The organism is Myxococcus xanthus (assembly GCF_013116825.1).
Taxonomy (GTDB): Bacteria; Myxococcota; Myxococcia; order Myxococcales; family Myxococcaceae; genus Myxococcus; species Myxococcus xanthus_B.
This window is the reverse complement of the sequence record NZ_JABFNS010000068.1, coordinates 1-46,560: the sequence shown is the minus strand read 5'-3', so window position 1 is coordinate 46,560 and position 46,560 is coordinate 1. Positions and strand designations below refer to the sequence as shown.

The 46,560-nt window shown below is 69.7% G+C and carries 47 protein-coding genes; 33 read left to right on the top strand and 14 right to left on the bottom strand.

Annotation, left to right across the window (positions count from 1 at the left end; all coding sequences use genetic code 11):
* Window positions 1-2: 2 nt before the first annotated feature.
* The 12 genes from HNV26_RS20595 to dnaB all read left to right on the top strand — a co-directional run bounded on the left by HNV26_RS20595 (window position 3) and on the right by dnaB (window position 9,627).
* A complete protein-coding gene (locus HNV26_RS20595) occupies window positions 3-365 on the top strand; it encodes a DUF5658 family protein (protein ID WP_171452855.1) in 363 nt (120 codons plus the stop codon).
* A 134-nt stretch (window positions 366-499) separates the two neighbouring features.
* Window positions 500-799: a septation regulator SpoVG gene (spoVG, locus tag HNV26_RS20590; protein ID WP_002634160.1), complete on the top strand. Its 300-nt coding sequence runs from the start codon at window positions 500-502 to the stop codon at window positions 797-799.
* 47 nt (window positions 800-846) lie between these two features.
* Complete coding sequence (locus HNV26_RS20585) at window positions 847-1,797, top strand: ribose-phosphate pyrophosphokinase (protein WP_011555049.1); 951 nt, start codon at window positions 847-849, stop codon at window positions 1,795-1,797.
* Between the two features lie 173 nt (window positions 1,798-1,970).
* A complete protein-coding gene (locus tag HNV26_RS20580; protein ID WP_171442365.1) occupies window positions 1,971-2,627 on the top strand; it encodes a 50S ribosomal protein L25/general stress protein Ctc in 657 nt (218 codons plus the stop codon).
* 81 nt (window positions 2,628-2,708) lie between these two features.
* On the top strand, window positions 2,709-3,284 hold the full coding sequence (pth, locus tag HNV26_RS20575; RefSeq protein WP_171442366.1) for an aminoacyl-tRNA hydrolase: 576 nt from the start codon (window positions 2,709-2,711) through the stop codon (window positions 3,282-3,284).
* A gap of 270 nt (window positions 3,285-3,554) precedes the next feature.
* Window positions 3,555-4,031, top strand: coding sequence for a 30S ribosomal protein S6 (gene rpsF, locus HNV26_RS20570; protein ID WP_171442367.1), 477 nt, complete (start codon window positions 3,555-3,557; stop codon window positions 4,029-4,031).
* A gap of 51 nt (window positions 4,032-4,082) precedes the next feature.
* Complete coding sequence (rpsR, locus tag HNV26_RS20565; RefSeq protein ID WP_090491552.1) at window positions 4,083-4,478, top strand: 30S ribosomal protein S18; 396 nt, start codon at window positions 4,083-4,085, stop codon at window positions 4,476-4,478.
* Window positions 4,479-4,505: 27 nt separating this feature from the next.
* Entirely contained in the window at window positions 4,506-4,949 is a 444-nt protein-coding gene (gene rplI, locus HNV26_RS20560) for a 50S ribosomal protein L9 (RefSeq protein ID WP_171442368.1), read from the top strand.
* Between the two features lie 178 nt (window positions 4,950-5,127).
* Window positions 5,128-6,294, top strand: a complete 1,167-nt coding sequence (locus tag HNV26_RS20555) for an acyltransferase family protein (RefSeq protein WP_171442369.1) — start codon at window positions 5,128-5,130, stop codon at window positions 6,292-6,294.
* Between the two features lie 8 nt (window positions 6,295-6,302).
* Window positions 6,303-7,418, top strand: coding sequence for a sensor histidine kinase (locus HNV26_RS20550; protein ID WP_171442370.1), 1,116 nt, complete (start codon window positions 6,303-6,305; stop codon window positions 7,416-7,418).
* A complete protein-coding gene (locus HNV26_RS20545) occupies window positions 7,415-8,185 on the top strand; it encodes a LytR/AlgR family response regulator transcription factor (RefSeq protein WP_171442371.1) in 771 nt (256 codons plus the stop codon). The genes HNV26_RS20550 and HNV26_RS20545 overlap by 4 nt, the downstream gene beginning before the upstream one ends.
* Before the next feature lie 71 nt (window positions 8,186-8,256).
* On the top strand, window positions 8,257-9,627 hold the full coding sequence (gene dnaB, locus HNV26_RS20540; RefSeq protein ID WP_141590240.1) for a replicative DNA helicase: 1,371 nt from the start codon (window positions 8,257-8,259) through the stop codon (window positions 9,625-9,627).
* A 77-nt stretch (window positions 9,628-9,704) separates the two neighbouring features.
* Here the strand turns inward: dnaB and thiD are convergent, their stop codons facing one another.
* Genes thiD through thiE form a run of 3 tightly spaced genes read right to left on the bottom strand, consistent with a single transcriptional unit; the run spans window position 9,705 to window position 11,883 of the window.
* Window positions 9,705-10,445 (bottom strand): bifunctional hydroxymethylpyrimidine kinase/phosphomethylpyrimidine kinase, encoded by a 741-nt coding sequence (gene thiD, locus HNV26_RS20535; protein ID WP_171442372.1) that lies wholly within the window; start codon window positions 10,443-10,445, stop codon window positions 9,705-9,707.
* Complete coding sequence (locus tag HNV26_RS20530; protein WP_171442373.1) at window positions 10,442-11,206, bottom strand: gamma-glutamyl-gamma-aminobutyrate hydrolase family protein; 765 nt, start codon at window positions 11,204-11,206, stop codon at window positions 10,442-10,444. Before HNV26_RS20530 ends, thiD begins: the two co-directional genes overlap by 4 nt.
* 20 nt (window positions 11,207-11,226) lie before the next feature.
* Window positions 11,227-11,883, bottom strand: a complete 657-nt coding sequence (gene thiE / locus HNV26_RS20525; protein WP_171442374.1) for a thiamine phosphate synthase — start codon at window positions 11,881-11,883, stop codon at window positions 11,227-11,229.
* A 92-nt stretch (window positions 11,884-11,975) separates the two neighbouring features.
* Here thiE and HNV26_RS20520 point away from each other — a divergent pair, with 92 nt between their 5' ends.
* The 3 genes from HNV26_RS20520 to HNV26_RS20510 are packed head-to-tail and all read left to right on the top strand — an operon-like array spanning window position 11,976 to window position 13,293.
* Window positions 11,976-12,344, top strand: a complete 369-nt coding sequence (locus tag HNV26_RS20520) for an RNA polymerase subunit sigma (RefSeq protein WP_171442375.1) — start codon at window positions 11,976-11,978, stop codon at window positions 12,342-12,344.
* Entirely contained in the window at window positions 12,341-12,655 is a 315-nt protein-coding gene (locus tag HNV26_RS20515) for a DUF1844 domain-containing protein (RefSeq protein WP_171442376.1), read from the top strand. The genes HNV26_RS20520 and HNV26_RS20515 overlap by 4 nt, the downstream gene beginning before the upstream one ends.
* A complete protein-coding gene (locus HNV26_RS20510; RefSeq protein ID WP_171442377.1) occupies window positions 12,652-13,293 on the top strand; it encodes a hypothetical protein in 642 nt (213 codons plus the stop codon). Before HNV26_RS20515 ends, HNV26_RS20510 begins: the two co-directional genes overlap by 4 nt.
* 6 nt (window positions 13,294-13,299) lie before the next feature.
* On the opposite strand, the gene HNV26_RS20505 is transcribed toward HNV26_RS20510, so the two are convergent.
* Window positions 13,300-13,935 carry a hypothetical protein gene (locus HNV26_RS20505; RefSeq protein ID WP_253816840.1) on the bottom strand — a complete coding sequence of 212 codons (636 nt, stop codon included), beginning with the start codon at window positions 13,933-13,935 and terminating at the stop codon, window positions 13,300-13,302.
* Window positions 13,936-14,062: 127 nt separating this feature from the next.
* On the opposite strand from HNV26_RS20505, the gene clpB reads away from it, so the two are divergent.
* The 5 genes from clpB to HNV26_RS39345 all read left to right on the top strand — a co-directional run bounded on the left by clpB (window position 14,063) and on the right by HNV26_RS39345 (window position 20,753).
* Entirely contained in the window at window positions 14,063-16,687 is a 2,625-nt protein-coding gene (gene clpB, locus HNV26_RS20500) for an ATP-dependent chaperone ClpB (RefSeq protein WP_171442378.1), read from the top strand.
* 76 nt (window positions 16,688-16,763) lie between these two features.
* The gene (locus tag HNV26_RS20495; RefSeq protein ID WP_171442379.1) at window positions 16,764-17,447 is read left to right on the top strand and encodes a spermidine synthase family protein; all 684 of its coding nucleotides are present in this window, start codon (window positions 16,764-16,766) and stop codon (window positions 17,445-17,447) included.
* A 10-nt stretch (window positions 17,448-17,457) separates the two neighbouring features.
* Window positions 17,458-18,474, top strand: coding sequence for an LLM class flavin-dependent oxidoreductase (locus HNV26_RS20490; RefSeq protein WP_171442380.1), 1,017 nt, complete (start codon window positions 17,458-17,460; stop codon window positions 18,472-18,474).
* A gap of 256 nt (window positions 18,475-18,730) precedes the next feature.
* Window positions 18,731-20,116, top strand: a complete 1,386-nt coding sequence (locus HNV26_RS20485; protein WP_171442381.1) for a di-heme oxidoreductase family protein — start codon at window positions 18,731-18,733, stop codon at window positions 20,114-20,116.
* Window positions 20,117-20,315: 199 nt separating this feature from the next.
* A complete protein-coding gene (locus tag HNV26_RS39345; RefSeq protein ID WP_171442382.1) occupies window positions 20,316-20,753 on the top strand; it encodes a DUF4279 domain-containing protein in 438 nt (145 codons plus the stop codon).
* Between the two features lie 169 nt (window positions 20,754-20,922).
* On the opposite strand, the gene HNV26_RS20475 is transcribed toward HNV26_RS39345, so the two are convergent.
* Window positions 20,923-22,251: a DUF418 domain-containing protein gene (locus HNV26_RS20475; protein WP_171442383.1), complete on the bottom strand. Its 1,329-nt coding sequence runs from the start codon at window positions 22,249-22,251 to the stop codon at window positions 20,923-20,925.
* A 140-nt stretch (window positions 22,252-22,391) separates the two neighbouring features.
* Here HNV26_RS20475 and HNV26_RS20470 point away from each other — a divergent pair, with 140 nt between their 5' ends.
* Complete coding sequence (locus HNV26_RS20470; RefSeq protein WP_171442384.1) at window positions 22,392-23,705, top strand: amidohydrolase; 1,314 nt, start codon at window positions 22,392-22,394, stop codon at window positions 23,703-23,705.
* Window positions 23,706-23,837: 132 nt separating this feature from the next.
* Window positions 23,838-26,054, top strand: a complete 2,217-nt coding sequence (locus HNV26_RS20465; protein WP_171442385.1) for an Ig domain-containing protein — start codon at window positions 23,838-23,840, stop codon at window positions 26,052-26,054.
* A 34-nt stretch (window positions 26,055-26,088) separates the two neighbouring features.
* Here the strand turns inward: HNV26_RS20465 and HNV26_RS20460 are convergent, their stop codons facing one another.
* Window positions 26,089-26,505, bottom strand: coding sequence for a winged helix-turn-helix transcriptional regulator (locus tag HNV26_RS20460; protein ID WP_171442386.1), 417 nt, complete (start codon window positions 26,503-26,505; stop codon window positions 26,089-26,091).
* A gap of 101 nt (window positions 26,506-26,606) precedes the next feature.
* Here HNV26_RS20460 and HNV26_RS20455 point away from each other — a divergent pair, with 101 nt between their 5' ends.
* On the top strand, window positions 26,607-27,461 hold the full coding sequence (locus HNV26_RS20455; protein ID WP_171442387.1) for an SDR family oxidoreductase: 855 nt from the start codon (window positions 26,607-26,609) through the stop codon (window positions 27,459-27,461).
* A 49-nt stretch (window positions 27,462-27,510) separates the two neighbouring features.
* Here HNV26_RS20455 and HNV26_RS20450 read toward each other — a convergent pair whose 3' ends face one another.
* The gene (locus HNV26_RS20450) at window positions 27,511-28,062 is read right to left on the bottom strand and encodes a sigma-70 family RNA polymerase sigma factor (RefSeq protein ID WP_171442388.1); all 552 of its coding nucleotides are present in this window, start codon (window positions 28,060-28,062) and stop codon (window positions 27,511-27,513) included.
* Window positions 28,063-28,371: 309 nt separating this feature from the next.
* Here HNV26_RS20450 and HNV26_RS20445 point away from each other — a divergent pair, with 309 nt between their 5' ends.
* The gene (locus HNV26_RS20445; protein ID WP_171442389.1) at window positions 28,372-29,181 is read left to right on the top strand and encodes a DUF6209 family protein; all 810 of its coding nucleotides are present in this window, start codon (window positions 28,372-28,374) and stop codon (window positions 29,179-29,181) included.
* A 154-nt stretch (window positions 29,182-29,335) separates the two neighbouring features.
* Here the strand turns inward: HNV26_RS20445 and HNV26_RS20440 are convergent, their stop codons facing one another.
* Window positions 29,336-29,770, bottom strand: a complete 435-nt coding sequence (locus HNV26_RS20440; protein WP_171442390.1) for an arginine repressor — start codon at window positions 29,768-29,770, stop codon at window positions 29,336-29,338.
* A 169-nt stretch (window positions 29,771-29,939) separates the two neighbouring features.
* Here HNV26_RS20440 and HNV26_RS20435 point away from each other — a divergent pair, with 169 nt between their 5' ends.
* From HNV26_RS20435 to argC, 7 genes are read left to right on the top strand one after another with little or no spacing between them, the layout of a single operon-like run.
* Window positions 29,940-30,947 carry an N-acetylornithine carbamoyltransferase gene (locus HNV26_RS20435; RefSeq protein ID WP_171442391.1) on the top strand — a complete coding sequence of 336 codons (1,008 nt, stop codon included), beginning with the start codon at window positions 29,940-29,942 and terminating at the stop codon, window positions 30,945-30,947.
* A gap of 43 nt (window positions 30,948-30,990) precedes the next feature.
* Window positions 30,991-31,917, top strand: coding sequence for an acetylglutamate kinase (gene argB, locus HNV26_RS20430; RefSeq protein WP_171442392.1), 927 nt, complete (start codon window positions 30,991-30,993; stop codon window positions 31,915-31,917).
* On the top strand, window positions 31,914-32,975 hold the full coding sequence (locus HNV26_RS20425; protein ID WP_171442393.1) for a M20/M25/M40 family metallo-hydrolase: 1,062 nt from the start codon (window positions 31,914-31,916) through the stop codon (window positions 32,973-32,975). The genes argB and HNV26_RS20425 overlap by 4 nt, the downstream gene beginning before the upstream one ends.
* The gene (gene argH / locus HNV26_RS20420) at window positions 32,968-34,317 is read left to right on the top strand and encodes an argininosuccinate lyase (RefSeq protein WP_171442394.1); all 1,350 of its coding nucleotides are present in this window, start codon (window positions 32,968-32,970) and stop codon (window positions 34,315-34,317) included. The genes HNV26_RS20425 and argH overlap by 8 nt, the downstream gene beginning before the upstream one ends.
* 25 nt (window positions 34,318-34,342) lie before the next feature.
* On the top strand, window positions 34,343-35,533 hold the full coding sequence (gene argG / locus HNV26_RS20415) for an argininosuccinate synthase (RefSeq protein ID WP_090491576.1): 1,191 nt from the start codon (window positions 34,343-34,345) through the stop codon (window positions 35,531-35,533).
* Window positions 35,534-35,540: 7 nt separating this feature from the next.
* Window positions 35,541-36,602 carry a hypothetical protein gene (locus tag HNV26_RS20410; RefSeq protein ID WP_171442395.1) on the top strand — a complete coding sequence of 354 codons (1,062 nt, stop codon included), beginning with the start codon at window positions 35,541-35,543 and terminating at the stop codon, window positions 36,600-36,602.
* Window positions 36,599-37,666 (top strand): N-acetyl-gamma-glutamyl-phosphate reductase, encoded by a 1,068-nt coding sequence (gene argC, locus HNV26_RS20405; protein WP_011555084.1) that lies wholly within the window; start codon window positions 36,599-36,601, stop codon window positions 37,664-37,666. The genes HNV26_RS20410 and argC overlap by 4 nt, the downstream gene beginning before the upstream one ends.
* On the opposite strand, the gene HNV26_RS20400 is transcribed toward argC, so the two are convergent.
* The gene (locus HNV26_RS20400) at window positions 37,605-38,405 is read right to left on the bottom strand and encodes a TVP38/TMEM64 family protein (protein WP_171442396.1); all 801 of its coding nucleotides are present in this window, start codon (window positions 38,403-38,405) and stop codon (window positions 37,605-37,607) included. The two genes, argC and HNV26_RS20400, sit on opposite strands and share 62 nt — an antisense overlap.
* 186 nt (window positions 38,406-38,591) lie before the next feature.
* Here HNV26_RS20400 and HNV26_RS20395 point away from each other — a divergent pair, with 186 nt between their 5' ends.
* Together HNV26_RS20395 and HNV26_RS39340 are read left to right on the top strand one after the other, a co-directional pair.
* Window positions 38,592-40,202 carry a Na+/H+ antiporter gene (locus HNV26_RS20395; protein WP_171442397.1) on the top strand — a complete coding sequence of 537 codons (1,611 nt, stop codon included), beginning with the start codon at window positions 38,592-38,594 and terminating at the stop codon, window positions 40,200-40,202.
* A gap of 127 nt (window positions 40,203-40,329) precedes the next feature.
* On the top strand, window positions 40,330-41,196 hold the full coding sequence (locus HNV26_RS39340) for a universal stress protein (protein ID WP_366816907.1): 867 nt from the start codon (window positions 40,330-40,332) through the stop codon (window positions 41,194-41,196).
* A gap of 25 nt (window positions 41,197-41,221) precedes the next feature.
* Here the strand turns inward: HNV26_RS39340 and HNV26_RS20385 are convergent, their stop codons facing one another.
* The 5 genes from HNV26_RS20385 to HNV26_RS20365 all read right to left on the bottom strand — a co-directional run bounded on the left by HNV26_RS20385 (window position 41,222) and on the right by HNV26_RS20365 (window position 46,423).
* The gene (locus HNV26_RS20385; protein WP_171442399.1) at window positions 41,222-41,980 is read right to left on the bottom strand and encodes a hypothetical protein; all 759 of its coding nucleotides are present in this window, start codon (window positions 41,978-41,980) and stop codon (window positions 41,222-41,224) included.
* Between the two features lie 21 nt (window positions 41,981-42,001).
* A complete protein-coding gene (gene truA / locus HNV26_RS20380) occupies window positions 42,002-42,799 on the bottom strand; it encodes a tRNA pseudouridine(38-40) synthase TruA (protein ID WP_171442400.1) in 798 nt (265 codons plus the stop codon).
* A 3-nt stretch (window positions 42,800-42,802) separates the two neighbouring features.
* On the bottom strand, window positions 42,803-44,029 hold the full coding sequence (locus HNV26_RS20375; protein WP_171442401.1) for a serine/threonine protein kinase: 1,227 nt from the start codon (window positions 44,027-44,029) through the stop codon (window positions 42,803-42,805).
* A 73-nt stretch (window positions 44,030-44,102) separates the two neighbouring features.
* On the bottom strand, window positions 44,103-45,089 hold the full coding sequence (locus tag HNV26_RS20370; protein ID WP_171442402.1) for a class I SAM-dependent rRNA methyltransferase: 987 nt from the start codon (window positions 45,087-45,089) through the stop codon (window positions 44,103-44,105).
* Between the two features lie 8 nt (window positions 45,090-45,097).
* Window positions 45,098-46,423 carry an amidohydrolase family protein gene (locus tag HNV26_RS20365; RefSeq protein WP_171442403.1) on the bottom strand — a complete coding sequence of 442 codons (1,326 nt, stop codon included), beginning with the start codon at window positions 46,421-46,423 and terminating at the stop codon, window positions 45,098-45,100.
* Between the last annotated feature and the right edge of the window lie 137 nt (window positions 46,424-46,560).

Sequence of the window (46,560 nt, the reverse complement as noted above, 5' to 3'; positions counted from 1 at the left end):
CGATCGAACAGATGCGGGGGGGGGCGTGGGGCAACAGGGCTTCTTTCTACCTGTCACCGGCGTCCGTGGCCTTGTTGATGCTGAACCTGCTGGACGGGCTGTTCACCCTCTTCTTCCTCCAGTTGGGCGTGGCCGAGGAGCTCAACCCCATCATGCGGGAGGCCTATGAGCAGTCCCCGCTCTTCTTCATGTTCTCCAAGCTGGTCATCGTGAACGCGGGCCTGTGGCTGCTGTGCATCCACCGGCACCTCAAGGCCAGCCGCATCGCCATCCGGCTGGGCGCCGCCGTGTATGCCGTCATCGTGGTCTACCACCTCGCGTTCCTGACCCACCTGGTCATGCACTGGCCGCAAATGCTGACCTAGCCTCCACTCGCAGCGGCGGACTGTGGGGGCATTGAACAGTGGCGCAAATCTCCCTCGCGCCCGCGCTTGCATTTGGCACCCGGTATGTCCCAGGCTTCCCTTCAGCTCCGACCTTTCGGGTTCGGGGGGGGACCATGAACATCACCGACGTCCGGGTGTTTCCGGTCGAAGAGGACAAGCTCAAGGCGTACGTCACCATCACCTTGGACCACTGCTTCGTCATTCGCGATTTGAAGGTCATTCACGGCTCGACCGGGCTCTTCATCGCGATGCCAGCCAAGAAGCGGAAGGATGGGACGTACAAGGACATTGCCCACCCGCTCAACGCGGATACGCGGAGTCAAATGGAACGCGTCATCCTGATGGAGTACGAGCGACACCTCCATCAGGCGCAAGCCGGGATGCTCGTCGCAGCGCCAGCGGACCTGGACTAACGACTTCTTTCCTTCCGTCCGCGTACAGGTTAGTCAGCGGCCCCACCATGCAGCCGCGTGACTTCAAGGTGTTCGCCGGGAACTCGAATCCCGGCCTGGCGCATCGCATCTGCGAGTACCTCAAGCGCCCTCTGGGCAAGGCGGAGGTCGGTCGGTTCTCGGACGGGGAGATTCACGTCGAGATCGGCGAGAACGTCCGCGGCCACGATGTCTTCATCCTCCAGTCGACCTGCCCGCCCGCGAACGATCACCTGATGGAGTTGCTCATCATGTGTGACGCGCTCAAGCGGGCGAGCGCTGGTTCCATCACCGCCGTCATTCCGTACTACGGGTACGCCCGTCAGGACCGGAAGGTGGCGCCGCGTACCCCCATCACCGCGAAGCTCATCGCGGACCTGCTGGAGTCAGCGGGCGCCGGGCGCGTGGTGTCCATGGACATGCACGCGGGGCAGATCCAGGGCTTCTTCAACATCCCCTCGGACCACCTCTATGGCTCGCCGGTGTTCCTGGAGGACCTGCGCAAGCGCTTCCCGGAGTCGCAGGAGCTGGTCATCGTCTCGCCGGACGCCGGCGGCGTGGAGCGCGCCCGCGCGTACTCCAAGCGGCTGAACACGGGCCTGGCCATCATCGACAAGCGCCGTCCCCGCCCCAACGCGTCGGAGGTGATGAACCTCATCGGCGACGTGAGCGGCAAGGACGCGGTGCTGGTGGACGACATGGTGGACACCGCCGGTACGCTCGCCCAGGCGGCCGCGGCGCTGAAGGCCAAGGGCGCACGGCGCGTGGTGGCGTACGCGGTCCACCCCATCCTCTCCGGCCCGGCCATCCAGCGCATCCAGGACTCGGTGCTGGAAGAGGTCGTCTTCACGGACACCGTGCCGCTGTCTCCGGCGGCGCAGGCCTGCTCGAAGATCCGCCTGCTCACCACCGAGCGCCTCTTCGGCGAGGCCATTGCCCGCATCCACCGCGCCGACTCGCTCAGCTCGCTGTTCGTCTGAGCCGGCGCGCGCTTGCCCGCCGGGTGGCTTGACTCCAGGCCCTCCGGCTGGCATGTGCACGGCCCTCCATCGGAGGTCTTCACAGGCGCCGTCTTCGGGGCCCGCCACTGGGGCGGGATGCCGAGGGCGCCAGGGCCGCCGGTGGCACCCGCAGTCCCATCCGTGAGGATTCCATGTCCGTCAATACGAGCACCCTCGAGGCCAAGCCGCGTGAGGGTTCCGGCAAGGGCGTTGCCCGCCGCCTGCGCGCCGAGGGTCTGATTCCCGCCGTCGTCTACGGAAAGCACCTGGAGAAGCCGGTGCACATCTCCGTGAACCCCAAGGCGGTCCGCCAGGCCATCAACACCCCGCACAAGTTCAACACCCTGATCCAGATCAAGGTGGAGGGCGGTGACCGCCAGGTGCTCCTGAAGGACTACCAGATGGACCCCGTCACCCGCGCCATCCTGCACGCGGACTTCCTGGACGTGCGCCCCACCGACAAGGTGAAGGTCAACGTGCCGCTGGTGCTCACCGGCCGCGCGCAGGGTGTGGCGGACGGCGGTCTGCTGACCCAGGCCCGCCGTGAGATCGAGGTGTGGTCGCTGCCGGGCGCCATCCCCGAGAAGATCGAAGTGGACGTGACGCCGATGAAGATCGCTGAGGTGCTCCACATCAACGATCTGAAGCTGCCCGAGGGCGTGTCGGTGAAGACGAACGTCAACTACACCCTGGCCGTCATCAGCGCGCCGGAGGCCGTGGAGGCGGGCCCGGCGGCTGCCGCGGCGGCGCCGGCCAAGGACGCGAAGGCGGCTCCGGCCAAGGACGCGAAGGCCCCGGCGAAGAAGTAGTCTGTCGCCTTCTGCGGTCCTTCTGGAGCGGGGCCGGCCCGGTAAGGGGCTGGCCCCGTTTCTCGTTTCGGGAGCCACGTCATGAAGCTCATCGTCGGGCTGGGCAATCCGGGGCGCGAGTACGAGCGGCACCGGCACAACATCGGGTTCATGGTGGTGGAGGCGCTGCTGTCGCGGGCGCGCGCGGAGCTGAACCAGGAGAAGTTCGCGGCCAAGGTCGGCCAGGGCACCCTGGCGGGCGAGCGCGTCCTCTTCGTGGAGCCCCAGACGTTCATGAACCTGTCGGGCCGCTCCGTCGCGGAGGCGGCGCGCTTCTTCAAGGTGCCGGTCACGGACGTGCTCGTCATTCATGACGAGCTGGACCTGCCCCTGGGCCGCCTGCAGCTCAAGGCCGGCGGCGGCAGCGGCGGCCACAACGGCCTCAAGAGCATCGTCTCCAGCCTGGGCGACGAGGGCTTCATCCGCCTGCGCTTCGGCATTGGCAAGCCGGAGGGCCCCAACGCCCGCGAGCGCGTGTCCGGCTACGTCCTGTCCAACTTCGACGACGGCGAGCGCCGGGAGATGGATGCGCTCATCGACCGGGCCATGGACATGACGGAGCTGTGGATCCGCGAAGGGCTGTCAGTCGCCATGAACCGTTTCAACCGGAAGGCCTGAGGCGGGCCCCAGGCACCCCTACAGGCCGGCAGACGGGGCGCCCGGCCGCTTGACTTGGCGGGGGGGCCCCCATAGAAGGCCCGTTCCCTCATCGGGGATGACCCGGTGGGATGTTCTTTTCCAGCTTCCCGTGTTGGTACACGGGACGTAGCGCGAGGGTGACGGGCGCGCGGTTTCCCGTCCCCGGCGGTGGGCCTCTCAGGTCCGCTGGCCGTTTCCCCGCTCTCTGGATTCACCGGAGGGCACTCGACCCCAAGGGGAGAGAAAACAATGGCTGAGACGCAGGCCGCGACGCGGCTTCGTGAGTACGAGACCATCTTCCTGGTCAAGCCGGACCTGACGGACGACAACGTGGACAAGCTCAAGGAGCGCGTCCGCGGCATCGTTTCCCGTGAGGGTGGCAAGGTCATCCGCTTCACGGTGTGGGGCAAGAAGAAGACCCTGTTCCCCGTGGCGAAGCAGCCCCGCGCCATCTACGTGCACACCCACTTCCTGGGTGGCGCGAAGCTGGTGGCGGAAATCGAGCGCAACCTCCGCAACCTGGACGAGGTCACCCGCTACATCTCCGTGAAGCTCGCGGACGAGGTGGACCCCGAGACGCGTCCGGTGCTCGAGGACGTGAAGCTGGCCGGCGACGTGGAGGAGACCCGTCCGGGCGCTTCCACGGAGCGCGAGGGTGGCTTCCGCTCCGAGGGTTCCGAGGAGCAGGGCGGCGACTCCGAGGAGGAGTCGTCCGAGGAGGCCTGAGGGCCTTCTGGGTCAATTCGCTAGAGACCATTCCAGGATACGAGAACGCTCATGAGCAACGGAACGGATAGCAAGACGGCCTCTGCCCCCGCCGCCCGCAGCGGTGGTGGCTTCGGCGGTGGTGGTTCGCGCGGTGGAGACCGGGGTGACCGGGGTGACCGCGGTGGTGATCGCGGCGACCGCGGCGGCGGGCTGGGCGGCGACGACGACAAGCGCGGTGGTGGCCGCGGCTTCGGCCGCAAGAAGGTCTGCCGCTTCTGCGCGGAGAAGAACGCGTCGGTGGACTTCAAGGACCAAGCGACGCTGAAGTACTTCGTGACCGAGCGCGGCAAGATCATCCCCCGCCGCATCTCCGGCAACTGCGCCAAGCACCAGCGCGAGGTGGCGGTGGCCATCAAGCGTGCCCGTGGCATCGCGCTCCTCCCCTACAACGCGGTGGTCGGCTAGTCCGCCGGTCCGCACAGGAGACTGAACATGAAGGTCATTCTGCGTGAGGACATCGAGAACCTGGGCAAGTCCGGGGAACTCGTCACCGTGAAGGACGGCTTCGGCCGCAACTTCCTCCTGCCCCGCAAGAAGGCGGTTCTGGCCAGCGAGCAGAACCTCCGCCAGTTGGAGCATGAGAAGGCGGTCATCGCCGCTCGGAACGCCAAGCTGAAGGGCGCGGCCGAGGAGCAGGCGAAGAAGATCGGCGCCATCAAGGTCAGCATCAAGCGCCGCGTCGGCGATCAGGACAAGCTGTTCGGCTCCGTCACGGCGCTGGACATCGCGGAGGCGGTTGCCGCCGAGGGTCAGAGCATCGACCGCCGCCACATCCACCTGCCCGAGCCCATCAAGGCCCTGGGCAACTACGAGGTGGAGCTGCGCCTGCACCGCGACGTCGTCGCGAAGATCAAGCTCGAGGTCCTGCCGGAGTAATCCTCCGCGGGCTTCACTGAAGTGAGAGAGGGCCGTCCGGGGCAACCCGGGCGGCCTTTTCCTTTGCGCCCCGCCCCGCCCCGCCCGTCCGGCTCACACCTCCGTGAAACCGGCTGGCGACAGATGCGTGGAGCGCTCGGGGCGCGGTGCGTATCCCGGAGCGGAAGGAGGCTCGCGCATGAGCACCACCGCCCCCCCGCCCCTCACCGATGAGCACCGCCCGGACCTGGACTGGCTCCGCGTGGTGGCCATCCTCCTGCTGCACCTGTTCCACACCGGGATGATGTTCAACACCTGGGGCTGGCACGTGAAGAGCGTCCAGGTCCTGCCGTGGCTGGAGCCCCCCATGGAGGTGCTGCATCACCTCCGCATGCCGCTGCTGATGTGCATCTCCGGACTGGGCACGGCGTTCGCGCTGCGGCGGCGCTCGCTGGGCACCTTCGCCGGGGACCGCGCGAAGCGGCTCCTAGGCCCATTGGTCTTCGGCATGTTCGTCGTGGTGCCGCCGCAAATCTACGTGGAGCGGCTCCAGCGAGGGACGTTCCAGGGCAGCTACGCGGACTTCTACCCGTCCGTGTTCAGCTTCGTGCCCTACCCCGCCGGCAGCTTCAGCTGGCACCACCTGTGGTTCGTCGCGTACCTCTTCATCTACTGCCTGCTCGCGCTGCCCCTCTTCGCGGCGCTGCGCACGGCGAGCGGCCAGGCCTGGCTCCAGCGCGCCGAGGCGTGGCTGAGCCGGGGCTGGAACGTGGCGTGGCTGTTACTGCCGCTCGCGCTCAACGAGGTGTTGCTGCGCCGCTTCCCCCAGACACACGCGCTGCTCGACGACCCGCGAGCCTTCATCCACTTCGGCCTCTTCTTCATCGGTGGACACCTGCTGGGCCGGTGTCCTCGCGCCGTGGAGCACCTGGTGGCCCGGCGCAAGGCGCTGCTGGGCGCCTGCGGCCTGCTCTTCGCCGTCATGGTGCCGCCGAACGAGTACGCCTTCCCACTGGAGACGCTGGGCCGCACGGCGCTGCAGTGGCTCTTCATCCTCACGGCCCTGGCGTGGGCGCGGGCCTGCATCCGCGTCCGCCGCCCCTGGCTCCGGTACGCGCGCGAGCGGGCCTACCCGTTCTACATCCTCCACCAGACGGTCATCGTCATCGTCGGCTTCGCGGTCGTGGACTGGCCCGTGGGCCCCTGGGGCCTCTTCCTGGCGGTGCTCACGCTGACGTTCGGTCTCACCTGGGGCCTGTGTGAAGGAGTGGCCCGGCTGCCCTGGCTGCGAGCGTGCTTCGGGATGCCGGCTCGCTCGAAACGGGCCGCGCCCATCCACGCCGCCGCCCCAGTGCATACTGCCTGACGACGCCCATGACGCCCTCTCCGCCCCAGGCCGGCATCGACTGGAAGTGGCCCCGCATCCGCGCGAAGCCGGCGCTGGCGCTGTTGGGCGTCTGCCTGCTCATCGGCCTGTGGATGGGGCTCACGCTGTGGCTCACCATCCTCGGGGACGGCGGCACCCTCCCGGGCTCCCGTCCCTTCCTCTGGGAAATCACCGGGGCGCTCGGCGTCTGGGCCGTCATGCCCATCCTCTACACGGCGGTGGTCAACGCACCGAGCCCTCGCGTGGGCTGGGGGCGCTTCCTGGGCATCCATGCCGTGGCCTTCGTGCTCTTCACCGGCCTGCACACCGCGCTGATGGTGGGGGCGCGGCAGTTGATGTACGCGCTGCTCGGCTGGGGCACCTACGACTATGGCGCGCTCGCCTTCCGCATCCCCATGGAGGCGCAGAAGGACCTCATCTCGTACACGGTCACCGCCACGCTCTGGAGCTTCCTCCAAACCTGGAAGGAGCGTCAGGCGCGGGCGCTGCGGGAGGCCGCGCTGGAGGCCGAGTTACGAGCGGCCCAGCTCCAGTCGCTCACCGGGCAACTCCATCCGCACTTCCTCTTCAACGCCCTGAACACCGTCAGCGCGGTGATGTACGAGGACCTCGCGCGCACGGACCGGCTGCTCAGCGACCTGGGCGGACTGCTGCGCGCGAGCATGGAGCGGCGCGAGCCCACGTGGACGCTGGCCGAGGAGCGAACGCAGGCCGCGCGCTTCGTGGCCCTGCTGGCCGCGCGCTTCGGCGAGCGGGTGACGGTGCGCTGGGACGTGGCCCCCGGCCTGGACGGCGCCCAGGTGCCCTGCTTCGCGCTGCAAGCGCTGGTGGAGAACGCGGTGAAGCACAACCAGGACCGGCCAGAGGCGCTGGAGGTGCGCATCCGGGCCCGGGAGGACGGCGCCATGTGGTGGCTGGAGGTGGAGGACACGGGGCGCGGCTTCGGCACGCCGTCCCCCGCGTCCGGCCCCGGCGTGGGCCTGTCGCACCTGGAGCGCATCCTGACGCTGCTCCACGCGGGCCGAGCGCGCCTGGAGCGGAGCCACGGCCCCGAGGGCGGCGCGCGCGTGTCGCTCTGGCTGCCACGGGAGGCCGCGGCATGACGCGCTTCCAGGTGCTCGTGGCCGATGACGAAGCGCCCGCGCGGGCGAAGGTGAAGCGCCTGCTGGCGGAGGACGTGCGCTTCGCGCTGGCGGGCGAAGCGGCGGATGGGACACAGACGTTGAGTCAGGTGAGTGCCCTGCATCCGGACCTGCTGGTGCTCGACGTGCAGATGCCCGGTCTCACCGGCTTCGAGGTGCTGGAGGCCCTGGGCCCGGAGCACTGCCCCGCAGTCATCTTCTCCACCGCGTACGACGCCTTCGCGTTGGCGGCCTTCGAGGCGCAGGCGGTGGACTACCTCTTGAAGCCCTACGACGCGGAGCGCTTCGGCCGGGCGCTCGATAAAGCCCATGCGGTGCTGCGCAGCGGGATGCCGGACACCGTGCGGCTCCAGTCCCTGCTAGCGGAGCTGAGGCGGGCCCCCGCGGGCCGTCCGTTGGAGCGGCTGGTGGTGAAGGTGGGCGAGGCCTGGGTCCCCCTGCCGCTGGCGGACGTCTGGCGCCTGTCAGCCGAGGACAAGTACGTGCGGCTCTACACGGGCCAGGGCGAGCACCTGGTACGACAGACGCTCCGCGCCCTGGAGGAGCGGCTGGACCCCTCACGCTTCGTCCGGGTGCATCGGGGCGACCTCGTCAATCTGGACGCGGTAGCCCGCCTGGAGCCGTGGAGCCACGGGGATGGAATCCTCGTCCTCAAGGACGGGAGCTCCGTCGTACTCAGCCGCACCTGGCGTGAAGCGTTCCTCCAGAAGTGGGGACTGGAGGGGTAAGCGTCACTGCTACAGGGCTGTGGCAGCAAATTTGGTTGTGTCAGCCCTGCCTGTAGAGTGGGCGGGCTGCCATGGAGAACGTCCACGAGTTCAGAGAGGGTCGGAAGGTCCACGAGGACCTCGCCGCGGAGCGCGCCGTGCTGGGCGCCGTGCTGGCGGACAACACGCTCATCGCCGCGGTAGGCGAGGTCGTCCACCCAGAGGATTTCTCCAGCCCCGCGCACGCCCAGATTTTCGAGGCGATGCTGAAGCTCGACGGCCAGTCGAGACAGGTGGACCACCTGACGCTGGCCGAGGAGCTGAAGGTGTTGGGCCACCTGGTGTCGGTGGGCGGCCCGGCCTACCTGATGCGTCTGGACCAGGTGGTGCCCATCGCGTCCAACGCGGTCCAGTACGCGCAGATCGTCAAGGACCAGGCCATCCGCCGCCGCCTGGCCCAGGCGGGCAGGGAGATCCAGGACCTCGCCAGCCAGGAGACGGGCGAGCTGGAGGTGCTGCTCGACGAGGCCGAGCGCAAGGTGTTCCTCCTCGCGGAGAAGAAGCGCGAGGGCGACCTGCGCCCGGTCAGCGAGCTGATGGAGCATACGCTCGACCTGCTCGACAAGATGAAGGCGGCGGCCACGGGCATCACGGGCCTGTCCACCGGCTACATCGACCTGGACAACCAGCTCACCGGCCTGCACGCCGGCGAGCTCATCATCCTCGCGGCGCGTCCCGGCATCGGCAAGACGTCCTTCGCGATGAACATCGCGGTGCACGCGGCGCTGAAGGAGAACAAGGCCGTCGGCATCTTCAGCCTCGAAATGCCCGCCGACCAGTTGCTGATGCGTCTGCTGGCCTCCACCGCGCGCGTGGACATGAAGAAGCTGCGCGGCGGCCGGCTGACGCCGCACGACGAGGAGAAGTTCCAGGAGATGGCGGGCGCGCTCTACAACGCGCCCATCTACATCGACGACTCAGGCGGCCTGTCCCCGTTCGACCTGCGCGCCAAGGCCCGCCGCGTGAAGCAGCGCGACCCGCGCCTGTCGCTCATCGTCATCGACTACCTCCAGCTCATGCATCAGAAGGGCAAGGTGGAGAGCCGCCAGTTGGAGGTCGCCGAAATCTCCCGCGCGCTGAAGCAGCTCGCCAAGGAGCTGGAGGTGCCCATCATCGCGCTCAGTCAGCTCAGCCGAAAGGTGGAGGACCGCAAGGACGGCAAGCCCCTGCTGTCAGACCTGCGTGAGTCTGGCTCCATCGAGCAGGACGCCGACGTGGTGATGTTCATCCACCGTGAGACGTCTGACGAGGCGGGCCCCGACGGGCAGCCGGCGCAGCAGTCGAACACCGTCATCCCCGTGGAGCTCATCGTCGCCAAGCAGCGTAACGGCCCCATCGGCTCCATCGACCTGGTGTTCCTGGCCGAGTACACCCGCTTCGAGAGCCGATCTCGAAGCGAGTAGCAACCCTCCGCGTTCGCGCGGGGCGCGGTGTCCATCACACCCGCCCCTGCCGGTTCGCGGGGAGCAGCGGCTTCGACCTACTCCGAGCCCGTACGCAGGTAGCGCACCACCAGCGCGCGGGCCGAGCGCACCGCCGTCTCCAGCGCGCGGCCCCGCCCCAGCTCCGTGGCGAGCGCGGACGCCAGCCGACACCCCGTGCCCCGGCGGCCGGGGGCGCGCGCCAGCCTCTTGCCCTCCAGCACTCGCACGCGGCCCGGCGCGGCCAGGACGTCCGCCAGCCCCTGCGTGTCCGGCAAGTGCCCGCCCTTCACCAGCACCGCGCCAAAGCCGTGCTGTGCCAGTGCCTCCGCGGCCTCCGCGGCCTCATCCACGGTGCGCGCGACGGGACGCCCCAGCAGCCACGCTGCTTCATCCAGGTTCGGCGTGAGCACCACGCGCGGCCCGGCCAGAGACAGGTAGGCCCGTGCGGACAAGCGCGTCAGCGGCTCGCCCCGGGAGGTGCGCACCACCGGGTCCACCACCCACCACGCGCCCGTGTCCTCCAGGGCGCGCTGCGCGGCCTCGAGCTGCGCGCGCGCGGGCACCATGCCGCACTTCACCGCGTGCACCGGCCCCAGCTCGCGCGCGGCGGCCACCTGCGCGGACAGCACGCGCGGCGGCGAGGCCGTCCAGGTGAAGGTGCGGACACCCTGCGCCGTCTGCGCGGTGGGCACCGCCACCGGCTGGCCCCGCAGCGCGCGCACCGCGGCGACATCCGCCAAGAGCCCTGCCCGTCCCGTGGGCTCCAACCCCGCCAGCAGGAGGACGCGGGGACTCACCGGCGGTGCTCGCGTGCCTTCTGCACGAACGCCTTGTAGAGCCCCACGTGCACCGGAATGGTCGTGGACATGTATTCGGGGTGCCACTGCACGCCCACGGCGAAGGTGTGCACGGAGGACTCGATGGCCTCCACCACGCCATCCGGCGCCACCGCGGTAATCGTCACGTCCTTGCCCACGCCGCGCACCGACTGGTGGTGGGTGGAGTTGACCATCAACTGGCCATACCCCACCGCCTCCGCCAGCAACGTGCCGCTCTTCACGTCCACCGGGTGCTGCGGGTGCGTGCGGTCGTGCTTCTGCTCGTGCTCGCGAGCGCCCTCCACCTCACGGCCGATGTCCTGGAACAGCGTGCCACCCAGGATGACGTTGAGCAGTTGCATGCCGCCGCAGATGCCCAGCACCGGCATGTTGCGCTTGAGCGCGCCGCGCATGAGCGCCGCCTCGAAAGCGGTGCGCCCTTCCTTCAGCGCCCCCAGGCCCTCGCGCGCATCCTCGCCGTAGGCCGACGGAGGAATGTCGAACGCGCCGCCCGTGACGAGCACGCCGGAGATGCGGTCCAGATAGGACTCCACGCAGGCCGGCTCGTCCGAATACGGCAACACGAAGGGCAGCCCGCCCGCGCGAAGGACGGCGTCCGCGTACGGAACCTTCAGCTCATAGCGGGCAAAGGGCTGTTCTCCGGCCGGACTCCAGTCCGGGGTGATGCCGATGTTGGGGCGGCGCGGCGCCGGCCCGTGGTGACGCGAATGGTTGTTCATGGAAGCTCCTGGCTTCGAGGCTATGCCCCGGAGCGCCCCTGTTCAAACGCGGCCACCAGCCGCCTCACACGCTCGGTGATATCCGCGGCGAGCAGCGCGTCGGACACCACCGCCGCGCAGTGCGCCCCGGCCGCCGCCACGCTCGCGATGTTCACCAGCCCCACCCCACCAATGCCCACCACGGGCAGCGGGCTGTCACGCACCACGGACGCGAAGGTCTCCAGCCCCAACACTGGCGCGGGCACCTGCTTCGTCGACGTGGGGAAGATGGGCCCCAGCCCCACATAGTCCGCCCCCGCCGCCTGCGCCGCCCGGGCGCCCGCCACGTCTCGCACCGTGACGCCCACCAGACGGCCAGACCCCAGCAGCGCGCGCGCATCCTCGGCGGGCACGTCCTCGTCACCCACGTGCACACCGTCCGCGTCCGCCAGCAGCGCCAGGTCCACCCGGTCGTTCACCAGGCACAGCGCGCCTTCCCGGTGGCACAGCGCCACCACCTGCCGCGTGGCGGCCAGCGCCTCACGGACCGGGGTGCGCTTCATGCGCAGTTGCACCACCCGGGCCCCGCCGGCCACCAGGCGAGCCGCCTTGTCCACCAGTGAAATCTCCGGCAGGACGGAGTCGTCGCACAGCAAGTAAGGACCGCGGGGAAGGTGCGGGCGGGACGGTGCGTTCATCGGCTCTGGAAGGCGGGACGGCGGCGTTGACAGATGGCCACCCTGCTATAAGGTGCCGCGCTGTTTTCCAAGCAATTCTGAGGATTTGAACCATGGCGGATTCGGCGGACCCGAAGTACCTCGATAAGCGCACCGTGGAGCGGTACGTGCGCTCAGGCCAGCTCGACGAGACGGAGTACGAGCGCCACCTCCAGGGCCTGCCCGACGTGGCGGAGAAGTCCGTCCCCGTTGAGACGCTCATGCTCGACGACGCCGACGACTTCGACGACGAAGAGGATGACTTCGAGGACGAGGACGACGACACGGACGACGACAGCGATGAGGCAGAGACCTCCGCCGCCGCCGAGTCGACGGATGGCGACGCCGACGAGGACGAGAGCGCCGACGAGGCCGAGAGCGACGACGAGGCCGCCACCGCTTCGAACGAGACCTCCGACGATGAGGGGCCGGTCTCCGCATGAGCTCCGGGGACGAGAAGCGCGGCGAGACCTTCGTGATGCGGGGGGAAGCGCGCTCCGCGTCCGAGGAGTCGATTTCCTTCAGCACCTTCATCGTGGGGCTGGGCACCGCGGTGCTCATCCACCTGGGAGGTGCGCCCAATCCTGAAACGGGTCAGACGGAGAAGGACCTGCCGCTGGCCCGGCAGAACCTGGACCTCTTGTCCATGCTGCGCACGAAGACGCGGGGCAACCTCACGGCCGAGGAAGAGAAGCTCTTCGACGGGCTGCTCGCGGACCTCCGCCTGCGCTACGTGGAGGCGACCAAGCGGTGAAGCACTCCAGTAGGAAGGGCCTGCCCGGCGGCATTCGCTTCGCCGCCATCGTGGGCCTCGTGCTCTCCATCCTCACGGGCTGGGCGGCGCTGATGGAAGCCGTCGAGATGGCGAACTTCTACGAAGCGCGCTCGCTCCGGATGGAGCAGGAGTTGCCTCGGCTTCCCGGCGCCCCGGCGCTCGACCCGAAGATCTTCGAGGTCTACTACGCGGCGCTGGAGCCCATGCGGGAGCCGCGAGCGGTGCTGCTCGGCTTGCTGGCCGTTGCCTGCGCCTTTGTCAGCGTGTCCGCGGCGCGCATGCTGAATCCGGAGAACCTGCACCGCGACACCCTGAGCCGGGTCCTGAGCCGCGCGGCCATCATCGCCGCCGGGCTGCGCACCATCGACGGCGCGCAGATGTCCGTGGCCAAGCAGCGCCTCTTCGCGGCGCTGGCGGAGCCGATGAGCAAGATGCCCGAGTTCCCACCGGACATCACCGTCGAGACCTCCCGCGAAATCCTGAGCGCGATGGGCGTGGGGAGCGCCGTCTTCGGCACCGTGGTGGTGGCGGGCACCTTCGCGATTCTGGGGCAGTACTTCCGCAGTCAGCGCGTCCGCGAGGCCATGGCCGTGCAGGACGGGCCGCAGGCGGAGTAACCCTCCTCAGAGGGCGTCGGACTCCGGCAGCGTCACCTGGCAGGTCGGCAGGAGGGCCTCCAGGACGGCGGCCCCTTCCGCGTCACGGCCCTCCAGCGCCAGTTCGTGGCCCGGAGCCACGCGCGGCAGCCGCAGCAGCTCCTTGCGCGTCAGGCCGAACACGTACGCCAGGTGGCCCATCGGCCAGCGCTCCTGCATGTGCTTGAAGGCCGCGTCGTCCATCTGGTCCAGCGGCACCGGGAGCTCCACGTCCTCGTAGACGACCCGCTCGCCGCCCACGCGCCGGCCGTTGCCGTACGCGATGACCTGCTCGCCTTCGTCTGGATCATAGACGTAGGCCTGGACGGCGGCGTTCGTCGCCCGGGAGAGCAGCCGGGGGAGCGCGTGGTGGGCCGCGTACCAGTGCGCGCCCTGCCGTCCCTCCGTGAAGGGAGCCACGTACGCCAGACGGACCACCTTGCGGCGCCGGTTGACGGACACCTTCAGCCCCGTCGCGCCCATCGCACCGTCCAGCGCCAGCGCTTCACGCGCCAACCGGAGCAGCTCCAGGCCGCCGAAGCTCTCGAGTCGTAGGAGATATCCGCCGTGTGCTTTCAGTTTCAGCCCCCCAGGGGATTGGGCGCCGCCTATACCCGGCATCATACCCGCTGGCAACTCCGGCACCCTGAAAAGCGGGCGGTTACCAGGAGTCCAAACAATTCCGGAAAAGCGGAATCGTCGCGCCACGTGCGCTGCTTGCCAAGGGGTGGGCGACTCTTACGTTGGAGGCATGCGACTCGACAAGTACACAGTGAAGGCGCAGGAGGCGATCCACGAGGGTCAGGCCCTGGCTCGTCGGGCGGACAATCCGCAGTACGAGCCCGAGCACCTGGCCGCTGCGTTGCTTGGCCAGAAGGACGGCATCGTCGACCCCCTGCTCCGGAAGATCGGGGCAGACGCGAAGCTGTTCGCCGCGCGGCTCGGCGAAGCGCTCCAGAAGCTGCCCCGCATGCAGGGGGGCGAGAGCGCGATGCTCGGCCAGCGGCTGCTCAAGACTTTCGACAAGGCCGAGGACGAGGCCAAGTCCCTCAAGGACGAGTTCATCTCCTCGGAGCACCTGCTGCTCGCGCTCACGCACGACAAGGGCGCGGTGGGCGAGGTGATGAAGTCCTCGGGCGTCACGCGGGAGCGCGTGCTGTCCGGACTCAAGGACGTCCGGGGCTCCGGGCGCGTGACGAGCCAGGACGCCGAGTCCACCTACCAGGCGCTGGAGAAGTACGGCCGCGACCTCACAGAGGCGGCGCGCTCCGGCAAGCTCGACCCCGTCATCGGCCGTGACGAGGAGATTCGCCGGTGCGTCCAGGTGCTGAGCCGGCGCACCAAGAACAACCCGGTGCTCATCGGCGAGCCCGGCGTGGGCAAGACGGCCATCGCGGAAGGACTGGCGCGGCGCATCGTCGATGGCGATGTGCCGGAGGGCCTGAAGAACAAGCGACTGGTGTCCCTGGATCTGGGCGCCATGGTGGCTGGCGCGAAGTACCGCGGCGAGTTCGAGGAGCGCCTCAAGGCCGTCCTCAAGGAGATCGCGGACGCCGCGGGCGAGGTCATCCTCTTCATCGACGAGCTCCACACGCTGGTGGGCGCGGGCAAGGCCGAAGGGGCCATGGACGCGGGCAACATGCTCAAGCCGGCGCTGGCGCGCGGCGAGCTGCACTGCATCGGCGCCACCACGCTGGACGAGTACCGCAAGCACATCGAGAAGGACGCCGCGCTGGAGCGGCGCTTCCAGCCCGTCCTGGTGGGCGAGCCGAGCGTGCACGACACCATCAGCATCCTCCGCGGCCTGAAGGAGCGCTACGAGGTGCACCACGGCGTGCGCATCCAGGACAACGCCCTGGTGGCCGCCGCCACGCTGAGCCACCGCTACATCGCGGACCGGTTCCTGCCGGACAAGGCCATCGACCTGGTGGACGAGGCCTCCAGCCGCCTGCGCATCGAAATCGACTCCATGCCCACGGAGCTGGACGACGTGCGCCGGAAGATGACGCAGCTCCAGATTGAGCGGGAGGGCTTGCGCAAGGAGACGGACCCGCACTCGCAGGAGCGCCTGGGCCAGATTGAGAAGGAGCTGGCCAACCTCAGCGAGAAGTTCAACGCGCTCAAGGTGCACTGGGACGCGGAGAAGACGGCCATTGGCGCCATCCGCAGCCTGAAGGAGAAGCAGGAGAAGGCGAAGAACGACCAGGCCGCGGCCGAGCGCCAGGGCGACCTGAACCGCGCGGCGGAGCTGAAGTTCGGCGTCATCCCCTCGCTCGACAAGGAGCTGAAGACGCAGAACGAGAAGCTGGCCGAGCTGCAGAAGAACCAGAAGTTCCTCAAGGAGGAGGTCGACGCGGAGGACATCGCCCAGGTGGTGGCCAAGTGGACGGGCATCCCCGTCTCGCGGCTGATGGAGGGCGAGGTCCAGAAGCTGGTCCACATGGAGGACCGGCTGGCGGACCGGGTGATTGGCCAGCGCAGCGCCATCGAGGCGGTGTCCAACGCCGTGCGCCGCGCGCGCAGCGGACTGCAGGACCCCAACCGCCCCATCGGTTCGTTCATCTTCCTGGGCCCCACGGGCGTGGGCAAGACGGAGACGGCCAAGGCGCTGGCGGAGTTCCTCTTCGATGACGACTCGGCCATGGTCCGCATCGACATGTCCGAGTACATGGAGAAGCACTCCGTGGCCCGGCTGGTCGGCGCGCCTCCGGGGTACGTCGGCTACGAGGAAGGCGGCCAGCTCACCGAGGCGGTGCGCCGGCGGCCGTACACGGTGGTCCTCTTCGACGAAATCGAGAAGGCGCACCACGACGTCTTCAACGTGCTGCTCCAGATTCTCGACGAGGGCCGGCTGACGGACAGCCAGGGCCGCACGGTGGACTTCAAGAACACGGTGCTCATCCTGACGTCCAACATCGGCTCGCAGGACATCCAGGCCGGCATGGCGGGCAAGGAGGAGTTGGACGAGCGCACGCGCAACGAGGTGATGGACGCGCTGCGCGCGCACTTCCGGCCGGAGTTCCTCAACCGCGTGGACGAGGTCGTCATCTTCGAGCCGCTGCGGAAGAAGGACATCTACCGCATCGTGGACCTGCAGCTGGCGCGGCTGTCCAAGCTGCTGGCCGACAAGCGGCTGACGCTGGAGCTGACGGAGAAGGCGCGCGAGCTGCTCGCCGAGCGCGGCTACGACCCGACGTACGGAGCGCGCCCCCTGAAGCGCGCGGTGCAGAAGAACCTGCTGGACCCGCTGGCCCTCAAGGTCCTCGGCGGCGAGTTCGTCCCGGGCGACCACATCCAGGCGGATGCGGGCCCGGACGGGCTCACCTTCGCCAAGGTGCTGGTGGACACCTCGAAGGACGTGAAGCGCTCGGCCTAGCCCGGGCGTCCACGGATGTGCCCCGGCCCGGCGTCATGGCTTGACGCCGGGCCGCCTCCGCGCGAAGAGCCCGGCCATGAAGCCCTGGGAGACGCTGGAGCGCGCAGAAGTCCCGGACGTGGGGGAAGTCACCCTGGCCCGGCGCGGGGACGAGTACGTCTTCCGCGTGCGGGGACAGACGCTGATGTCCAGCCGGCAGCACGGCTCCGAGGAAGCGCTGGCGGAGGCCGGCTGTGAAGGGCTGGCGGGCCGCAGCGGCGTCCGGGTGCTCGTGGGTGGGCTGGGCTTTGGCTACACCACCCGCGCGGTGCTGGACCGGTTGGGTCCCGACGCGCGTATCACGGTGGCGGAGCTGCTCCCCGTGGTGGTGACGTGGAACCGGGGGCTGCTCGCGCCGCTGGCCGGAGCGCCTCTGGAGGACCCGCGCGTCACCGTGGTGGAGCTCGACGTGGGCAAGCACATGGCCCGGCAGTCCGGGACCTATGACGCCATCCTGCTCGACGTGGACAACGGCCCCACCGCCCTCACCCACCCCGACAACCACGGCCTCTATGGGCGCGTGGGGCTGGCGCACGCCGTCCAGGCGCTGCGGCCAGGAGGCGTACTGGGCGTTTGGAGCGCCGGGCCCTCCCCCGCCTTCGAACGCCGCATGGAGCAGGCGGGCTTCACCGTCCAGGTGCTGCACCCGGCGGCGCATGGCACCCAGGGGACGCGGCATACCCTGTTCATGGGCAAGCGGAGGCCCCAGGGACGGCGTTAGTAGGGGCCACATGATTCCTTTCTCCGTCCTCGACCTCTCGCCCGTCACGCAGGGCTCCACCGCGGCCGACGCGCTCCGGAACACGCTGGACCTGGCACGGCACGCGGAGGACTGGGGCTTCAAGCGCTTCTGGCTGGCCGAGCACCACAACATGACGGGTATCGCCAGCGCGGCGACGTCCGTGGTCATCGGCTACGTGGCCGGGGGGACGAAGCGCATCCGGGTGGGTTCGGGCGGCGTCATGCTGCCGAATCACGCGCCGCTGATCATCGCGGAGCAGTTCGGCACGCTGGAGGCGCTCTACCCGGGGCGCATCGACCTGGGGCTCGGCCGGGCGCCGGGCACGGACATGCTGACGGCGCGCGCCCTGCGGCGGGACCTGGCGGCGAGCGCGGACACCTTTCCCCAGGACGTCGTGGAGCTGAGGTCGTACTTCGAGCCCACCGAGCCGGGGCAGCTCATCCAGGCGGTGCCGGGCGCGGGTTTGAAGGTGCCCATCTGGCTGCTCGGCTCCAGCCTGTTCAGCGCGCAGCTCGCGGCGATGCTGGGCATGCCGTTCGCCTTCGCCTCCCACTTCGCGCCCGATGCCCTGCTTCAGGCCCTGGACATCTACCGGGAGCGCTTCAAGCCGTCCGAGTCGCTCGAGCGGCCCCATGCCATGGCCTGTGTGAATGTCTTCGCGGCGGATACGGATGCGGAGGCACAGCGCCTCTTCACTTCCGTGCAGCAGCAGTTCATCCGCCTGCGCCGCGGCACGCCCGGTCAGCTCCCGCCTCCGGTGGATGACATCGACTCCGTGGCTTCGCCCGTGGACCGCGCGAGCGCCGACCACGCGTTGAAGTACTCCATCATCGGCGCGCCCGACACCGTTCAGCAGGGCCTGTCCGCGTTCATTCGACTCACGGGAGTCGATGAGCTGATGGTGACGGGAATGGTCTACGACCACGCCGCGCGGCTGCGCTCCTTCGAGCTGACTGCGCAGGCGCACCAGCGACTCACCGCGGCAGAAGCGGCGCAGCCGGCCTGAAGAACCGCTCGCGCCCTCCTCCCAGGTGGAGCGCGACACACCGCGTCTGTGGCAATGAACGACACACACGCCGCCGCCCTGTAGCGGAGCGCGCTACATGGCCACGCGCCTCGTCCTCGCGAACGCCGTCGCTCCCAGCAGCAGCATGGCTGCGCGCCTCGTGGCGCGAGGGGTGCACACCTCGCGGACGCGGATGGCGCTTCGCCTCGAAGCGCGTCACGGGAAGAGAGTCGGCATTCCCCCGGGAGACGTTCTGATGCGCAGGCGGCTGTACCTTCCAGGCATTCCGGTCGGAGCCATCGCTATCGCCGCCGTCTGGGCGAGCACGCACCAACCGCCCCGACCTCTCGAGCTGGGCGCCCTGCCCGTCACGCAGGAGCCTGGAGAGGAGCTGTCTGGCGGACGGGGCTCCGTGCCGGACCCAGGAAGGAACGCCTTCGGGCGTGCCCCCATGAACATGCCGCGGACGCGCTGGGAGGACTTCCACGCGGGCAAGCGCGTCTTCGGCCGCGACTGGACGGACGTGGATGGCCCCATCCTAGCGGGGCCGCTGTTCAACGCGCCCTCGTGCATGACCTGCCACGTGAAGGATGGACGCGGCCAGCCCCCCGCCTCCCCGAGCGAGACGCCCGTCTCCCTCGCGTTCCAGCTGAGCGGGCCAGACGGCCGTGGGCCGCATCCGGTGTATGGCGCGCAGCTCGACGTTCGCCATGTCGACGGAACCGGCGCGGAGGGCAGCGTCGAGGTGACGTACGAAGAAGTCACCGGCCGGTTCGCCTCGGGCGAGACCTACGTCCTCCACCGGCCCCGCTACCGCTTCACCCAGCTGTCGAAGGGGCCCCTCGGAGCGGAGACCCGCTTCTCCCCTCGTGTCGCGCCCGCGAACTTCGGCCTCGGCCTGCTCGAGGCCATCCCCGAGGCGGCGGTACTGGCCCACGAGGATTCCGAGGACCGTGACCAGAATGGCATCTCCGGCCGGGCCAACCGTGTGCGGGACGCTGCGACGGGCCAGACACGGATGGGGCGCTTCGGCTGGAAGGCCAACCAACCCACGCTGCACCAGCAGGTGGCACACGCGCTCGTCACCGACATGGGACTGACGACGGAGCTGTATCCCCACGAGCAGGGACGCGAGGCCGACGATGCCGCCCCACCCGAGGTCAGCCCCAAGGAACTGGACGCGCTGCTCATCTACGCGCGATTGGTCGCCGTGCCCAAGCGCCGGGACTGGGCAGCCGCCGACGTCCTGCGCGGCAAGGCGGTATTCGGCGCCATCGGCTGCGCGGGGTGCCACGTGGACACAGTCTTCGAGACGGAAGCCGTACCCGGCTTCCCCGAACTGTCCGGCCAGCGCATCCGCCCCTACACGAACCTGCTCCTCCACGACATGGGCGAAGGGCTCGCGGATGACCGTCCGGACGGGCTCGCCACCGGCACCGAGTGGCGCACCCCGCCGCTGTGGGGCGTGGGCCTCGTGAAAGCGGTGAACGGCCACACCCGCTTCCTGCATGACGGGCGGGCTCGCGACCTGGAAGAGGCCGTGCTGTGGCATGGCGGCGAGGCCGCGCCGGCCCAGGAGCGCTACACGCGCCTGCCGCTTGTGGACCGTTGGGCGCTACTGGCGTTCCTCAACTCACTCTGACTCAACTTTCGCACTTTCCGGCTGGGTAGCTCAATCAAAGGAGCGAGAGCAGGAAGGGCTGAGCGCAGGTGAAGAGCGGCCTGACTACGACCAACCTGGAGTCTCAACAACCCGGTGCAGGACAACGTCATCGCGGGTGATGAAAATGGTGATGCGGTGTCCCCCCCGGCCCGTTGATTCGTTCCATCCATGAGGCCCCATGAATAGGCCCCAAATATCCGTCGCACTGAGGTTGTTTCACCCGGATCTCGACCCGGAACGGGTTTCATCCGCTCTTGGAATCAATCCGCAGCACGCGTGGAAAGCGGGCGAGCCTCGCAGGACTCCGGAGGGAGAGTCTCTGCCCGGGGTGTACCCGTCAGGTTACTGGTCCATCCGGCGTGACCTGAGTGAAGAGGCTGCCTTGGACGAGTTTTTGGCGTCGTGGGTCCGGGAACTGGAGCCACATGCGAGCCTTCTGCAGGAGATTTCGTCCTCTGGAGGGAACGCCGAGTTTTATGTGATTTGGAAATATGGAGCCACGCCGCGGGATACCTTGGGTCGTGGCCTTCTCCTCGCGATGGCAGCGCTCGGGATTGATTTGTCGCTAGAGGTTTTCGGGCGACCTCCGCATGGTGATGAGCCACCTGCCGAGTGAGCGTGCTTGCGATCCCGAGCCATGTCGGAGCGCGGGCCCTCTCCTCACGAGGACCCGCGCACGTTGTCCCCCTGGGTGGGACCGCTCCAGGCCCGGCTCATGTCCCTCGCGGACTCCGTGCCAGCGCATCTCCCTGGAGGGGCGTCGAGCCTGATTGCCACGCCGCAGCTCAAGAAGCGCTGACGCCGGGGACACCTCCGTCGCCAGCGAGCCGCCGCATGGGCTGGACCTTTCCATACGTGAGCGAGCGCCACAGCCACTCTGCGGGACCGAAGCGGAAGCGCGCCAACCACAGACGACTGAGCACCACCTGCCCCGCGAAGATGACGCAGCAGATGACGACGATGCGTGACGACGGCAGCTTGCCGATGAAGCCCAGGCCCCAACCGCTATAAATCCAGATGCTCACCGCGGACTGCATCAGGTAGTTCGTCAGGGCCATGCGACCCACGGGCGTCAGCACGCCCAGCCAGCGGCTCCAGCGCTCCCGCTGGAAGAGCAGCGCGAAGGCCGCCACATATGCCGCGCCCATGGCGATGTAGCCGGGCTCCTGGAGGCCGTTGACGATCAGCATCCAGGGCCCCTGCGGGTCCCACTCCAGCACGCCGGCTTTGCGCAGGCGGAACAGCAGCAACCCACCGCCATTGAGGACGAGGCCCCCCCCCAGCCCCCAGCCGAGAATCCGGCGCAGCAACGCCCGGTGACGCTCCACGTCCTGCAACAGGAGCAGACGCCCCGCCAGCAACCCCAGCAGGAAGCGCCCCAGGATGAGGCTCATCCAGAGCACGCGCCGGAAGCCGCCGCCGAGGTTCTCCAGGAAGAAGCGTGCGTTGCCCACCTGCGCCGTCCAGAACGACTCGCTCGACAACGCCACCAGGGTTTCGGCTTTCAAGGCCATATCCCTGGCCCTACTGGTCTTCGCGGCCTCGGCCGCGGCCTCCGCGCCGTGCAGCAGGATGGGCGTGTAGCGAATGGCTGCGGGCACCAGGAACGGCATCACGGTGACGAGCCCCAGCGCCCAGAACAGCACCGTGCGGTTGGAGCGGGCCCGGAAGGCCATCAGCAGGAAACCCACCATCGCGTAGGTGTGGAGGATATCGCCCGTCCACAACAGCAGGGCGTGCGCCAGGCCGATGCCGAAGAGCATCAGCAGCCGCCGGCGGTAGAGCGGCGCGGCGGAGACGCCACGTGCCTCGGCCCGCGTGAACTGGAGTGCGAAACCCAGGCCGAAGAGGAACGAGAAGATGGAGATGAACTTCTGCGTCACGAACAGCTGATAGATGGAGCCGATCACCTGCTCCAGCAGGGAGGCATCCAGCGCGGACGCAGCCTCACGGGGCATGAAGGCACGTCCACTCAGCCACATGAGGCTGTTGGACACGAAGACGCCCCAGAGCGCGAAGCCACGGAGGGCGTCCAGCAAGACGACTCGCTCGGAGGCATCCACCGGACGTGCCTCGGGCAGGTCATCCGCCACGGGAGAACCAGATTGGGACATGCGTGAAGCAGACGCGCTCTGCATCCTGGCCGTCAATCCCGCACCTTCGAGGGTGACGGGACATGCGGGCTTGCCCCACCCTGGTACGGCGGGTGTGGTGTAGTGGCCCCCCCGCTCCCCGACGGACAGGAGTCCGCCCCGTGAAGACTTCCCCCCTGCTGCCCCTGCTGCTCATCTGCCTGGCCGCGCCCGGCGGCCTCGCGCTCGCCGCGGAGACGCCGCCCGTCCTGGGTGGACTCGATGCCATCTACCCAGAGCTCGACGCGCTCTACCGCGACCTGCACCAGACGCCGGAATTGTCCAACCAGGAAGCCAGGACGGCGGCGAAGTTGGCCGACCGGCTGCGCAAGCTCGGCTTCGAGGTGACGTCCGGGGTGGGCGGGCACGGCGTCGTGGCCCTGCTCCGCAACGGCCAGGGCCCCACGGTGATGCTGCGCGCGGACATGGACGCGCTGCCCGTGGAGGAGAAGACGGGCCTGCCCTATGCGAGCAAGCAGAAGGCGAAGGACGCCGCGGGTGCGACCCACCCGGCCATGCACGCGTGTGGCCATGACGTGCACATGACGTCGTTGTTGGGGACGGCCACGCTGCTGGCCCGTTCGAAGGACCGGTGGCGAGGCACCCTGCTGCTGGTGGGCCAGCCAGCGGAAGAGGTGGGCGCGGGCGCCCGGCAGATGCTCCAGGACGGCCTCTTCAAGCGATTCCCCAAGCCGGACTTCGCGGTGGCGCTCCACGTCAACACCGCCGCGGCGGGCACGGTGGAGTTCACCCCCGGGTATGCGATGGCGAGCGTGGACGGCGTTGAAATCACCCTGCATGGCAAGGGGGGACATGGCGCCTATCCCCACACCACCGTGGACCCGGTGGTCATGGCGGCGCGCGTCGTGCTGTCGCTCCAGACGCTCGTCAGCCGCGAGAAGAACCCGCTGGAGCCCGCGGTGGTGACGGTCGGCTCCATTCATGGCGGCACCAAGCACAACATCATCCCCGATGACGTGAAGCTCCACCTCACCGTGCGCTCGTACAAGCCCGAGGTCCGCAAGGCCCTGCTGGACGGCATCGAGCGCATCGCCAAGGCGGAGGCCATGGCCTCCGGCGCGCCCCGTCCACCCGACATCGCCATCACCGAGGGCACGCCCTCCACCTTCAACGACCCCGCACTCACCCGGCGGCTGGTGGGCGCGGTGTCCCGCGTCCTGGGCGAGAAGAACCTCCAGGAGGCGCCTCCTGTCATGGGCGGCGAGGACTTCTCCGAATACGGGCGCGCGGGCGTTCCCGCCGTGATGCTCTGGCTCGGCTCCACCGAGCCGCGGCAATACGCCCAGGCGAAGGCCGCGGGGACCGCGTTGCCCTCGATGCATTCGCCCCTCTTCGCGCCGGACCGCGAGCGCACGCTGCGCACGGGCGTCACCACGCTGACCACCGCCGCCCTGGAGCTGCTCGACAAGCCGTGATGGCCGGGGAGCGCGCAGCGCCTCGCCCCCGGGCCGGCACCTGTCCGGCGGCGGGGTTCGGGAGATGCCCGCGCTGATTTGACTCGGAGGAATGCGAAACCGTAGACAGGGCTCCTCTCGCATCGCGACAGGATGTCCCCCTTGCTCAATCGCAATCGTTCCCTGCGAGCCCTGCTGGGGGCTTCGCTGTGGTGGGTCGTCTCCGGCTTCCAGTCCGAGGCCATCGTCAGTCACGAAGGCACGGTCCGCAGTGGCACCTCCGTCTCACTGAGCCTCCAGGTCTCCTCCGGGCCCAGCCAGACCTCCGCGCGCACCGGTCAGCTGGTGGCCTGCATCGCCCTGCCCGTGGGCTGGCAAGCGCCGGGCGGCAGCTACACGCACGCCGGCTCGGCGGCCACCGGCGCGCAGCCGGGCGCCTCGGGACTCTCCGCCGAGGCTCAGTCCGCCTGGCCCGTCGACGGCGCCACCTGGCACTGCCTGGTATCGGAAAACGTGACCACGACGAACCAGGAGGTCCAAACGACCGCGCAGCTCACGCTCCCCGTGCCCGCGGTGGCCCAGGGGGCCTACCGGGTGCGGTACCAGAGCGGGTTTCGCGAGCTGACGCCTCCGGTCGGAGGGGGGCAGGCTCCTGCCTACCAGCCCACGGACTTCTCGGGACGCCTGGAGCGACTGCTCCACGTCAACGTGGCCCCCGCCACCACCTTCGACGACTGGCAAGCGGGCGTCGCCACCGGCGTCCTGGTGACGCCGTCCGTGACGCGCGCCTGGTATGGCAACGGGACGTTCCTGGCAGCGGCCACGGGCAACACGGAGCTGCTGCGTTCCTCGGACGGGCGCCAGTGGACGGGCTTCGTTCCCGTGTCGGAGGGGACCACGTCGCCCCTCCCGCTGGAGCGGCTGGTCTACTCCCAGCGCAAGTGGTTCGGCCTGTCGAACGGGCGCATCGTCGTCTCGTCCGACAACGCGCACACCTGGGCCCCCGCCTACCAGGACCCGGCGCCCGGGAGCCGGCGCTTCCTGGAGCTCGCGCTCAGCGGAAACCGGATGGTCGCGGTGGGCACCGCGGGCCTCATCGCCAGCTCCACGGACGGCCAGCGCTGGACCGATGAGAGCATCAACAGCGCCTATGACGTCGTGACGCTCGTCCCCGGTCAGAGCAGCTTCCTCGCCGTGGCCAACCCGCTGGCGGGCGCGCCCTCCCAGCATCCCGTCCTCGTGCGGCCCCAGGGCGCTGGCGCCGCCTGGGAGGTGTTCCAGCCCGCCACGCTGTCCGGGCTCACCATCGCCCAGCTCACCGCCGGCAATGGTCGCTTCCTCGCCTTCGCCCGGCCCAGCCAGTTGCCCCTGTCGCCCCAGGCGGTGGGACCGACGAGCGGTTTCTTTCTCTCCGAGGACCTCGGCGGCACCTGGACGCGCGTGGAGGGCCTCCGGCTTCCCGCCGACGCTCCGCTACCCACCCCGCTCATGACGTTCGTGGACCAGAGCTTCGTCGTCAGCTGGACGGCCGTCGACCCGCAAGTCGTGGGAGTGCTTCCCTCGTTCGAGCTGCAGGTGTCGGCGGATGGCAAGGAATGGACGGCGCACCCGACGGGCGCGGGCGGCAACTATGCGTCCACGGCCTTCGCCACGGGCGACACCTCCGTGGTCGCGGTGAGCCAGCGGCGTCTGCTGGTGGCCGCGCGCCGGCCCTGGCCGCTGCCGGAGCTCCTCACGGAGACGCTGCCCCCGTTCCGGTTGGGCACGGCCGCCAACGTGGAATTGAGCACGCGCGGCGCAGGCACCCTGACGTTCGAGCTGGAAGGCACGCTGCCCTCGGGCCTGACGTTCGCCCCCACGACGGGTACCTTCGCCGGCACGCCCGCGCAGTCCGGTAGCACCGCCGTCACCGTCCGGGTTCGCGACGCGCGCGGCGGTGTGGCGGCGCGCACGTACAGCGTGGACGTGGTGGGCACCCTGAGCATCTCCAGCGGCGCGATTGCGTCCGCGACCCAGGGCACCGCGTATGAGGCGCGCTTCACCGTCCAGGGCGGCCGGGCGCCGTATACGTGGAGCCTGGACGGCGGCACCGTGCCCGGAGGCTTGACGATTCAGCAGCGCGACGGCGCCTACGTGCTGAGCGGGATTCCGACCGCCAGCGGCACCTTCCCGCTGACGGTGCGAGTGACGGACTCGGCGAACCAGACGGCGGCGCGGAGCGTGTCGCTGCAGATCGCACCCACGCCTCCTCCGATTGACGACAAGGGTGACGCGCCCAGCGGCTGTGGTTGCAGCGGCGGCGGCGCGGGCGCCCAGGCGCTGGGGCTGGCGGCGCTGGCACTGATGGGCCGAGCCCGCCGCAAGCGCTGAGCCCGCGATGCGAGGGCGTCGGGCCGAGGAACCCCTATCCCTTCCTCGGGGTGTACTCGGCCCGCGCCGCGGCGATGCGAGGCATGCTGTCCTCAATCCAATCCGCGAGCGCCTCCACGCGCGCGGCGACATCCTCTCCCAGCGGCGTGAGGCTGTAGTCCACGTGCGGCGGAATCACCGGGTGGACTTCACGGAGTACGAAGCCGTCCTGCTCCAGGGCCTGGAGCGTCTGCGACAGCATCTTCTCGCTCACGCCCGCCACCCTCCGGCGCAGCTCGCTGAAGCGATGCGTGCCTTCCAGCAGCGCAATCAGGACCAGGACGCCCCAACGGCTCGTCACGTGGTCCAGCACGCCTCGGGAAGGACATGAGGGCACGTACAGGTTGCCCCGCTCCACCGCCAGCTTCGCCATCTTCCGCGCCAGCGGCCCCGGACGCTTTTTCACGCTCATGTTAGTAGCTTACCGGAAAGTGGGTACTTACTAGAAGTTAGCGACATCGTTAGGTTCCACTCGCGTCTGGAAACCCCTCCACGACAGGAGATGTGAACCCCATGATTCTTGTGACTGCGGCAACGGGTAAGCTGGGCCGTCTGGTCGTCGCGGGCCTGCTCGAAAAGGTCCCTGCCAAGGACATCGCCATCGCCGTGCGCGACCCGAGCAAGGCCTCCGACCTGGCAGCCAGAGGCGTCCAGGTCCGTCAGGCGGACTACAGCAAGCCGGAGACGCTCGGACCCGCGTTGGCCGGAGCGGACAAGGTGCTCCTGATTTCATCCAGCGAGGTCGGCCAGCGCGCGGCGCAGCACCGGGCCGTGGTGGACGCCGCGAAGAAGGCAGGCGTCCGGCTGATTGCGTACACCAGCATCCTGCACGCGGATACCTCGGGCCTCATGCTCGCCGGCGATCACAAGGCGACCGAGGAGGCGATTCGAGCGTCCGGCATCCCCTTCGTCTTTCTACGCAACGGCTGGTACACGGAGAACTACACGGAGAACCTGGCACCCGCGCTGGCACATGGCGCGCTCATCGGCAGCTCGGGTCAGGGCCGTGCCGCCACCGCCACCCGGGCGGACTACGCCGCCGCCGCGGTGGCCGTGCTCACCGGCACGGGCCATGAGAACAAAATCTACGAACTGGCCGGCGACACCGCCTTCACCGCCGCCGAGTTGGCCGCCGAGGTGTCCCGCCAGGCTGGCACGACGGTCGTCTACAAGGACCTGTCACGGGCCGACCATGCCGGCGCGCTCATCGGCGTGGGCGTCCCCGCCCCCTTCGCCGAGTTGCTGGCGGACTCCGATGCGGGCGTGGCGCGAGGTGAGATGAACGACAGCTCCGGCGACTTGCGCCGGCTCATCGGGCGGCCCACGACGCCGCTCGCGGACGCGGTGGCGGCGGCCGTCAAGCGCTGAGCCCGACGCCCCCTGACTCCAACCCGGCCCGCGCGTCCCGCGCGGGCCGTCAGTTACCCAGCCGCGTCAGCAGCCACTCCCGGACGTAGGCCCAGTCGCGTTTGACGGTGACGGGGGACACGCTCAGCACCGCGGCGGTGTCCAGCAGGTCCAGGCCCACGAAGTAGCGCAGCTCCAGCATGCGCGCGAGCCGCGGCTGGAACGTGTCCAGCTCCGAGAGCGCTCGGTCCAGCTCCAGCACCTCCACGCTCAAACCCGCCGGGACATCCGCCTCCACGTCCCCCAGGCTCACCCGCTCCAGCCGGGCCTCGCGGAGCTGCGCCCTGCGCAGCCGCGCCCGGTCCACCATCACCCGCCGCATGGCCTGCGCCGCGGCGCTGAAGAAGTGACGCCGCGCCTCCACCGGGGCCCCCGCGCTGAACAGGCGCAGCCACGCCTCCTTCACCAGCACCGCGGGTTGCAGCGACGGCGTCGACGCCGCGTCGGACATGGCCCGCTGCGCCATGTCCCGCAGCTCCCGGTAGGCCGCCGCCGTCAACGCATCCCGCGCGCCCTGCTCGCCCTTGCGCGCGTGGTCCAGCAGCTCTGTCAGCTCCGACATGCCCACATTCACCTCCAGGCCAGACGGGCTCACCGCCCCCATGGAAACTACGCTCTCAACGAGAAATCTTGGAAAGCTTGGGTAGATACCCCTCACGGTGCAACGATTCCCCCGTCCGGAAGGGCTGGGAAACGACAGTGTCCTACAGCGGGAGGAGTTCCCCCCCTGACGTGAGGCCAAGGCGCACCCACAAGCACGGCGGAAGCAGGGGATTCCGGCATTTCTCCGGGTCGTGCTAGCGAGCCGCTCGCGCCCGGCGGGCCACACCCTCCGTCCGGGCACCACCACCCTCCGTGCCCGGGAGTCGCCATGAAGCCGCTGCTGTCCGCCCTGCTGCCGTTGCTGTGTCTTGCCTCCTCCGCCTCCGCAGCGCCGCAAGCGCCCGTCGCCGTGCAGTCCGACCTGGCCTTCCTGTCAGGACCGCCCACGCTGACCTTCGCCGCGGACTGGAGCGTCACCCTCAGCGGCCAGCCGGAGGCAGGCGGCGCGCTGGACATCGTCTATGACACCTCGCGCCTGCCGCTGTGCCGGGGCACCGGGTGGACCATCACCGGCTTCGCCATGTCGAACCGGGGCCCGGTGCACAGCTTCTCCGTGGCGGATGCCACCACGGCGGGCGCCATCGCGCAGACGCAGCTGGCCCTGGCTCAGGGCGGCACGTTGGAGCTGTGGTTCCAGAACACGGACGCCACCGGCTGCTCCCATTGGGATTCGAACCTCCAGTACAACTTCCACACGTGGGTGACGCAGAACCCGACGATTTCGTTCCACCCCGCGCCGGCGTGGACGTACACGGTCCACGGCACGCTCCAGGGCGGCACCACGCTGATGGTGGACTACGACATCGGCCGCATCGCCCAATGCCGGGCGCAGTACCTGAACTACAAGGCCTGGGACACCACGGCGTACTACCGCATCAACGGCGGCCCGGTGACGATGCTCAGCCTGACGGCGAGCTGGGGTGAATGGGACGCCGAGTTCTGGAGGCAGATCCCCGCCTTCATCCCGCTGCCGCCCGGCCCCGCGACGCTGGAGCTGTGGTTCTCCACCCAGGACCGCAAGGGCTGCCAGCAGTGGGACTCGCGCCACGGGCAGAACTACGTCTTCGCCATCCAGTGAGCCCCCGCGCTCCGGGGCGCTTCGACGCGCCGGACATGTGATTCCAAGTGCTGCCCGTCGCGGTCCAATGGTCGCAGGCAACGAAGGCCGTGGAGACGGCGCCTGCGCCAGGGACGTAGCCCCATGACGAGCATCCCCTGATGGGGCGCGCCTCTCACGCCCCCAGCGACAGGAGCCGCTCCACCGCCGCGCGCACGTCGCGCAGCAGCGCCGGGTCCGTCACCGCGACGAAGATGGTGTCATCCCCCGCCACCGTCCCCGCGAGCCCCGGCAGCTCCCGCTCCTTGTCCAACGCCAGCGCGAGCACCGGCGCGAACCCCGGCGCCGTTCGAATCACCAGCAGGTTGGGCGGCGCTTCCAGGATGGTGACGCGGGGCCGCTCCGGCATCACCGCGGGCGTGGTCGGCGCGCGCTGATAGCGCCCACCCACCTTCAAGATGCCCAGCTTCTTCAGGCGCCGCGACAGCGTCGACTGGCTCGGCGCCTGGCCTTCCGCCTCCAGGAGCTGCTGCAACACAGCCTGATCGCCGATCTCCTGCTCGCTGATGAGCCGCAGGATGGCCTCGTCCAGGTTCATTCCCACCAACATGCATTCCCGTGAATATTCATGCAAGAAGATGCATGTGCCCGTTGCGAACAATCCGCTTGCGCGGCGCGTCTTTCTGCATAATATCCGCCGTCTTTTCGCGGCAATGCACGCATTTTCACGCATATTCATCACGAATATGCAGGTCGCCGCTGCCGGGGAGGACAGGCCCATGAAGCACGTCACGCACATCAAGGATCTGGGGCCCGAGGGCGTGGAGGCGGTGCTCGCGCAGGCGTCCGCGTGGAAGCAGAAGGGCCCGGAGCACGCGCTCTTCGCCAACACGCTGCTGGGGATGGTGTTCTTCAACCCGTCGCTGCGCACGCGCACCTCCTTCGAGGCCGTCATGCTGCGCGGCGGTGGCAACGCCATCATCCTGGACGTGGGCGCTGGCGTCTGGAAGCTGGAGCACCGCGAGGGCGCGGTGATGAACGCGGACCGGGCCGAGCACCTCAAGGAGGCCGCGCCCGTCCTGTCGCGCTTCGTGGACATGCTCGGCGTGCGCACCTTCTCGCAGGGCGGCGGTGACGAGGAGGACGAAGTCGACCCCGTCATCAACGCGTTCCGCAAGTGGTCCACCGTGCCGGTGGTGAGCATGGAGTCCGCGCGCGAGCACCCCTGCCAGGGTCTGGCGGACATGCTGACGCTGCGCGAGACGTTCGGCAGCACGAAGAAGCTGCCGGTGACGCTGACGTGGGCGCCGCACATCAAGCCGCTGCCCAAGGCCGTGCCCAACTCCTTCTTGCTGAGCGCGGCGGCGGCGGGCTGTGAGATTCGCGTGGCCCACCCTCCCGGGTTCGACCTGCACCCGGCCGTCCGCGCCGAGGCGGAGGCGTACGCCAAGGCCACGGGCGGCAGCGTCACCTATACGCACGACCAGGACGAGGCCCTGGCCGGCAGCCGCGCCGTCTACGCCAAGTCGTGGGGCCCCACGGCCGCGGCGGCGTTTTCGCCCAATGACGTCACCGCGCTGCTCGCGTCCTACTCCGGTTGGATGCCCACGCGCCTGACGATGTCGCGCGCGCAGAAGGACGCGGCCTTCCTCCACTGCCTGCCCGTGCGCCGGAACGTGGAGGTGGCCGATGAGGTCCTGGACCACCCGAGCAGCCGCGTCGTAGACGAGGCCGGCAATCGCTACCACGTCCAGCGGGCGCTGCTGCACTGGATGCGTTCACGTTGAGCGGCCCCTCCGCATTCTTCCTTTCCTGACTTCGAGGTCTCACGTGCCCCTTTCGCCCGACCCCTACTCCGCGCTTCGCCACGCGGCGAAGTACGTGCAGCAGTTCCGCCGCAAGACGTTCGTGGTGAAGCTCGGCGGCGCCATGCTCAGCGACCCGCGTCTGCGCCGCGCCGCCTGCGAGCAGATTGCCCTGCTCTGGACCTTCTCCATCCGCCCCGTCGTGGTTCACGGCGGCGGTCCGGAGCTGGACACGCTGTGTGACGCCCTCCACCTGCCGGTGGAGAAGGTGGCCGGCCGCCGCGTCACCTCCGCGCCCGTGCTGGACGCGGCGAAGATGGTGCTCGCGGGCAAGCTGCACACGGATCTGCTGGCGGACCTCCAGGCGGCGGGCGTGCCCGCGGTGGGCCTGAGCGGCGTGGACGCCGGTCTCATCAAGGCGCGCAAGCGCCCGCCCGTCATGGTGACGGAAGCCGGTGCCACCGAGGGCAAGCTGGTGGACTACGGCCTGGTGGGCGACATCGAGCAGGTGGACACCCGCGTGGTGGAGCACCTGCGCTCGGCCGACTACGTGCCCGTCATCGCCCCCCTGTCGGGTGGCACGGACGGCGCCGTGTACAACACCAACGCGGACACCGTGGCCGCGGCGCTGGCGGTGGCGCTGTCCGCCGAGAAGCTCTTCTTCCTGGTCCAGGTTCCGGGCCTGCTGAGGAACGTGAGCGACCCGTCGTCGCTCGTCACGCTGGCCAACCTCACGGACCTGGCCACCATGGAGAGCACCGGCGCCATCGCGGGCGGCATGAAGCCCAAGGCGCACGCCATCCGCCACGCGCTCGTGGGCGGCGTGGGCAGCGTGCACCTGGTCAGCGGCGTGCAGCCCAACGCGCTCCTGGAGGAGGTCTTCACCAACGAGGGCAGCGGCACCATGGTCGTGCGGGAGAACGCGCAGAAGCCCGCGGGGGCGGTGGGATGACGGCGGCGGAGCTGCTCCAGGCGCTGGTGGCCATCCCCAGCGTGTCAGGTGACGAGGGCCGCATCGCGGACACCGTGTCCGGGTGGGCGGAAGGCTGGGGCGCGCGCGTCCAGCGGCAGGGCCACAACGTGTGGTTCTCCGTGGGGAGCGGGCCGCGCCGGCTGCTCGTCAACTCGCACCTGGACACGGTGAAGCCGTGCGCCGGGTGGACGTACGAGCCCCACGCGCCCGCGTGGCGCGAGGACCGCCTGTACGGCCTGGGCAGCAATGACGCCAAGGGGTGCGTGACGGGCATGCTGCTCGCCGCGCGGACCCTGCTGGCCGAAGGCGCGCCCACGGGCGCGGAAGTCGTGTTCGCGTTCACCGCGGAGGAAGAGACGGGGGGCCAGGGGCTGGGAACGCTGTTGCCCAAGCTGGGCCCGCTGGACGCCGCCATCGTCGGCGAGCCCACCAGCCTCAAGCCCTGCACCGCCCAGCGCGGCATGCTGCTCCTTCGCTGCACCGCGCACGGCAAGAGCGCGCACGTCGCGCACGCGCACGCCGCGGAGGCCATCAACGCCATCCACCTGGCCGCGACGGACATCGCGGTGCTGGCCGAGCTGCGCTTTCCGTCCCACCCGCTCCTGGGCGAGGCCCGGGCGCAGGTGACGCAGGTGTCGGGTGGCCTGGCGCGCAACCAGGTGCCGGACCGGTGCGAGTTCTTCGTGGACCTGCGCACCACGCCGGGCATGGAGCACGCGATGGTGGCCCGGCAGGTGGCGGGCGCGTTGAAGAGCGAGGTGACGGTCCACTCGGAGCGCTACCTGCCGAAGGCGACGTCGGCGGAGCAGCCCATCGTCCGCGCGGCGGTGGCCGCGTCGGGTGCGCAGCCGGTGGGCTCCAGCACGGCGTCGGACTGGGCCTTCCTGGGGGACATCCCCGCGGTGAAGGTGGGCCCTGGCGACACGCTGCGCAGCCACCTGGCGGACGAGTTCATCACCCGGGCGGAGCTGGAAGCCGGCGCCGCCTTCTACACGCAACTGGTTCGGGGTTACTTCGAGGAGGCGGCTCGTGGCTGACACGCTGTGGGGCAAGGGCCTTCCCCTGGACGCGGCCATCCACCGCTTCACGGTGGGCAACGACCCGGTGGTGGACCTGGCGCTGGCGCCGCATGACGCGCTCGGCTCGGCCGCGCACGCGCGGATGCTGGCGCGCGTGGGCCTGCTGAAGGACGCGGAGGCGCAGGCCCTGGTGACGGCGCTCAAGGCGCTGCACGACGAGGCCCGCGCGGGCACGTTCGTCATCCGTCCCGAGCAGGAGGACGGCCACACCGCGCTGGAGGCGGCGCTGGTGGAGCGCGTGGGCGAGCCGGGCAAGCGCATCCACCTGGGGCGTTCTCGCAACGACCAGGTGCAGCTGGCCCTGCGCCTGCTGCTGCGAGAAGAAGTGCTCACGCTGGGCGCGCGGGCGGCGGAGCTGGCGGGGGCCTTCCTGGACTTCGCGCAGGCGAACAAGGACGTGGCGCTGCCGGGCTACACGCACCTGCGCCGGGCCATGCCTTCCACCTTCGGTCTGTGGGGCATGGCGTTCGCGGAAGGGCTGCTGGAGGAGCTCGAGGCGCTGCGCGGCGTGTGGGCGCGGCTGGACCGCTGCCCGCTGGGCGCGGCGGCGGGCTTCGGCGTGCCGCTGCCCATCGACCGGGAGTACGTGGCGGCGCTGCTGGGTTTCTCGCGCGTGCAGCGCAGCCCCATCGACGTGCAGAACGGACGCGGCCGTCACGAGTCCGCGGTGCTGGGCTGGGCCTGCTCGGTGGCGGGCACGCTGGAGAAGTGGCTGTGGGACGTGCAGCTCTACAGCATGGACGAGTTCGGCTTCCTCGGGCTGCCGGACGCGTACACCACGGGCTCGTCCATCATGCCGCAGAAGAAGAACCCGGACGTCGTGGAGCTGGCCCGGGGCCGCTGCCGCGAGCTACGCGGGCTGGCGCATCAGGTGGAGGCCGTCGCGGGCGGACTGCCCTCCAGCTACCACCGCGACTTCCAACTGCTGAAGTCCCCCACCCTGACGGCGCTGGGCTCCACGCGGGAGCTGCTGGACGTGCTCACCCGGCTGGTGCCCGCGCTCCAGGTGAAGGCGGACGCGGCGGCGCGCGCCAGCGATGACACGCTGTACGCGGCGCACCACGCCTATGCGCTGGTGGCCCAGGGACAGGCCTTCCGTGACGCCTACAAGCAGGTGGGCCGCGAGCTGGTGGAAGGAACGTTCCGTCCAGACCGCGGCGCCCTGACGGCCACCCACCTGGGTGGCGCCGGCAACCTGGGCCTGCCCCAGGCCCGGGAAGAGCTGGCCGCCTCGCGCGCCTGGCTCGATGAGACGCACCGCCTGGTGGCCGATGCCGCCGGGCGCGTCTGGACGGTTTGAACCGCATCCCCGCGAGGAGCGAATCATGAGCAACAAGAAGAACGTGGTGCTGGCCTTCTCCGGCGGACTCGATACCGCTTTCTGCGCCGTCTACCTGCGTGAGCAGGGCTACGACGTCACCACCGTCACGGTGGACACCGGCGGCTTCCCGCCCGAGCAGTTGGAGCGCATCGCCGCGCTGTCCAAGCAGTTGGGCGCGGTGGAGCACGTGACGGTGGACGCGCGCGAGACGCTCTTCCAGGGCTACCTGCGCTACCTCATCGCCGGCAACGTGCTGCGCGGCCAGGTCTACCCCCTGAGCGTCTCCGCGGAGCGCGCGTGCCAGGCGGCGGAGGTCGTCCGCGTGGCGCGCGAGAAGGGCACCCAGGCGCTGGCGCACGGCAGCACGGGCGCGGGCAATGACCAGGTGCGCTTCGACGTGGCCTTCCGCTCGCTGGCGCCGGAGCTGGAGCTGCTCACGCCCATCCGCACGCTGTCCCTGAGCCGGCAGCAGGAGCTGTCCTACCTGGCCGAGCGCGGCGTCCACATGCCGCCGAAGCTGGGCTCCTACTCCGTCAACGAGGGCATGTGGGGCACCTCCGTGGGCGGCGCCGAGACGCTGGACTCCTGGAAGGCGCTGCCCGAGGCGGCCTTCCCCGGCGGCGAGCTGTCGCAGGACCTCAAGCCCCGGCCCCTCACGGTGTCCTTCGAGAAGGGCGTCCCGGTGGCGCTGGACGGCGAGAAGCTGGGCCCCGTGAAGCTGGTGGAGGCGCTCAACGCGCTGGGGCGCACCTACGGCATCGGCCGGGGCGTGCACCTGGGGGACACGATTCTGGGCATCAAGGGCCGCGTGGGCTTCGAGGCGCCGGCGGCGCACCTGCTCGTCACCGCGCACCGCGAGCTGGAGAAGCTGGTGCTCTCCGGCAAGCAGCTCTTCTGGAAGGAGTCGATGGGCAACCTCTACGGCTCGCTGCTGCACGAGGGGCACTTCTTCGACCCGCTGGTGAAGGACCTGGAGGCGTTCCTCACCTCGTCGCAGGAGCGCGTGACGGGTGACGTGCGGCTGGTGCTGCACCCGCGCACGCAGGTGGTGGAGGGCGTGCGTTCGCCGCACTCGCTGATGGACGCGAAGGTGGCGACGTACGGAGAGGCCAACGTGTTGTGGAACGGCTCGGAAGCCGCGGGCTTCGCCAAGCTGTACGGCGTCGCGCAGATGCTCTCGCATCGCGCGAAGTGAGGGTGCCATGAAGGTTTTCGTCGACAAGGTAGGCAGTGTCACCCGCAACCTCGGCCTAGGCCGGACCGTCCACCTCGCGTCCGAGGTGAAGGCCGAGGAGGGCGCGGTGGTGGCCGTGCGCATCCACGGAGAGAAGAGCACGTACAACCAGCTCGAGGACGTGCACGGGCGCCTGGTGACGCTGCACGCCGGTGACATCGTCGTGGGCGCGCTGGGCCACCGCAACGCGCTTCACGGCTATGAGGGCGTGGTGCCCGCGTCCGTCACCGTGGGCGAGCGGCTGCACATCCTCAACATGGGCGGCGTCATCGGCAAGTGCACCTCGCACAACCACGGCGTGGGCCTGCCCTTCGAGGCGGAGGTGCTGGGCCAGGTGCTGGAGTTCCCGGAGCTGATGTCGCGCACCGGGCAGCCAGCGCACGTGTCCTCCGGCGCGCTGAAGGGCACGTCGTCGCCGGTGAAGTGCCCCGTCGTCTACGTGGTGGGCACCTGCATGAACTCGGGCAAGACGTTCGCCTCGGCGGCCATGGTGCGCAAGCTGGCGCAGGCGGGCTTCCGCGTGGGCGGCGCCAAGCTGACGGGGGTGTCGCTGATGCGCGACACGCTGAGCATGCAGGACTCCGGCGCGGACGTGGTGATGGACTTCACGGACGCGGGCATCGTCTGCACGGGGCCTCGCACGGGCGCGCGCGTGGCGCGGGTGCTCTTCTCCGAGCTGGCGGCGGAGAACGTGGACGTCATCGTCGCGGAGACGGGCGACGGCATCATGGGCGAGTACGGCGTGCAGGGCATCCTCGCGGACCCGGAGCTCAAGAGCCTGGCGGGGGCGTGGGTGCTGTGCGCCAACGACCCGGTGGGCGCGTCCGGCGGCGTGCGGCACCTGCGCGAGGCGTACGGCATCGAAGTGGACGTGGTGGCCGGACCGGCCACGGACAACGCCGTGGGCGTGCGCTTCGTGGAGCAGGTGGTGGGCATCCCCGCTCGCAACGCCCGCGCGGACGCGGCGGCGCTGGGCGGACTCATCCTGGAGAAAATCGCCCCCAAGCTGGGCGCGGGGAGGAAGTCATGACGCAGGTCAACATCTACATCCTGGGTGCCTCCGGCTTCGGCGGCGGCGAGCTCTTGCGCATCCTCTCCGGCCACCCGGCGGTGGGCAGCATCCGCGCGGTGTCGCGGCACCACGCCGGCGAGCCCATCCACAAGGTGCACCCGCACCTGCGCGGACTGGTGGAGGGCCGCTTCGAGGGCGAGCCCGACTGGAAGTGGCTGGCGGACTGCGAGCAGCCCGTCGTCTTCAGCGCGCTGGGCCACGGCGACCTGGCCAAGCAGTTCGCGGGCCTGGAGAAGCAGTGGGCGGAGGTCGGCATCGCCGAGCGCCTGCTGCTGGTGGACCTGTCCTCCGACTTCCGGCTGGACCACCCGGGCCGCTACGCGGGCGCGTACGGCCGGCCCCACCCGTCCCCGGAGCTGCTGGGCACCTTCACCTACGGCCTCACCGAGTGGAAGCGCGACGCGGTGAAGACGGCGAAGCGCATCGCCAACCCGGGCTGCTTCGCCACGGCGGTGCAGTTGGCGCTCCTGCCCATCGCCTCCACGCCGGGCCTGGGGCTGCTCGCGGTGTCCGGCGTCACGGGCTCGTCCGGCTCCGGCTCGCTGCCCGGCGAGGGCACGCACCACCCGACGCGCGCGCAGGACTTCCGCGCGTACAAGCCGCTGGAGCACCAGCACGAGGCCGAGGTGGAGGTCATGCTGGTGGCCCACGGCGCGCAGCGGCACCGGCTGGCCTTCGTCCCGCACTCGGCGCCCATGGTGCGCGGCATCTTCGCCACCGTGCAGTTCGAGTGGCCGGAGCACGGCGGCGCCGTGGTGACGGCGTCGCTGATGGAGAAGTACCGCCGCTACTACGAGGGCTCGAAGTTCGTGCGCATCGTCGAGGGAACGCCGCGCATCGCCGCGGTGGCCGGCAGCAACTTCTGCGACATCGCGGTGGCCACCAAGGGCCGCTCGGTGGCCGTCATGGCGGCGCTCGACAACCTGGTGAAGGGCATGGCCGGCCAGGCGGTGCAGAACTTCAACGTCGCGCTGGGGCTGCCGGAAGACACGGCGCTGCGCCAGGCCGCCTGCTACCCGTAGGCCGCGCATCCCCGGGGCCTGGGCGCACGCGCCCAGGCCCACCGCTCGCGACGGCCGCCTCCTTCGCGAGCAACTCCCGCATCAGCTTGCGTCCCAGGACGAGCCCCAGCATCAGGCTCACCACCATGCCAGTGGCGGACACGGCCGTCATCCACGTCTTCCCCTGCCCCAACGAGCTGCCGAAGAGCGCCGTCAGCAGCGTCCCGGGGAGGGTGCCCACCACCGCGCCCAGCGCCAGCGGGACGTAGCGGGCGCCTGACGCGGACGCCGTCGCCAGCATCACATCCGCCGGAATCACTGAATTGATGCAGGCCAGGAAGCCGAGCTGGAAGCCATGCTCGCGCGCCGCGCGCTGGAACACCGGGTGCTTGTCCCCGGCCAGCCGCCGCATGGGCTTGCGGCCCAGCCTGCGCGCCAGCAAGTGGATGAGGCCCGAGGCCAGCAGCGTCCCGACGAGCGCGTAGGCCGTGCCCGCGGCCATGCCGAAGAGGATGCCGCCCACCGCCGTGAAGAGCTGCCCGGGCAGCAGCGTCACCGGGCGCACCGCGAGGAGCAGGATGAAGGCCAAGGGCGCCAGCGCGCCCAGGGGCCTCAGCCAGCCCGACAGCGTCTGCTGATCCAGGTATTGCGGCCCCAGCAGCCGCAGCCCCACGAGCAAGCCGACGGAGATGCAGAGCGGTCCGATGAGCTTGAGGCCCGCGCTCAGCCGTCCTCCCTTGGAGCGAGGGTGCTTGGACATGGCTCAAAGCTGGGAAGCCTCACGCGGGAAGGCAAGAGCAGCCAGGCAAGAGATGACATCTTGCATTCCACCTTACCCTGGCATTTTGCGATGCCCTCCGTACGAGCGAGAACAACATCGAGTGCGTCTCTGCCCAGCTCAACTGCGCTATCGTCCCGCGCTTTGAATCAAAACAGGTAAGGACGAATGCATTTCGAGTTGGCCTTCGTACTGATTTTCGCCATCGCGACCGCCGTGGCCATCGCCGCGCGGTACTTCAAAATCCCCTATACGGTTGCCCTGGTCGTCGCGGGCCTGCTGTTGGGTACGTTCAAGGCGTTCGAGCCGCCGCACCTCACGAAGGAGCTGCTCTTCGCCATCATCCTCCCAGGTCTGCTCTTCGAAGCGGCCTTCCACGTCGAGTTCCGCAAGTTCTGGAAGAACAAGATGGCCATCCACGCCCTGGCCATTCCAGGGCTCCTGGCCTCCGCGGGGCTCACGGCCTTCATCCTGACGCGCGTGGTGGATGGGTTGGACTTCGTCCATGGCTTCGGGATGCTGTCCGCGCTGGTGTTCGCGTCCGTCATCGTGTCCACGGACCCCATCGCCGTGGTGGCGCTCTTCAAGTCGCTGGGCGCGCCCAAGCGGCTGCTCATCCTGGTGGAGGGAGAGAGCCTGCTGAACGACGGTTCCGCCGTCGTGCTCTTCACGCTCATCGTCGCGGTCGCCACGGGTGGCCAGTTCACGGTGGGCGGCGCCTTGTTCGACTTCATCAAGGTGTTCGGCATGGGCGTGCTGATAGGCAGCGCGATGGGCTTCGCCGTCGCGCAGGTCATCAAGCGCGTGGACGACGCCATGGTGGAAATCACCCTCACGGTCATCGCGGCGTACGGCTCGTTCGTGCTCGCCGAGCACTTCCACTACTCGGGCGTCATCGCGTCGGTGGTGGCCGGCATGCTGTGCGGCAACTGGGCCACGCACGAGGGCATGAGCCCCGCCACCCGCATCGCGGTGGAGAGCTTCTGGGAGTACCTGGCGTTCGCGCTCAACTCCGTGGTGTTCCTCCTCATCGGCCTGGAGGTGCAGCTCTCCTCGCTGCTGGCCTCGTGGAAGCCCATCCTCGCCGCCTATGTGGCGGTGATGGTGGCCCGCGCCGTGGTCGTCTACGGCGTGTCCGCGCTGCTCCGCTTCACCAAGGAGAAGATGCCGTGGGCCTGGAGCGCGGTGCTCACCTGGAGCGGCCTGCGTGGCGCCATCTCCATGGTGCTGGTGCTCGGTCTTCCCACGGACTTCCCGCACCGCGAGCTGCTGGTGAACATGACGTTCGGCGTGGTGGTCCTCTCCATCATCTTCCAGGGCCTCACCATGGCGCCGCTGCTGCGCAAGCTGCGCATCACCGGCCTCAAGGACGCGTTCCAGGAGCAGTACGAGCTGGCCCGCGGCCGCCTGGGCGCCATCCACGCAGCGCAGGCCGCGCTGGAGAGCATGCGCCGCGCCCGGGAGATTCCGGGGGATGTGGTGACGCAACTGGAGAAGGACTACCAGGAGAAGGAGGTCATCGCGGAGAAGGAGCTGACGGCGCTGAAGCAGCAGTCGATGCGCTTCCACGAGGAGGAGCACCAGGAGGCGGTCCGCCGCGTGCTCATCGTGGAGAAGGCGGCGCTGCTCAAGGCCTACCAGTCCGCCACCATTGGCAAGGAGGCCTTCGCACGGCTGACGGCGGACCTGGATGAGCGCATCGCCGCCGCGGACGCCGCGGAGAACCACGTGCCGCCAGAGGGTGAGACTCCGCCCGTGGCCGGCGCCGCGAGCGCCTGATTCATCCAGGCACGGCACATCCGCCTGATGACATTCAGGCGGGTTTGCCGTGCCTGCTGCGTCTGGGCCTCCTAGACTCGCGTGTGTGAAACCACGAAAGCAGGCGTTCCCGAGGCGACTTCGCAGAGTGCTCGTCGCCACGGACTTCTCGGAGGCGAGCACCCACGCGGTGGGCAGGGCTGGACATCTGCCACTCGCGGACGGCGCGAAGGTGCTGGTGACACACGTCCTCCCCAGCCGCATGCCCGCGGAGGTGGGCACCCGAGCGCTCCAGGCCACCGCGCGTGAGCTGGAGCGGGTCGCCGACCGGCTGCGCAAGATGCTGCGTGCCGAGGGCAGCTCCGCCACGGTCGACACGCACATCGCGCGCGGCAAGCCCGTCGAGGCCATCCTGCGCCGGGCCCGGGCCTTTGGCGCGGAGCTCATCGTCCTGGGCCGGCATGGCGACAAGCCGCTGCGCAACATGTTCCTGGGCTCCACGGCGGAGAACGTCATCCGCGGCGGAGACCTGCCCGTGCTCATCGCCAACCGGCGGGCACCTGGGCCCTACCTACGGCCCGTCGTGGCCGTGGACGCGGACGAAACGTCCAAGCGCGCGGCGAGCTTCGTCCCCACGCTGATGGCGCCCGGCTCCGAGCTAAGGCTGGTGCACGCGTATGACGTGCCGCTGGAGTACGCCGTGTTCCCCGGGCTGACGGCGAAGGAGCACAAGCACTACCGGCAGACGTTCAAGGCGTCCGCGGAGCGCAAGCTCAAGGCGTTGCAGCGGGAGCTCGACGCGGTCGGCATCCCGTACCACCTGGTGATGGAGAACGGCGGCTCACGCTCCATCGTCCTCGAGTTCGTGGACGACCAGGGCGCGGACCTGCTGGCGCTGGGCACCCGGGCGCGCTCCGGTGTGGCGTTCGCGTTGCTCGGCAGCGTCGCGACGGACCTCATCCGTGAGGCGAAGTGCGACGTGCTCGTCGTCCGCGAGCCCGAGCCCCGCCAGTAGCGTGAAGGCCCCCGCGCTTACGGACTCAGGCCTCGGGGGCCTTGCCTGCCTGGGTGACGGCGGCGGGTGATGCCCCTGCCTCTTCCGTCGCGGTAAGCTCCGCGCCACCGGAGTCCTGCGCCTGCGATGCAGGAGCGTTCGCGTCGCTGGCTGGCGCCTGAGCCGCCGCAGCAGCAACCGTCGCCGAGACGGCCGCCGCCGTGAGCGCGTCTCCAGCCACCGCCGAGGACTGGGCCTCTCGCTGCTCCAGCCGCGCCCCGCCCTGCTCCGCCGCGCGGAGGAACTCGTCGTATTCGGACTTGCGCTCCGCTGCCTTGGCCTGGGTTTTCACCGACTGCTGCGCCGCGGCGTCCCGGCCCATCATCACCGCGCGCGCGCTGAGCACGACGCCCCCAGCGAAGGCCGCCAGGCTGAACACGGAGCCGATGTCCCCGGCCCACAGCCCGTACACGCCGCTCTGGATGAAGGCCATCGCGTTCAGGAAGGCCGCGCCCGAAAGCGCCGCGCCACCCGCCGTGGTCCACGGACGCAGCTCCATCACCCGCGCGGCGCCGTAGCACAGCACCGGCAACATCCCGAGCACCCACAGGTTCTCCAGCAGCACCGCCAGCGCCACCCGCAGCACGCCCACCGGCACCGCCTGGATGCGCACGCTCAGCCGAAGCGTCAACGCCACGCTCAGAATCGACCCCGCGATGAGCGCGATGAACCCCAGTCCCATGATGAACTGGAAGCGACGGACACGGACGCGCAGCGGTTCGAGGACACTCGTCTTGGAGCTCACGGGCAGGCAGCCTACTCCACTTCAGCCCTCATCCTCTTCCACGTCCGTCGTTCCCCCCGGCGTGCGGGCAGGCGGGCCGTCCCCGTAGAAGACCTCCTCCAGCACCAGCCCCTGAGCCGGCGCGGTGGGCCCGGCGCGCTTGCGCTCCTTGGAGGCCAGCACCTCCGCCACCCAGGACGCGGGCCGCCGTCCCTTCCCCACCTCCACCAGTGTCCCCGCCAGGTTGCGCACCATGTGCTTCAGGAACGCGGTGCCCTCCACCACGAAGGACACGGCGTCCCCCGACGTGCCGTCCACCGCCAGGCTCCGAATCTCCCGCACCGCGTGCTTCGCCTGGCAGTCCGCGGCCCTGAACGCGGAGAAGTCATGCCGCCCCAGCAGGTGCGTGGCCGCCTGCCGCATGGCCTCCACATCCAACGGAGCGAAGACCTCCCAGTGTGTCATCCGCCGCAGGGGCGAGCGCGTGCGCCGGTTGCTCACGCGATACCGGTAGCGCTTGCCCCGGGACCACCGGCGTGGGTCGAAGTCCTCGGCCACCTCCACCGCGTCCACCACGGCCACGTCGGGCGGCAGCAGGCCATTGAGCCCCATGACGTAGGCCTTCATCGGCAATACCCGGGGCGCGTCGAAACAAGCCACCTGCCCTGAGGCATGGACGCCCGCATCCGTGCGCCCCGCCGACGCCACCGACACACGCACCCCCAGCAGCCGCTCCAGTCCCGACTCCAGCACCGACTGGATGGAGGGCCCGTTGGGCTGCACCTGCCAGCCCACGTAGCGCGTTCCTTCGTATTCGAGCGTCAGCTTCAGCCGGGGCATGGGTCAGCGGTACTTGAGCCAGGACTCGAGCAGCTCGGCCACCAGGCGGCCCGCGGGCACGTTGTTGCGGCGGGCCACCGCCTCCAGCGCTTCCGAGACGGCGGGGCTCAGCGGCACGGCCAGGGTGCGCGGCTCGGTGCGGTCATCGCGGGCCGGGGGCTCCGGCTCCGGCGCGGGCATGGCCTTCGCGGTGTCGAGCGCGTCCGCCACATCCGACAGCTCCAGGGCCTCCTCCGACGTGGGCGCGGCCGCGGCGCGCACGGCCAGGCGGCGCTGCTCGGCGGCCAGCTCCTCCTCGAAGAGCTGCTTGATGAAGTTGGACAGGTGCAGCGCCGTGGGCGTGAAGTCGTACGCGTCCAGGAAGGCGTCCAGGTCCTTCTGCATCTGCGCGGCCGTCTGGTAGCGCTTGTCCCGGTCGCGCTCCAGCGCCCGCATCAGGATGGTCTCCAGGCGCTCCGGCAGGTCCTCGCGGAAGTACGACGGCGCGTAGATCTTCCCGTCCGTGATGCTGCGCATCACCGCGGCCTCGGACTCACCGGTGAAGAGCTTGAAGCCGGTGAGCCACTCGTAGAGCACCACGCCCAGGGAGAAGACGTCGCTGCGGCAGTCGAGCGGCTTGCCCAGACACTGCTCCGGGCTCATGTAGCTGAGCTTGCCCTTGATTTCGCCGTTGCGCGTCTGCTCCATCTGGTTGGCGGCCTTGGCGATGCCGAAATCCAGAATCTTCACCGAGCCGTCGAAGGCGACGACGATGTTCTCCGGTGACACGTCCCGGTGGACGATGTTGAGCGGGTTGCCGTACAGGTCCACCTTGGTGTGCGCGTGGTGCAGGCCCGCGCAGACGCACGAGGCAATCTTCACCGCGTACACCAATGGGAAGGGAATCCCCAGCGCCTCCGCCTTGGGGACGACGCGGCGCATGTCCCGCCCTGAGACGTACTCCATGGCGATGAAGTAGCTGTCGGCGATCTTCCCCAGGTCGTGAATCTGCACCACGTTGGAGTGGTTGAGCTGCGCGGCAAGCCGGGCCTCGTTGAGGAACATCTTCACGAAGGCCGTGTGCTTGGACAGATGCGGGCGGATGCGCTTGATGACGACGGGAGACTCGCGGCCGTCCGCCTCCTGCTGATGCGCGAGGAAGATTTCGGCCATGCCTCCCACGGCGATGCGGTCGATGAGGCGGTACTTTCCAAAGCGGCCGGTGTCGCGCTGCGGGGCGGCGGGAGGCATGGCCCCGTGAGCCTACCTGTGCCGAGCCGCAGAGTGGCAACAAACTTGGGCGACGCTCGACAGGCCTCTATTCCTACCGGACCTGCACCCGGTGCACCTTCAGCGCGGGTTCCTGTCCGGGCGGCGGTGGGAAATCCAACGCGGATGGCGCCAGCGAGCCCAACGACGTCCCCTGGCGTCCCGCCTGGGACACCCCTTCGAGCACCATGGCCTCGAAGCGGCGGGCAGGCAGTCCCGCGTGGTTGCAGCACGCCACCAGTTGGCCTCCCGGGCTGACGACACGCGCGGCGGCCTCGGCCAGCCGGGCATAGTCGCGCGCCGCGGAGAACCGGCCACTGCGAGTCGTCGAGAACGACGGCGGGTCCGAGATGACGATGTCGAAGGACTCGCCCTTCTTCGCCAAACGCTTCAGCCAATCGAACACGTCACCGGCCACGTAGTCATACCGGTCCACCGTCTGGCCATTGAGGCGCGCGTTCTCCTCGCCCCACTCCAGCACGCGCCGGCTCGCATCCAGGTTGAGCGCCCGCTTCGCGCCGCCCGCCATGGCCACGACGCCAAAGGCACAGGTGTACGAGAAGAGGTTGAGCACGGTGAGGCCCCGCGCCTGTGACAGCAGCCACGCCCGCGTGTCCCGCATGTCCAGGTACAGCCCCACCGACAGCCCCTGCGCCGGACGGATGAGGAACGTCAGGCCGTTTTCGAGCGCGGTGAAGGACTCCACCGCTTCGCCCCGGGCGGGCGCCTCGGGTGCGAGCGACTCCTTCGCCACGTTGGCCAGGACACGCGCCTCCCGGGGCCGGCGCTTGAGGTAGAGGCTTCGAGGCGCCCATGCGGCCATGGCCGCGTCGAGCAGCGTCTCCTCCTCGTCCGGCGTGAAGTCCCGGTAGAGGCTGATGACGTACACGTCACCAAACACATCCGCCGTCACATCCGGCACGCCGTCCGCTTCGGCGTTCACCACGCGCCAGGCCGTGGTCCGCGCGTCTCCCAGCAGCGGCCCGCGCCGGCCACGCGAGGCGCGCAGCGTCTCCACGAGAGAAGAAGGCAATGTACCCATGCCGCCGCTCAACTTCCCAGACGCGCGCGCGTCCAGACGCGCTCCAGCGCCTGCGTCGCCGCACGGGAAAGCGCCACATAGTCGAGCCCCAGCAACTGCCCCTCCCGCACGCAGACCCGGCCGTTCACGATGGTCCACCCCACCGGAGAATGCGCCAGTTGCCCGAGCAGATAGGGCGAGTAGCCCGTCTCCGGATCCGCGGTGGGCACGACGTCGTAGACGACGAGGTCCGCGATGCTCCCCTCCTCCACGCTCCCGGAGGGCAGGCCGAACAGCCGCGTGCACAGCTCCGCCGGGCCGTTGACGAGCAGGTGCGCCAGCGCGCCATCCACGTCCGGCAGCCTTCCGGAGCGGGAGATGCGCAGCACGCCCACCAGCGCGGCGAGCAGCTCATCCTGGAGGCTGCCATGCCCCCCGGTGCCGAGCCCCAGCAGGTGGACCCGCGACAGCACCGCGTCCATGGGGTCCGCGCCCCGCTCCAGCGCGCGCACGCCCCGGGCCGCCAGCGCCACGAAGGCACCGCTCTGCTCCAGCAGCTCCGCCTCCGCGCTGTCCAGCACGCGCGCATAGCCCGCGATGGCACGCGGCCCGAGCAGCCCCAGCGCATCCAGCCGCGGAACCACGCGTTTGCCGTGCTGCGAATAGGTGGAGGAGAGGTCGTCCTCGCTCTCCGCGAGGTGGAAGACGGTGGGCGCGTCCAGCGCCCGGCTCAGCTCCGCGATGCGGCGCAGCAGCGCGTCGTCGCAGGTGAACGACGCATGGAAGCCAAGCGCGCCCCGGACCAGCGGGTGGTCCCGATGCGCGCGCGTGAAGTCCGCGTTGGCGTCCAACCACGCCTGCGCCTGCGCCGCGCCGTCCAATCCGTGGGTGGAGTGGCTCGTCACCAACCGCAAGCCCACCGCCTCCGCGGCGCGAGCCTGGGCGGCGAGTCCTCCGGCTACGTCCTGGCAGGACAGGTGCTCCACCGCCAGGGTGACGCCGTGACGCAGGGCCCGGGCCGCCGCATAGCGGGTGAGGGCCTCCACGTCCTCGTTCGTGAGCAGCCGCGCCACGTGCCGCAGCCGGTCCAGGCGCTCGCGGGGCGGGAGCATCAGGAAGTGCCCCGTCGGCGGCAGCAGCTGGCCGTTGACGAGGTGCGTGTGGCAGTCCACGAGGCCCGGCGCCACCAGCCGGCCATGACAGGCCACTTCCCAGTCCCCGGGCAGCACGGGCACCTGGGCGTCCGGAGCCACGCGACGGATGGTGTTGCCTTCCACCACCACGGCCATGCCATGGCGAACGCGTCCGTCCGCCCTGAACACGGCACAGTTTTTCAGAAGCAGGCGGCCTTCCATGAAAGCCCTGTTCTAACACGGGCGCGGCGCGGCGCGAGCGGCGCCGCCGCCAACGCGCATGTTAGGGTCCGTACGGTATGACGCCGCTGAGCCCCTGGCCCTGGCCCTGTGCACGGCGGGGCTCAGCGGCGTCATAC

What these genes read in the sequence shown, in the direction of transcription:
- HNV26_RS20555 (WP_171442369.1), top strand. Translation starts at nt 5,128, where the DNA reads ATGAGCACCACCGCCCCCCCGCCCCTCACCGATGAGCACCGCCCGGAC.
- HNV26_RS20550 (WP_171442370.1), top strand. Translation starts at nt 6,303, where the DNA reads ATGACGCCCTCTCCGCCCCAGGCCGGCATCGACTGGAAGTGGCCCCGC.
- rpsF (WP_171442367.1), top strand. Translation starts at nt 3,555, where the DNA reads ATGGCTGAGACGCAGGCCGCGACGCGGCTTCGTGAGTACGAGACCATC.
- pth (WP_171442366.1), top strand. Translation starts at nt 2,709, where the DNA reads ATGAAGCTCATCGTCGGGCTGGGCAATCCGGGGCGCGAGTACGAGCGG.
- HNV26_RS20370 (WP_171442402.1), bottom strand. Translation starts at nt 45,089, where the DNA reads ATGGGTACATTGCCTTCTTCTCTCGTGGAGACGCTGCGCGCCTCGCGT.
- HNV26_RS20455 (WP_171442387.1), top strand. Translation starts at nt 26,607, where the DNA reads ATGATTCTTGTGACTGCGGCAACGGGTAAGCTGGGCCGTCTGGTCGTC.
- thiE (WP_171442374.1), bottom strand. Translation starts at nt 11,883, where the DNA reads ATGAACGCACCGTCCCGCCCGCACCTTCCCCGCGGTCCTTACTTGCTG.
- argC (WP_011555084.1), top strand. Translation starts at nt 36,599, where the DNA reads ATGACGCAGGTCAACATCTACATCCTGGGTGCCTCCGGCTTCGGCGGC.
- HNV26_RS39345 (WP_171442382.1), top strand. Translation starts at nt 20,316, where the DNA reads ATGAATAGGCCCCAAATATCCGTCGCACTGAGGTTGTTTCACCCGGAT.
- HNV26_RS20585 (WP_011555049.1), top strand. Translation starts at nt 847, where the DNA reads ATGCAGCCGCGTGACTTCAAGGTGTTCGCCGGGAACTCGAATCCCGGC.
- HNV26_RS20505 (WP_253816840.1), bottom strand. Translation starts at nt 13,935, where the DNA reads ATGATGCCGGGTATAGGCGGCGCCCAATCCCCTGGGGGGCTGAAACTG.
- dnaB (WP_141590240.1), top strand. Translation starts at nt 8,257, where the DNA reads ATGGAGAACGTCCACGAGTTCAGAGAGGGTCGGAAGGTCCACGAGGAC.
- HNV26_RS20410 (WP_171442395.1), top strand. Translation starts at nt 35,541, where the DNA reads ATGAAGGTTTTCGTCGACAAGGTAGGCAGTGTCACCCGCAACCTCGGC.
- HNV26_RS20530 (WP_171442373.1), bottom strand. Translation starts at nt 11,206, where the DNA reads ATGAACAACCATTCGCGTCACCACGGGCCGGCGCCGCGCCGCCCCAAC.
- rplI (WP_171442368.1), top strand. Translation starts at nt 4,506, where the DNA reads ATGAAGGTCATTCTGCGTGAGGACATCGAGAACCTGGGCAAGTCCGGG.
- HNV26_RS20465 (WP_171442385.1), top strand. Translation starts at nt 23,838, where the DNA reads ATGTCCCCCTTGCTCAATCGCAATCGTTCCCTGCGAGCCCTGCTGGGG.
- rpsR (WP_090491552.1), top strand. Translation starts at nt 4,083, where the DNA reads ATGAGCAACGGAACGGATAGCAAGACGGCCTCTGCCCCCGCCGCCCGC.
- HNV26_RS20580 (WP_171442365.1), top strand. Translation starts at nt 1,971, where the DNA reads ATGTCCGTCAATACGAGCACCCTCGAGGCCAAGCCGCGTGAGGGTTCC.
- HNV26_RS20365 (WP_171442403.1), bottom strand. Translation starts at nt 46,423, where the DNA reads ATGGAAGGCCGCCTGCTTCTGAAAAACTGTGCCGTGTTCAGGGCGGAC.
- HNV26_RS20425 (WP_171442393.1), top strand. Translation starts at nt 31,914, where the DNA reads ATGACGGCGGCGGAGCTGCTCCAGGCGCTGGTGGCCATCCCCAGCGTG.
- HNV26_RS20485 (WP_171442381.1), top strand. Translation starts at nt 18,731, where the DNA reads ATGCGCAGGCGGCTGTACCTTCCAGGCATTCCGGTCGGAGCCATCGCT.
- HNV26_RS20475 (WP_171442383.1), bottom strand. Translation starts at nt 22,251, where the DNA reads ATGTCCCAATCTGGTTCTCCCGTGGCGGATGACCTGCCCGAGGCACGT.
- HNV26_RS20450 (WP_171442388.1), bottom strand. Translation starts at nt 28,062, where the DNA reads ATGTCGGAGCTGACAGAGCTGCTGGACCACGCGCGCAAGGGCGAGCAG.
- HNV26_RS20435 (WP_171442391.1), top strand. Translation starts at nt 29,940, where the DNA reads ATGAAGCACGTCACGCACATCAAGGATCTGGGGCCCGAGGGCGTGGAG.
- HNV26_RS20395 (WP_171442397.1), top strand. Translation starts at nt 38,592, where the DNA reads ATGCATTTCGAGTTGGCCTTCGTACTGATTTTCGCCATCGCGACCGCC.
- clpB (WP_171442378.1), top strand. Translation starts at nt 14,063, where the DNA reads ATGCGACTCGACAAGTACACAGTGAAGGCGCAGGAGGCGATCCACGAG.
- HNV26_RS20515 (WP_171442376.1), top strand. Translation starts at nt 12,341, where the DNA reads ATGAGCTCCGGGGACGAGAAGCGCGGCGAGACCTTCGTGATGCGGGGG.
- HNV26_RS20490 (WP_171442380.1), top strand. Translation starts at nt 17,458, where the DNA reads ATGATTCCTTTCTCCGTCCTCGACCTCTCGCCCGTCACGCAGGGCTCC.
- HNV26_RS20375 (WP_171442401.1), bottom strand. Translation starts at nt 44,029, where the DNA reads ATGCCTCCCGCCGCCCCGCAGCGCGACACCGGCCGCTTTGGAAAGTAC.
- argG (WP_090491576.1), top strand. Translation starts at nt 34,343, where the DNA reads ATGAGCAACAAGAAGAACGTGGTGCTGGCCTTCTCCGGCGGACTCGAT.
- spoVG (WP_002634160.1), top strand. Translation starts at nt 500, where the DNA reads ATGAACATCACCGACGTCCGGGTGTTTCCGGTCGAAGAGGACAAGCTC.
- truA (WP_171442400.1), bottom strand. Translation starts at nt 42,799, where the DNA reads ATGCCCCGGCTGAAGCTGACGCTCGAATACGAAGGAACGCGCTACGTG.
- HNV26_RS20495 (WP_171442379.1), top strand. Translation starts at nt 16,764, where the DNA reads ATGAAGCCCTGGGAGACGCTGGAGCGCGCAGAAGTCCCGGACGTGGGG.
- HNV26_RS20520 (WP_171442375.1), top strand. Translation starts at nt 11,976, where the DNA reads ATGGCGGATTCGGCGGACCCGAAGTACCTCGATAAGCGCACCGTGGAG.
- HNV26_RS20400 (WP_171442396.1), bottom strand. Translation starts at nt 38,405, where the DNA reads ATGTCCAAGCACCCTCGCTCCAAGGGAGGACGGCTGAGCGCGGGCCTC.
- HNV26_RS20440 (WP_171442390.1), bottom strand. Translation starts at nt 29,770, where the DNA reads ATGTTGGTGGGAATGAACCTGGACGAGGCCATCCTGCGGCTCATCAGC.
- HNV26_RS20545 (WP_171442371.1), top strand. Translation starts at nt 7,415, where the DNA reads ATGACGCGCTTCCAGGTGCTCGTGGCCGATGACGAAGCGCCCGCGCGG.
- HNV26_RS20460 (WP_171442386.1), bottom strand. Translation starts at nt 26,505, where the DNA reads ATGAGCGTGAAAAAGCGTCCGGGGCCGCTGGCGCGGAAGATGGCGAAG.
- HNV26_RS20445 (WP_171442389.1), top strand. Translation starts at nt 28,372, where the DNA reads ATGAAGCCGCTGCTGTCCGCCCTGCTGCCGTTGCTGTGTCTTGCCTCC.